Annotated in this window: 52 protein-coding genes and 1 pseudogene; 16 read left to right on the top strand and 37 right to left on the bottom strand. The window is 70.4% G+C overall.

Annotation, left to right across the window (positions count from 1 at the left end; translation table 11 throughout):
* Window positions 1-122 precede the first annotated feature (122 nt).
* Window positions 123-692, top strand: a complete 570-nt coding sequence (locus OHB01_RS26540; RefSeq protein ID WP_168065925.1) for an Lrp/AsnC family transcriptional regulator — start codon at window positions 123-125, stop codon at window positions 690-692.
* Window positions 693-795: 103 nt separating this feature from the next.
* On the opposite strand, the gene OHB01_RS26535 is transcribed toward OHB01_RS26540, so the two are convergent.
* Genes OHB01_RS26535 through OHB01_RS26495 form a run of 9 tightly spaced genes read right to left on the bottom strand, consistent with a single transcriptional unit; the run spans window position 796 to window position 10,462 of the window.
* On the bottom strand, window positions 796-1,989 hold the full coding sequence (locus OHB01_RS26535; protein WP_205830220.1) for a CaiB/BaiF CoA transferase family protein: 1,194 nt from the start codon (window positions 1,987-1,989) through the stop codon (window positions 796-798).
* Entirely contained in the window at window positions 1,989-3,245 is a 1,257-nt protein-coding gene (locus OHB01_RS26530; RefSeq protein WP_142621449.1) for a methylaspartate ammonia-lyase, read from the bottom strand. Before OHB01_RS26530 ends, OHB01_RS26535 begins: the two co-directional genes overlap by 1 nt.
* Window positions 3,242-4,066, bottom strand: a complete 825-nt coding sequence (locus OHB01_RS26525; protein WP_142621451.1) for a M55 family metallopeptidase — start codon at window positions 4,064-4,066, stop codon at window positions 3,242-3,244. The genes OHB01_RS26530 and OHB01_RS26525 overlap by 4 nt, the downstream gene beginning before the upstream one ends.
* Window positions 4,063-5,013 (bottom strand): N(4)-(beta-N-acetylglucosaminyl)-L-asparaginase, encoded by a 951-nt coding sequence (locus OHB01_RS26520; protein WP_142621453.1) that lies wholly within the window; start codon window positions 5,011-5,013, stop codon window positions 4,063-4,065. The genes OHB01_RS26525 and OHB01_RS26520 overlap by 4 nt, the downstream gene beginning before the upstream one ends.
* Complete coding sequence (locus OHB01_RS26515) at window positions 5,010-6,047, bottom strand: oligopeptide/dipeptide ABC transporter ATP-binding protein (protein ID WP_328854109.1); 1,038 nt, start codon at window positions 6,045-6,047, stop codon at window positions 5,010-5,012. Before OHB01_RS26515 ends, OHB01_RS26520 begins: the two co-directional genes overlap by 4 nt.
* Window positions 6,044-7,060, bottom strand: a complete 1,017-nt coding sequence (locus OHB01_RS26510; protein ID WP_168065927.1) for an ABC transporter ATP-binding protein — start codon at window positions 7,058-7,060, stop codon at window positions 6,044-6,046. Before OHB01_RS26510 ends, OHB01_RS26515 begins: the two co-directional genes overlap by 4 nt.
* A complete protein-coding gene (locus tag OHB01_RS26505) occupies window positions 7,057-7,920 on the bottom strand; it encodes an ABC transporter permease (RefSeq protein ID WP_142621456.1) in 864 nt (287 codons plus the stop codon). Before OHB01_RS26505 ends, OHB01_RS26510 begins: the two co-directional genes overlap by 4 nt.
* Entirely contained in the window at window positions 7,917-8,858 is a 942-nt protein-coding gene (locus tag OHB01_RS26500) for an ABC transporter permease (RefSeq protein ID WP_142621458.1), read from the bottom strand. Before OHB01_RS26500 ends, OHB01_RS26505 begins: the two co-directional genes overlap by 4 nt.
* Before the next feature lie 41 nt (window positions 8,859-8,899).
* Window positions 8,900-10,462: an ABC transporter substrate-binding protein gene (locus OHB01_RS26495; protein ID WP_328854108.1), complete on the bottom strand. Its 1,563-nt coding sequence runs from the start codon at window positions 10,460-10,462 to the stop codon at window positions 8,900-8,902.
* 367 nt (window positions 10,463-10,829) lie between these two features.
* Between OHB01_RS26495 and OHB01_RS26490 the strand changes: the two genes are divergently transcribed.
* The 6 genes from OHB01_RS26490 (at window position 10,830) to OHB01_RS26465 (ending at window position 19,713) form a co-directional block, all read left to right on the top strand.
* Window positions 10,830-12,974, top strand: a complete 2,145-nt coding sequence (locus OHB01_RS26490) for an amidase family protein (RefSeq protein WP_328854107.1) — start codon at window positions 10,830-10,832, stop codon at window positions 12,972-12,974.
* A 27-nt stretch (window positions 12,975-13,001) separates the two neighbouring features.
* A complete protein-coding gene (locus OHB01_RS26485) occupies window positions 13,002-14,072 on the top strand; it encodes a zinc-binding dehydrogenase (RefSeq protein WP_205830221.1) in 1,071 nt (356 codons plus the stop codon).
* A 189-nt stretch (window positions 14,073-14,261) separates the two neighbouring features.
* Complete coding sequence (locus tag OHB01_RS26480; protein ID WP_142647707.1) at window positions 14,262-15,176, top strand: copper resistance CopC family protein; 915 nt, start codon at window positions 14,262-14,264, stop codon at window positions 15,174-15,176.
* 31 nt (window positions 15,177-15,207) lie between these two features.
* Window positions 15,208-15,681 (top strand): hypothetical protein, encoded by a 474-nt coding sequence (locus tag OHB01_RS26475; protein ID WP_142647709.1) that lies wholly within the window; start codon window positions 15,208-15,210, stop codon window positions 15,679-15,681.
* Window positions 15,682-15,690: 9 nt separating this feature from the next.
* Window positions 15,691-17,007: a hypothetical protein gene (locus OHB01_RS26470; protein WP_328854106.1), complete on the top strand. Its 1,317-nt coding sequence runs from the start codon at window positions 15,691-15,693 to the stop codon at window positions 17,005-17,007.
* Window positions 17,008-17,493: 486 nt separating this feature from the next.
* A complete protein-coding gene (locus tag OHB01_RS26465) occupies window positions 17,494-19,713 on the top strand; it encodes a CBM35 domain-containing protein (RefSeq protein ID WP_205830222.1) in 2,220 nt (739 codons plus the stop codon).
* Window positions 19,714-19,866: 153 nt separating this feature from the next.
* On the opposite strand, the gene OHB01_RS26460 is transcribed toward OHB01_RS26465, so the two are convergent.
* The 7 genes from OHB01_RS26460 to OHB01_RS26430 all read right to left on the bottom strand — a co-directional run bounded on the left by OHB01_RS26460 (window position 19,867) and on the right by OHB01_RS26430 (window position 28,112).
* The gene (locus OHB01_RS26460) at window positions 19,867-21,105 is read right to left on the bottom strand and encodes an iron-containing alcohol dehydrogenase (protein WP_142647714.1); all 1,239 of its coding nucleotides are present in this window, start codon (window positions 21,103-21,105) and stop codon (window positions 19,867-19,869) included.
* A 117-nt stretch (window positions 21,106-21,222) separates the two neighbouring features.
* Window positions 21,223-22,704 carry an NAD-dependent succinate-semialdehyde dehydrogenase gene (locus OHB01_RS26455; RefSeq protein ID WP_142647716.1) on the bottom strand — a complete coding sequence of 494 codons (1,482 nt, stop codon included), beginning with the start codon at window positions 22,702-22,704 and terminating at the stop codon, window positions 21,223-21,225.
* A gap of 60 nt (window positions 22,705-22,764) precedes the next feature.
* Complete coding sequence (locus OHB01_RS26450; RefSeq protein WP_147944644.1) at window positions 22,765-23,838, bottom strand: ABC transporter ATP-binding protein; 1,074 nt, start codon at window positions 23,836-23,838, stop codon at window positions 22,765-22,767.
* A complete protein-coding gene (locus OHB01_RS26445) occupies window positions 23,838-24,905 on the bottom strand; it encodes an ABC transporter ATP-binding protein (RefSeq protein WP_142647720.1) in 1,068 nt (355 codons plus the stop codon). Before OHB01_RS26445 ends, OHB01_RS26450 begins: the two co-directional genes overlap by 1 nt.
* Complete coding sequence (locus OHB01_RS26440; protein ID WP_147944645.1) at window positions 24,905-25,816, bottom strand: carbohydrate ABC transporter permease; 912 nt, start codon at window positions 25,814-25,816, stop codon at window positions 24,905-24,907. Before OHB01_RS26440 ends, OHB01_RS26445 begins: the two co-directional genes overlap by 1 nt.
* A complete protein-coding gene (locus OHB01_RS26435; protein ID WP_142647724.1) occupies window positions 25,816-26,766 on the bottom strand; it encodes a carbohydrate ABC transporter permease in 951 nt (316 codons plus the stop codon). The genes OHB01_RS26440 and OHB01_RS26435 overlap by 1 nt, the downstream gene beginning before the upstream one ends.
* Entirely contained in the window at window positions 26,763-28,112 is a 1,350-nt protein-coding gene (locus OHB01_RS26430; protein WP_205830223.1) for an extracellular solute-binding protein, read from the bottom strand. The genes OHB01_RS26435 and OHB01_RS26430 overlap by 4 nt, the downstream gene beginning before the upstream one ends.
* Window positions 28,113-28,573: 461 nt before the next feature.
* Between OHB01_RS26430 and OHB01_RS26425 the strand changes: the two genes are divergently transcribed.
* From OHB01_RS26425 to OHB01_RS26415, 3 genes are all read left to right on the top strand, one after another.
* A complete protein-coding gene (locus OHB01_RS26425) occupies window positions 28,574-29,308 on the top strand; it encodes a GntR family transcriptional regulator (RefSeq protein WP_142647728.1) in 735 nt (244 codons plus the stop codon).
* Between the two features lie 96 nt (window positions 29,309-29,404).
* Window positions 29,405-29,974, top strand: coding sequence for a DJ-1/PfpI family protein (locus OHB01_RS26420; protein WP_142647730.1), 570 nt, complete (start codon window positions 29,405-29,407; stop codon window positions 29,972-29,974).
* A 20-nt stretch (window positions 29,975-29,994) separates the two neighbouring features.
* A complete protein-coding gene (locus OHB01_RS26415) occupies window positions 29,995-30,816 on the top strand; it encodes an alpha/beta fold hydrolase (protein ID WP_147944646.1) in 822 nt (273 codons plus the stop codon).
* A gap of 334 nt (window positions 30,817-31,150) precedes the next feature.
* Here the strand turns inward: OHB01_RS26415 and OHB01_RS26410 are convergent, their stop codons facing one another.
* Together OHB01_RS26410 and OHB01_RS26405 are read right to left on the bottom strand one after the other, a co-directional pair.
* Complete coding sequence (locus OHB01_RS26410) at window positions 31,151-31,297, bottom strand: hypothetical protein (protein WP_240971394.1); 147 nt, start codon at window positions 31,295-31,297, stop codon at window positions 31,151-31,153.
* A 102-nt stretch (window positions 31,298-31,399) separates the two neighbouring features.
* Entirely contained in the window at window positions 31,400-31,963 is a 564-nt protein-coding gene (locus OHB01_RS26405; RefSeq protein ID WP_328854105.1) for a helix-turn-helix domain-containing protein, read from the bottom strand.
* Window positions 31,964-32,089: 126 nt separating this feature from the next.
* Between OHB01_RS26405 and OHB01_RS26400 the strand changes: the two genes are divergently transcribed.
* Together OHB01_RS26400 and OHB01_RS26395 are read left to right on the top strand one after the other, a co-directional pair.
* Window positions 32,090-33,013: an NmrA/HSCARG family protein gene (locus OHB01_RS26400; RefSeq protein ID WP_328854104.1), complete on the top strand. Its 924-nt coding sequence runs from the start codon at window positions 32,090-32,092 to the stop codon at window positions 33,011-33,013.
* A 205-nt stretch (window positions 33,014-33,218) separates the two neighbouring features.
* Complete coding sequence (locus OHB01_RS26395; protein ID WP_142647738.1) at window positions 33,219-33,755, top strand: DUF4396 domain-containing protein; 537 nt, start codon at window positions 33,219-33,221, stop codon at window positions 33,753-33,755.
* Between the two features lie 54 nt (window positions 33,756-33,809).
* On the opposite strand, the gene OHB01_RS26390 is transcribed toward OHB01_RS26395, so the two are convergent.
* From OHB01_RS26390 to OHB01_RS26320, 15 genes are all read right to left on the bottom strand, one after another.
* On the bottom strand, window positions 33,810-34,328 hold the full coding sequence (locus tag OHB01_RS26390; RefSeq protein WP_142647740.1) for a phosphate-starvation-inducible PsiE family protein: 519 nt from the start codon (window positions 34,326-34,328) through the stop codon (window positions 33,810-33,812).
* Entirely contained in the window at window positions 34,325-36,493 is a 2,169-nt protein-coding gene (locus tag OHB01_RS26385; protein WP_328854103.1) for a glycogen debranching N-terminal domain-containing protein, read from the bottom strand. The genes OHB01_RS26390 and OHB01_RS26385 overlap by 4 nt, the downstream gene beginning before the upstream one ends.
* Before the next feature lie 242 nt (window positions 36,494-36,735).
* Window positions 36,736-38,646 (bottom strand): amino acid transporter, encoded by a 1,911-nt coding sequence (locus tag OHB01_RS26380; protein WP_142647743.1) that lies wholly within the window; start codon window positions 38,644-38,646, stop codon window positions 36,736-36,738.
* A gap of 27 nt (window positions 38,647-38,673) precedes the next feature.
* On the bottom strand, window positions 38,674-38,871 hold the full coding sequence (locus tag OHB01_RS26375; RefSeq protein ID WP_142621515.1) for a DUF7167 family protein: 198 nt from the start codon (window positions 38,869-38,871) through the stop codon (window positions 38,674-38,676).
* Between the two features lie 3 nt (window positions 38,872-38,874).
* Window positions 38,875-39,342 carry an ester cyclase gene (locus OHB01_RS26370; protein WP_205830224.1) on the bottom strand — a complete coding sequence of 156 codons (468 nt, stop codon included), beginning with the start codon at window positions 39,340-39,342 and terminating at the stop codon, window positions 38,875-38,877.
* A gap of 58 nt (window positions 39,343-39,400) precedes the next feature.
* On the bottom strand, window positions 39,401-40,552 hold the full coding sequence (locus tag OHB01_RS26365) for a glutathione-independent formaldehyde dehydrogenase (RefSeq protein ID WP_142647745.1): 1,152 nt from the start codon (window positions 40,550-40,552) through the stop codon (window positions 39,401-39,403).
* Window positions 40,553-40,565: 13 nt separating this feature from the next.
* Window positions 40,566-41,018, bottom strand: a complete 453-nt coding sequence (locus OHB01_RS26360) for a DUF1931 family protein (RefSeq protein WP_142647747.1) — start codon at window positions 41,016-41,018, stop codon at window positions 40,566-40,568.
* 29 nt (window positions 41,019-41,047) lie between these two features.
* Window positions 41,048-42,718, bottom strand: a complete 1,671-nt coding sequence (locus OHB01_RS26355) for an FAD-dependent oxidoreductase (RefSeq protein WP_328854102.1) — start codon at window positions 42,716-42,718, stop codon at window positions 41,048-41,050.
* On the bottom strand, window positions 42,702-43,145 hold the full coding sequence (trxA, locus tag OHB01_RS26350; protein WP_142647750.1) for a thioredoxin: 444 nt from the start codon (window positions 43,143-43,145) through the stop codon (window positions 42,702-42,704). Before trxA ends, OHB01_RS26355 begins: the two co-directional genes overlap by 17 nt.
* A gap of 3 nt (window positions 43,146-43,148) precedes the next feature.
* Entirely contained in the window at window positions 43,149-45,767 is a 2,619-nt protein-coding gene (gene clpB / locus OHB01_RS26345; RefSeq protein ID WP_419197595.1) for an ATP-dependent chaperone ClpB, read from the bottom strand.
* Window positions 45,758-46,084, bottom strand: coding sequence for a chaperone modulator CbpM (locus tag OHB01_RS26340; protein WP_142647752.1), 327 nt, complete (start codon window positions 46,082-46,084; stop codon window positions 45,758-45,760). The genes clpB and OHB01_RS26340 overlap by 10 nt, the downstream gene beginning before the upstream one ends.
* Window positions 46,081-47,046: a DnaJ C-terminal domain-containing protein gene (locus OHB01_RS26335; RefSeq protein WP_205830226.1), complete on the bottom strand. Its 966-nt coding sequence runs from the start codon at window positions 47,044-47,046 to the stop codon at window positions 46,081-46,083. Before OHB01_RS26335 ends, OHB01_RS26340 begins: the two co-directional genes overlap by 4 nt.
* The gene (locus OHB01_RS26330; RefSeq protein ID WP_142647754.1) at window positions 47,043-47,561 is read right to left on the bottom strand and encodes a nucleotide exchange factor GrpE; all 519 of its coding nucleotides are present in this window, start codon (window positions 47,559-47,561) and stop codon (window positions 47,043-47,045) included. Before OHB01_RS26330 ends, OHB01_RS26335 begins: the two co-directional genes overlap by 4 nt.
* A 6-nt stretch (window positions 47,562-47,567) precedes the next feature.
* Complete coding sequence (gene dnaK / locus OHB01_RS26325) at window positions 47,568-49,481, bottom strand: molecular chaperone DnaK (RefSeq protein ID WP_142647755.1); 1,914 nt, start codon at window positions 49,479-49,481, stop codon at window positions 47,568-47,570.
* Between the two features lie 554 nt (window positions 49,482-50,035).
* Window positions 50,036-50,812 (bottom strand): DUF2267 domain-containing protein, encoded by a 777-nt coding sequence (locus OHB01_RS26320; RefSeq protein ID WP_168065929.1) that lies wholly within the window; start codon window positions 50,810-50,812, stop codon window positions 50,036-50,038.
* 315 nt (window positions 50,813-51,127) lie between these two features.
* Here OHB01_RS26320 and OHB01_RS26315 point away from each other — a divergent pair, with 315 nt between their 5' ends.
* Window positions 51,128-51,961, top strand: coding sequence for an aldo/keto reductase (locus tag OHB01_RS26315; protein WP_147944650.1), 834 nt, complete (start codon window positions 51,128-51,130; stop codon window positions 51,959-51,961).
* 262 nt (window positions 51,962-52,223) lie between these two features.
* Here the strand turns inward: OHB01_RS26315 and OHB01_RS26310 are convergent, their stop codons facing one another.
* From OHB01_RS26310 to OHB01_RS26300, 3 genes are read right to left on the bottom strand one after another with little or no spacing between them, the layout of a single operon-like run.
* On the bottom strand, window positions 52,224-52,517 hold the full coding sequence (locus OHB01_RS26310) for a DUF1330 domain-containing protein (protein ID WP_142647761.1): 294 nt from the start codon (window positions 52,515-52,517) through the stop codon (window positions 52,224-52,226).
* A 33-nt stretch (window positions 52,518-52,550) separates the two neighbouring features.
* Complete coding sequence (locus OHB01_RS26305) at window positions 52,551-53,252, bottom strand: MFS transporter (protein ID WP_328854100.1); 702 nt, start codon at window positions 53,250-53,252, stop codon at window positions 52,551-52,553.
* Complete coding sequence (locus OHB01_RS26300) at window positions 53,249-53,632, bottom strand: MarR family winged helix-turn-helix transcriptional regulator (RefSeq protein WP_328854099.1); 384 nt, start codon at window positions 53,630-53,632, stop codon at window positions 53,249-53,251. Before OHB01_RS26300 ends, OHB01_RS26305 begins: the two co-directional genes overlap by 4 nt.
* Before the next feature lie 162 nt (window positions 53,633-53,794).
* On the opposite strand from OHB01_RS26300, the pseudogene OHB01_RS26295 reads away from it, so the two are divergent.
* A pseudogene (locus OHB01_RS26295) lies at window positions 53,795-53,902 on the top strand (transposase); the annotation flags it as partial.
* A gap of 212 nt (window positions 53,903-54,114) precedes the next feature.
* Here OHB01_RS26295 and OHB01_RS26290 read toward each other — a convergent pair.
* Window positions 54,115-54,555 (bottom strand): hypothetical protein, encoded by a 441-nt coding sequence (locus OHB01_RS26290; RefSeq protein WP_328709773.1) that lies wholly within the window; start codon window positions 54,553-54,555, stop codon window positions 54,115-54,117.
* 235 nt (window positions 54,556-54,790) lie between these two features.
* On the opposite strand from OHB01_RS26290, the gene OHB01_RS26285 reads away from it, so the two are divergent.
* Both OHB01_RS26285 and OHB01_RS26280 read left to right on the top strand, forming a co-directional pair.
* The gene (locus OHB01_RS26285; protein ID WP_187280775.1) at window positions 54,791-54,961 is read left to right on the top strand and encodes a hypothetical protein; all 171 of its coding nucleotides are present in this window, start codon (window positions 54,791-54,793) and stop codon (window positions 54,959-54,961) included.
* Between the two features lie 841 nt (window positions 54,962-55,802).
* Window positions 55,803-56,933: an FAD-dependent monooxygenase gene (locus OHB01_RS26280; protein ID WP_328854097.1), complete on the top strand. Its 1,131-nt coding sequence runs from the start codon at window positions 55,803-55,805 to the stop codon at window positions 56,931-56,933.
* Window positions 56,934-57,185 lie beyond the last annotated feature (252 nt).

The following is a 57,185-nucleotide window of genomic DNA, read 5'->3' as shown; positions in this document are numbered from 1 at the left end:
TTCGGTTCGCCTGTCCGCGGCGTCCGTCCCGCAGCGCTATGTGGCAACCGTCATACGGTGACTTCGGCGGCGGTGCGCTTTCCGTGCTCCATCCGTGTCCCCGGCCGGGTAGCCTTCCCGCCATGCCCCCTCGCCGTCGTTCCCCTGCTTCGCATTCCTCGGCCGCTCCCCTGCGTGCCGTCGCCGACGTGTCCGTCCCGGCGCCTCCGGTCCCGCTCGACGATGTAGACCGGCAGATACTCGTGCTGCTCAGCCAGGACTCCAGGCGCTCGCAGCGGGCGCTCGCCCGTGAGCTCGGCATGTCCGCCCCCGCGGTCGGAGAGCGCATCGCACGGCTGGAGCGTCTCGGGGTGATCCAGGGGTACGGCGTGCGCGTGAACTGGAGCGCCGCGGGCTATCCGATGACCGTGTACCTGATCATCACGGCGGTCCAGGGCTACCAGCAGCAGGACCTCGTCCAGCAGCTCTCCGTGATCCCCGAGCTGGAAGCGCTCGACATCGTCACCGGCGCCATGGACATGCTCGCCCGGCTCCGCGTGCGTGACCACCTGCATCTGCGGCAGCTGCTCATGGACTGCATCTGGCAGATCGAGGGCGTGCAGCGCACCGAGACCGCGCTGAGCCTGGTGGAGATAGAGCCGAAGAACCTGGTGGCCGACCTGCTGTCGGCCCCGCCCGGCGAGCCGGCCTGAGCGGCCCGGCCGGCTCACCGGGATCGTGTGGAGGTCCGTGTGCCCGAAGGCGTTCCGGGGGCGGGTCACGGACCTCGCGGCGGCGTGGCCATCCTGGGCGGTCCTAGCCCCTGCTGCCGGCGGCGGCGCGCAGCCGCTCGATGCGTTCCGCGTCGTATCCGAGCACCTCGCCCAGGACGTACGCGGCGTCCTCGTCGCGCCGGGGAGCGCGCATGTGGGTGCGTTTCCCCGCACCCACCCGCAGCGGGCTCGCGACCTGCCGCACGGTGCCGAAATAGGGGTGCTCGGTCTCGACGACCATGCCCCTGGCGACGGTGTGCGGATCCTTCAGGGCCTGCGCCACGGTGTTCACCGGCCCGCACGGCACCCCGGCCGCCCGCAGCAGGCCCAGCCAGTGCTCGCTCGTGCCGGTGGCGAACACCGCCTCCAGCTCGGCGACCAGCGCCTCGGCGTTCTCCCGCCGGGCGGCGAAGTCCCGATATCGGGGGTCGTCCGGCCACTCCGGGTGCCCGAGGGCCTCGGCGAGCCGGCGGAAGAACTTCTCCTTCGGGCAGGCGACCACCAGCCAGCCGTCTCCCGTCGGGAAGGCCTGGAAGGGCACGAGCGACGGGTGGGCGGAGTGGTGGGTGCGCCGGGGCTCGAAGTCGCCGTTGAGCCGCCAGGCGGCCGGATAGGTCAGCATCGAGATCGCCGTGTCGAACAGGCTGACGTCGCAGTCGGCGCCGACGCCGTCGCGCCGCGCGGCGTGCAGCGCGGCCAGGATGGACGCCGCCGCGACCAGCCCGCCCGAGTAGTCCACGAGCGACAGCCCCGACTTGGTGGGCGGTCCGTCGGGCTCGCCGGTGAGGTCCATCCAGCCGGCCATGCCCTGCAGCACGTAGTCGTACCCGGGCTCGGTGCTGCGCGGCCCGGTCATGCCGAACCCGCTGAGCGAGCTGCACACGATCGCCGGGTTGAGATGCTTGAGGTCGTCGTAGCGGATCCGCAGCTTGGCCGGGACGTCCCCCCGCAGGTTCGAGTGCACCACGTCGCTGACCCTGACCAGGTCCTCGAACACGGCGCGGCCCTCCGGCGTGGAGATGTCGAGGCTGAGGCTGCGCTTGTTGCGGTTGAACGTCTCGAAGAACAGGCTGTCCTCGCCGTGCTGCTCGGGAACGACGTATCTCCCGATGTCACCGCCGGTCGACGGGTCCTCGATCTTGATGACCTCGGCTCCCAGGTCCGCCAGGTGCACGCTGCCGAACGGTCCCGCGCCGTACTGCTCGATGGCGATGATCCTGACGTCCTCCAGCGGCATCACGGCAGGACCGGCTTTCCGCGTGCCGCGGCGATCGCCGCCACCCGTGCCATCTCGTTTCCCACGATCATCAGTCCCTCGTCCACTCCCATGCCGGGCTTGGCCAGCACCTGTCCCGCGCCGCAGGCCATGGCGACGTTGGCGCTGACCTGCGCCGAGCGGTCCGTCTCGTTGCACGTGCCGCCGCAGTACGCGACGAGCCCGCGGTCGCGCACCAGCAGCAGCGCCTCGATCGTGTTGCCGATGCCGCCGAGGTCCGGTGTCTTGACGTGGATCACGTCGGCCGCGCCCCGGCCGACGAACATCTCGATGTCCTCCAGGGTGTTGCACCACTCGTCCACGGAGATCTTCACCCGTGCGTCCATCCGCCGCAGGGCGGACCGCAGCCGGACGTACGTCTCGATCTGCGCCTCCCGGTTCCCGGCGTCGATGGGGTGCTCGACCACCAGCTCGTACGGGACCGCGATCTCCCCGAGACGGGCGAGATAGGCGGCGACCGCGTCGACGTCGCCGTCGAAGGCGAGGCCCACGGTGCCGTAGGTGTCGATGTGCAGCCTGGGCGTGTACGCGCTGTCCGGGCGCAGCTCCCCGATCCTCTTCACCAGCCACCGCAGGTAGTCCTCGAGGATCTCGCCGCCCCGGCCCAGCTTGGTGTCGACGTTGTTGATCAGGCCGTGCGGAAGGACGTCCACCCGTTTGAGGATCATCTTCTCCGCGTTGGCGTACCGGTCGTCGCCGGTCTGCGCGAACATCGGCACCGGTCGCAGATCGACGCCGGTGGCGTACTCGTCCCGGACGACCTCGGCCATGGTGAGCCGCCGGCTCTGCGCGACGGCGTCGAGCACCGCCTGCGTCACGCCGTAGCGGATGGCCGTGTGCAGCGGGCCTGAGGCCGTACGGCACGCGTCCACCCGCCCGGCCAGCTCGCGGAACGAGCCGAGCTCCGCGCCGGTCAGCATCGGGACGAGGTGCTCCTCGACGTCCCGGCGGGCCGCCTCGGCGCTGAACAGCGGGTCGCGGCCACCGGCGCCGCTGTACTGCACCGCCGCGCAGTCGCCGTAGGCGACCGAGCCGTCTTCGAGGAACAGCATCACCGACAGCGCCTCACCCGCCTGCCGTACGGCGGAGAACCCGGGCGTGACCGGGTCGCCCGCGTAGGTGAAGCCGTCGTGCTCCGCACCTGCCCTGATCGCCGCCTGGTCGTCGGCGAAGAAGCCGGCCCGCACCGGCTGCGCGAGCACCTTGACGATCTTCATTCGACCAGCCCCCGGCACAGCAGCACGACGGTGATGAACGTCTGGTAGATCCACAGCGGGTCGTCTCCGACGATGACCGCCGACAGGTCCCCGGTCCGCTCGACTCCGGCGATCCTGGCGGCCAGCTCGCAGTAGTCGCTGCTGCGGAAGGAGATGCCGAGCGTGACCGGCAGCTCGAAGGACGGCGGCGCCGCGCCCGCCAGGTGCTCGACGGCCTCGTGCGCCCGCTCGCGGATCAGGTCCCGCGCGGCCTCCGGGTGCAACGCCTCGGCGGAGAAGCGGGACACCGACCGCTTGACGACCGCGGCCTTGATCCCCGGGCAGAACCGCTCGGTCTCCTCGGCGGTCGTCGCGTCACCGGTGACCAGCACGATCGGCACCTGGTGCGCGGCCGCCACGAGCGCGTTGATGCCCGCCTCACCGGCGACGACGCCGTTGATCTTCACCTCGGCGAACGCCGACGGGAAGTAGGTGTGCGACAGGACCGAGCCCCTGCTGCCCATCGATCCGTGATAGGAGACCAGGAAGATCGCGTCGAAGGTGGAGTCGAGCCCCTGCATCATGTACATCGGCTTGTAGCGGCCGGACAGATAGCCGGCGCGTCCGGCGAGCGCGTCCGGTTTCAGGTTCGCCATCTTCGAGTGCGCGTCGTTCACCAGGAACTCCGTGGCGCCCGCCCGCATCGCGCCCTCGATGGCGGCGTTGATCTCCCCCGTCAGCAGCTCGGTGTAGTACGGATACTGCGAACCGCCGATGACGCACTGGTCCCAGTCGACCACGCCGGCGGTCCCCTCCATGTCGGAGGAGATGAAGATTTTCACGACAGCACGCTCCTCGGGCGGGACTCCGGACCGGTCGAGCTCTCGGTCATCACCACGTAGTACGAGCCGGCCTGTCCCGCCGCCGCACCGTGCCGGCCGTCCGGCGTGAGGGCGAGACAGCGCAGCTCGGCACGGAACTCGTCGGGCAGGGTGGCCGCGTCGGCGAGCATCGCCAGGCACGCCTCCGAGGGGTCGAGCCCGCGCGCGAGGTCCGCGACGATGCCCCGGGCGCCGAGGACCCGCATGCTCAGCTCTCCCCGGCCGGTGCAGGCGGCCCCTCCGTACCGCGCGTCGGCGTAGTTTCCCGCGCCGGGAACGGCGGAGTCCCCGATACGCCCCGGGTATTTCCAGGGGTAGCCGCTGGTGGACACGCCCACGACGAGCTCGCCCGAGGCGTCGAGGGCGATGATGTTGATGGTCCCCCAGGGCCCGTCGTGCGGGGCGAAGCGGTTGACGAGTTCGAGCGCGGTCCGGCGGTACAGCTCGTCACCGGCCTGCGCCGCGGTCCGCTCGCCTTCGACGGACTCGTCCGAGGGCTGGAGCGCCGACACGAACAGCTTCTTGGACTCCTCGGTCAGCAGCTCCGCGCGGGCGAATCCGTTCTCCTCGGCGAACAGCTCGGCGCCCTCGCCGACGAGGAGGCTGTGCTGCGGCAGCCGCTCCAGGACGGCCCGGGCGATGGAGACGGGGTTGGGAAACCCCTTCACCGCGCCGACGGCGCCGAAGGCCCTGGTCGAGCCGACCATCACCGACGCGTCGAGCTCCACCACGCCCCGGGCGTTCGGCAGCCCGCCGGTCCCGACGTAGTGGTCGTCCAGGTTGTCCTCGCACCTGCGCAGACCGGCCTCGACCGCGTCCAGCGCCGAGCCGCCGCGGGCGAGTATCTCCATGGCGGCGGGCAGACCTGCCTCGCTCCGCTCGCTGCCGATGACGATCGGACCGCTCACGCGATCACTCCTTCGGGGTGGTGGGACAGGTGCACGCAGGCGGCGTGCCTGGCCGGGTCACGGGGATCGGCGAGCAGCGGCGGCTCGTCGGCGCACGCGGCGACGACGGACGGGCACCGGTCCGCGAAGCGGCAGGGGCGGGTGCCGTCGCGCTCGGCCGACCGCGCGACCTCCTCCCGCATGGGACCGAGGTCGCCGGTCTTGTCCTCCTCCGCCTCCACCGGGCCGTGCGCGCCGACCAGGCGGGGCACCGAGCCGATGAGCAGCCGGGTGTACGGATGCGCCGGGTCGTCGAACAGGGTGTCGGTGACCCCGGTTTCGACGATGCGGCCCCGGTACATCACGGCGGTGCGTTCGCAGATCTGCCGTACGACAGCCATGTTGTGCGAGACGAAGATGACCGACAGGTGGAGCGTCTCCTTGAGGTCGGCCAGCAAATTGATGATGGTGGCCTGGACCGACACGTCGAGGGCGGAGACCGGTTCGTCCGCCACCAGCACGGACGGCTCCAGCGCCAGCGCCCGCGCGATGCCGACGCGCTGCCGCTGCCCGCCCGAGAACTGACGCGGGCGCTGGCCCAGAGCGCTTTCCGGCAGGCCGACCAGGTGCATCAGCTCGCGGTTGCGCTCGTCCACCTTGTTGCGCGGGACCAGCTTGTGATACCTGAGCAGCTCCGAGAGCATCTGCCCGACCGTCATCCGCGGGTTCAGCGAGCTGTAGGGGTCCTGGAAGACCATCTGGATCGCGCGCTGCTGCGCCCGGGTGCGTCTCTCCGGAAGGACCTCGCCCTGGTAGCTGATCGTGCCCGCCGTGGGGCGGTAGAGGCCGACGATGGTGCGCGCGAGGGTCGACTTGCCGCAGCCCGACTCGCCGACGAGGCCCAGCGTCTCCCCCTTGCGCAGCACCAGGTCCACGCCGTCGGCGGCGCGGTTCACCACCGGCTTCTTCCGGAAGAGCCGGTCGGTCACCGACACGGGAGGAGTGAAGTGCCGGGCCAGGCCCTCGATCGAGAGAATCTCGTCAGCCTCCGTCACCGCGTGCTCCCCGCTTCCTGCTCGGCCATCGCATTCCACCGCTCCGCCGTGTCCACGCGCCGGCAGGCGCTCGTTCTCCCCGGTCCGGCGGGCACCGGCTCCGGCTCGCCCTCCCGGCAGGCGTCCTCGGCGAACGGGCATCGGGGGGCGAAGGAGCAGCCGGTCAGAGGCTGAGTAAGGTCCGGCGGCCGGCCGTGGATGGTCAGCAGCCGGGCCACCCGCCGGTCCGGGTCGGGCACCGACCGCAGCAGGGAGAAGGTGTACGGATGCCGGGGCTCGGTCACCAGGTCGACCAGGTCGCCCGACTCGACCACCTTGCCCGCGTACATGACGTACAGCCGCGAGCAGGTCTGGCTGACCACGGCCAGGTCGTGGCTGACCAGCAGCAGGCTGACGTTCTCCTCCTGCTTGAGCTGCCGCAGGACGCCGAGCACCTGGGCCTGGATCGTCACGTCCAGGGCCGTGGTCGGCTCGTCGGCGAGGATGAGCCGGGGCTTGGTCGACAGCGCGATCGCGATGCAGACACGCTGGCGCATCCCGCCGGACAGCTGGTGCGGATACAGCTCGTAGCGACGCTCGGGATCGGCTATCCCGACCTCTCTCATGAGGTCGACGGCGATCGCCCTGGCCTCGCCGCGCGACTTGCCGAGCCTGCGCAGGGGCGCCTCGGCGATCTGGTCGCCCACGCGCATGACCGGGTTCAGCGCCGTCAGCGAGTCCTGGAAGATCATGCTCATCGTGTCGGACAGCCGGCTCCGCAGTTGCTTGGCAGGCAGCCCGGTGACGTCCTCGCCGTCGATGAGGATGGTTCCCGAGACGATCCGCGCCGGGCGGGGCAGCAGCCCGAGCAGCGCGCGCAGGGTGAGGCTCTTGCCCGAGCCCGACTCGCCGACCAGCCCCACCGACTCGGCCGCGCCCACCGTGAGGGACACGCCGCGGACCGCGTGCAGCCGCGCGTGCGGCATGGGGATGTCGACGTGCAGGTCGTGCACTTCGAGCAGCGGAGGGGTCATTGGTTCGCCTTCTCCACGATGCCGTCCGCGATCAGCGCAAGTGCGAGTCCCGTGACGACGACGGCCAGGCCCGGGATCGTGGACATGTACCACTTGGTCAAGAGGAACTGCTGACCTTCCTGGATCATGGTTCCCCAGTCGGGGGTCGGCGGCGGCACGCCGAGGCCGAGGAAGCCGAGGGTCACGATCGCCAGCAGGGTGAGCACGATGTCGCTCATCGAGAAGATGATCGCCTGCAGGACGACGTTCGGCAGCAGGTGCCGGAGCAGGATCCGCCATGTCGGCAGGCCGCTGGCCCGCGCCGCCATGGCGTACTCCTGCTCCTTGGCGACGAGGACCTGACCGCGGACGATGCGGCAGTACGCCACCCATCCGACCAGGGTCACCGCGACGTAGATGCTGGTCGTCCCCGGCCCCATCGCGAACACCAGCGCGATGACCAGGACCAGGAACGGGAACGCGATCACCATGTCCACGATCCGGCCGATGACGGCGTCCACCCATCCGCCGAACCATCCCGCGATCAGCCCGATCAGGCTGCCGATGATCAGCGGCGAGATGACCGCCACCACGCCGACCCGCAGGTCGACCCGGGCTCCGTAGAGCAGCCGGGCCAGCACGTCGCGCCCGAGCGCGTCGGTGCCGAGCAGGTGGCCCGGCGCGCCGGGGTCGAGGAATGCGGCCTGGAGGTTCTGCTTGATCGGGTCCTGGCTCGTCAGCAGGGGCGCGCAGAGCGCGAGGGCGACGATCAGGCCGAACAGGATCAGCCCGGCGACGAGCGGCGCGTTCCACCGCCCACGCCGCCGGCGGCGGCCGGAACCCGCCGGCGCGGCGGGGGCCGCGGAAGTGATCGCGCTCATGCGAGCTGAACCCGGGGATCGAGGGCGGAGTGGGCCACGTCGGTCAACAGGTTCACGACCACGACCATGATCGCGAAGACCAGAGTGATTCCCTGCACGGTGGGGAAGTCCCTTCCGAAGATGGAATTGATCATCTGCTGCCCGATGCCGGGGAGCGAGAAGACCCGTTCGACCACCAGCGTCGATCCCGTGAGATAGGCGATGTTGACGCCCAGGACGGTGACGGACGAGACGGCGGCGTTGCGCAGGGCGTGTCCGAGCACCACCCTCGCGGTGCTGATCCCCTTGCTGTGCGCCGTCACGATGTAGTCGCTGCTCAGCACCTCGATCATGCTGGCGCGCAGGCTGCGGATCACGATCGGCGCGAGCGTCAGGGCGACCGTGATGCCGGGCAGCACGATGCCGCGCACGTGTTCGGCCAGGCTCTGGCCGTATCCCCCGACCGGGAACCAGCCCAGCTTCAGCCCGAAGACCACGATGAGCGCGATGCCCAGCAGGAACGCCGGCAGCCCCAGGCCCACGACCGGCACCGCCCGGATGATGTTGTCGGCGATCCCGTTGCGCCGCGCCGCGGCCAGGACGGCCAGCGGCACGGCGATCAGCAGCGTGAAGAAGGTGCCCGAGACCAGCAGCCAGATCGTCACCGGCAGGCTGGTCGCGATCAGCCCCAGGACCGAGCTGTTGTACACGTAGGAGAATCCGAGGTTGCCCTGCAGCAGGTGGCCCAGGAACGTCAGATACTGGCTCAGCAGTGGCTTCTCGAGCCCCATCTGGTCGCGCAGTTCCTTGACCGCCTGCGGCGTGGCGTGCACCCCGAGCAGGGTCGCCGCCGGGTCTCCCGGGATCAGCCGGATCAGGAAGAAGACGATGAACGAGATCCCGAGCAGCACCGGGATCAGCGACACCACCCGTTTCAGGATGTAGACGACATATCTCATCGTTGCTCTCGCTCCAGGTTCTCAGTCCGCATCGGCCCGGCTCAGAGCGAGACGTCTTCCATGTGGTACGACCCGGTCGGCAGCACCTTGAAGCCCTGCACGCTGCTCGCCGTCGCGTACGGGAAGGGCGTGTAGAACAGGAACGCGAGGAACGCGGATTCGGCGGCCTTCTGCTGGAGCTCGCTGTACAGGGCCTGGCGCTTGGTCTTGTCGAACTCCTTCTGCGCCTTGTGGACCAGATCGATGAGCTCCGGGTCGTCGAAGCCGGTGTCGAAGGAGTGCCCGCCGGACGTGGGATCGAGTGCGAACTGCGCCAGCTCGTCGGGGTCGGCCAGGTCCATCGTCCAGTAGGAGTGCGCGATCTCGTAGTCCAGCTTGCCGGTCATGTCGTGCTGCGCGCTCGGGTCCACGTTCTGGATGTTCATCGTGATGCCCAGCTCCTTCAGCGACTCCTGCAGGACCTGCGCGATCGCCGCGTCCACCGCGTCGCCCGACATGGCGAGCCACGTCGTGGTGAAGCCGTTCGGCACGCTCGACTGGGCCATCTCCTCCTTGGCCTTGTTCATGTCGTACTGGATGCCGGGGCAGTTCTTGTCGTAGAACGGCGTGGACGGCATCAGGAACGAGTTCGCCGGGGTGCCGTTGCCGAACAGGATGGTCTTGATCAGCGCCTCCCGGTCGATGGCATACGAGATGGCGCGGCGCACATGAACGTCGTCGTACGGCTTCTTGTGCTGGTTCATCATGATGTAGTCCGTCCGGGTGGACGGGAACAGGTCGACCTTCACGTTGGGCGTGTTCTTGAGCTGGTCGAGGCTGGAGAACGGCGGGCTCTCGTTGATGTGCGCCTGCCCGCCCTGCAGCTGGATCGCGCGGGCGTTGCTGTCCGCGACCACCTTCCAGGTGACCGAGTCGAGGTACGGCTTGCCCGCCTGCCAGTAGGAGGGGTTCTTCTTCAGCGTGAGGGCACTGCCCTTCTGCCAGGTGCCCCACACGAACGGGCCGGTCCCGATCGGGCTGGCGTAGAACTCGTCCTTGCTCTTGCCCGCGTAGTCCTTGGGGATGATCCCGTTGTTCGGGCAGCTCAGGTCGGCGAGCAGCGGCGCCCACGGATACTTGGTGGTCACCACGACGGTGTAGTCGTCCGGCGTGGTCACCTCCTTGATCGCGGAGTTGATGAACTCCCAGCCGCCCTTGGTCTTGCTCGACTCGTCGATGGAGAACTTCACGTCCGCCGAGGTCATCGGCTGGCCGTTGTGGAACTTGACGTCCTTCCTGAGCTTCAGGGTGCACGACTTGTTGTCGGGCGACATCTCGTAGCTCTCCGCGAGCCAGGGCCTCACCCCCTGGCCGTCGTCCGTCATGGCCACCAGCGGCTCGTAGATCTGCGCGTAGGTCCAGATCGAGGCGTTGCTGAACACCATCGTCTTGTCCATGTTGACCGCGTCGTGGTCGCGGACGATGACCAGGTCGCCGCCCTTCTTGGCCGCGCCGGACGCGGCGCCGGACGAGGCGCCGGCGGAGGTGTCCGACGACGATCCGCAGGCTGCCAGCAACGGCGCGGACGCGAACGCCCCGAGGCCGAGCGCGCCGAGGTAGAGCATCCGGCGCCGGCTGATATCAGGTCCCCTGAGGCCGGCGAATATCTGCGAGGCCGATGGGATCGATGCGTCAGTGCTGTGGTCAGACATGCCTATCCTTCACGAGATGTCGCGGCGCTGCGCGGGGGTCGCTGTCGACCGAGAAGAGGCCTCAGCAACGGCCTTGGAGGATCCGATGGAGGATCAGATCGGTCTGCGACGAAGTATTGGAGCATGACGACGTTTCGTAAAGGTTACGGCGTCGATCAACTGTCATACGTAAGGTCGCCGTCCCGACTTCACCAGCAGATGAAGACTAGAGCATTCAAATCGGTTCAGGTAGTGTCCAACGGCAAAGCCCCCCAATCACTCCCAAACCAGGCGGCTTCTCATGCAACTGACGATCATCGGCGCGGGCGCGATCGGCGGCACGATCGGTGCGCACATGGTCCGCGCCGGCCACGACGTGCTCCTGTGCGACGCCGATCCCGCGCACGTCGAGGCGATCAATCGCGACGGCCTGACCATCGAGGGGCCCGTCGAGAACTTCACGGTGAAGGCGCGGGCGGTCACCCCCGATGGCCTGCCGGAACGCCTGCACCACGTCGCGATCGCGGTCAAAAGCCATCACACCGACCAGGCCGCGCAGCTCGTGCGCGATCGGCTCGATCCCGGCGGATGGCTGGTCAGCTTCCAGAACGGCCTGACCGCCGACCGGCTCTCCGCCGTCGTCGGCGCCCACCGGCTCATCGTGAGCTTCGTGAACTTCGGCGCGGACGTCCTCGGCCCGGGCCGGATCATGCAGGGCAACATCGGCACCTTCCGGGTCGGCGAGCCGGCCGGCGGCGAGATCACCCCGCGGGTCCGCGAGCTCGTCGAGGCCCTGCCGTACGCCGAGGCCACCGGCAACATCATGGGCTTCCTCTGGGGCAAGGAGGCCTACGGCGCGATGCTCTACGCGGGCGCCGTCTCCGACCTGTCCATCGCCGACTCCCTGGAGGCGCCCGAGTGGCGGCCCCTCATGCTCGGCATCGCCAGGGAGGTGCTCGCGCAGGCGCCGGTGAAGCCCGAGGGATTCGACGGCTTCGACCCCGACGACCTCGAAGGCTCGCTCGACCGGCTCGTCACGTTCAACCGCAACAGCGCGAAATCCCACAGCGGCATCTACCGCGACCTGATGGTCCGCAAGCGCAAGACCGAGGTCGACGACCTGCTGCACGACCTCTCCGGGCCGCTGACGACCTTCACCGGCGAGCTGATCAAGGCGATCGAGCGGGGCGAGCGCACCTGCGAGGTCGCGAACCTCCGCCTGCTCGCGGCGTACGAACGGGCCGAACGGCTCGGCCGGCCGCTCGACGCCGTGGTCACCCTGTTCCCCGCGCCTTCGCGCGCGCCCGAGGGGCCCCTGCACGGCGTGCCCGTCGCCGTCAAGGACATGATCGACATCGCCGGGCACCCGCGCGGCAACGGCAATCCCCACTCGATGCGCGCCGAGCCCGCCGCCGCCGACGCCCCCGTCGTCCAGGCGCTGCGCGCCGCAGGCGCGGACGTCTTCGCGGCGACCTCGCTGCTGGAGTACGCGGCCGGCGCGGTCCACCCGGAGGTGCCGGAGGCCATGAACCCCTACAACCCTGGGCGTACGGCAGGCGGGTCCAGCGGAGGATCGGCCGCCCTCGCCGGCGCCGGCGTGTGCCCGGTGGCGCTGGGCACCGACACGGGCGGCTCCATCCGGATCCCGGCCCACTACTGCGCCGCAGTCGGATTCAAGCCCAGCTACGGCGCGCTGCCGGTCGACGGCGTCGAGCCGCTCGCCCCCACGCTCGACCACGTGGGGCTGCTCGCCGGCGACGTCGCGACCACGACCACGGTCTTCTCGGCTCTCACCGGCGACCGCCCCCTGACCCGGCCCGGTGCCGGCATCCGGGTCGGCGTGCTCCCCGGCCTGCTGGAGCGCGCCGAGGTCGAGCCCGACGTGGCCGCCGCGGTCGGGGCGGCGCTCGGCACCCTCCGCGACGCCGGCTACTCCGTCGTCGAGGTGGACGGCTCGGTCTTCGAGGAGCTCGACGCGACGTTCGCGCACATCCTGCTGTACGAGGCGTGGCAGGTGCACGGGGCGCGGGCGAGCGCGGATCCCGGCCACTACGGGCCGGAGACCCTGCGGCTGCTGCGCGCCGGCTCCGAGGTGAGCCAGGCCGACTACCGCAAGGACCTCGCCGTACGGGAGCGGCTGCTGCCCGCCGCGACCGAGGTCTACGCGGCCGCCGACGTCCTGCTGACGCCCGCCGCGCCCTTCGTCGCGCCCGTCACGACACCTCCCGTGGACACGCCGGAAGGCGCCGCGGAGGGTCTGTTCACCGGCATCCACAACCTCACCGGAGCCCCGGCGCTGGTGCTGCCCTGCGGCTGGAGCGCCGACGGCCTCCCGATCGGGCTCCAGCTGTCGTCCGCGCCGGGCACCGACATGGAACTGCTGGCCGTGGCCGCCCACGTCGAGTCGACGCTCGCCGTGGACGTCCGCAGGCCCGCCTTCAACTGATCGAACGACACCACGAAGGAAATCCCCTTGCGCGCCGCCCTCTACATGTCCGCCGGCCACGTCGTCGTCGAGGACGTGCCCGACCCCGCGTTGTCCGAGCCGACCGATGCCGTCGTGCGTGTCCTGCGCGCCGCCGTCTGCGGCTCCGACCTGTGGTCCTACCGGGGCGTCATCACCCGTGCCGAGCGGTCCCGGCTGGGCCACGAGTTCATCGGCGTCGTGGAGGAGGTCGGCGGCGAGGTCCGCACCGTCCGCCCCGGCGACCTGGTCGTCGCGCCCTTCACCTGGTCCGACAACACCTGCCCCACCTGCCTGGACGGGATCCAGTCCTCGTGCGAGAGGGGCGGCACCTTCGCCTCGGCGGGCGCCGACGGCGGCCAGGGCCAGGCGGTGCGGGTGCCGTGGGCCGACGGAACGCTGGTGAAGGTGCCCGGCGGCCTGGCCGGTGTGGACGAGTCCGTGTATCCCGCGCTGCTGGCCGCCTCCGACGTGATGGCCACCGGCCTGCACGGAGCCGTCATGGCGGGTGTCACCGAAGGGTCCACGGTGGCCGTCATCGGCGACGGAGCCGTCGGGCTGTGCGCGGTGCTGGGGGCGAAGGCCGTCCTCGGAGCCGAGCGGATCATCCTGATGAGCCGCCACCCGGACCGCGCGGCCGTCGGCAAGGCCTTCGGAGCGACCGACGTCATCGCCGAGCGGGGTGATGAAGGCATCGCGGCCGTACGCGAGCGGACCGGCGGCCTCGGAGTGCGGCACGTGGTCGAGGCCGTCGGCACGCCGGAGTCATGGGCCATGGCGGTCGGCATGGCCCGGGACGGCGGTGCCATCGGCGCGGTGGGCGTGCCGCACACCACGCCGGCGCTGCCGCTGTTCCAGCCGCTCGTCCACAATCTGAGCCTGAACCTCGGGATCGCCCCCGTGCGCCACTACCTGCCCGACCTGGTCTCACGCATCACGGCCGGGACCCTCGACCCCGGCCCGGTGTTCGACACCGTCCTGTCTTTGGAGAACGTGGCGCGGGGCTACGCCGCGATGGCCGCCCGGGAGGCGATCAAGATCATGCTCATCCCGGGCGACCCCGCGCCGGCGCTCTCATAACCGGCCTCCCGGCCGTAGCCGGCCGAGCGTGCGGCACGCGGCGGCCCACCCTCTCGACTTCTGCTTGCAGCCGCATCAAGTTCTGTTCATTCCTGGCGAAAGTCGTTAATCTCATGGCCATCGGTCCTACGGGTCCGAGCCGGATCTTCCCCGCCCAGGGGCCACACCTCGTGGAGAGCAGAAGTGACGATGGCGCGCTGGTTGGGCCGGTTGCTTCTGCTGATCGTCGCGGGCGTGCTGACGATGACCGCCCTGGCGGCGCCCGCTTCTGCCCACGGCCAGCTCGCGATGTCGACACCGGCCAAGGACGGCACGGTGCGCGAGCCGCTGGAGTCGCTCTCCCTCTACTTCACCGAGGCGCCCGCCCCGAACGCGTATTTCGCGGTCACCTCTCCCAGCGGCGCCCGGGTCGACCGGCCCTGGACGCACGGCCGGCCCAAACGCCTCGACAAGCCGGTCCAGGAGTACAACCTCGTCGACGGGTTCTGGGAACCGACCGTGTACAACACCGGATTCCCGGCCGAGGTCCCCGTCGCCTACTGGCCGGAGCGGGGCGAGTACGTCGTCCGGTATCTGTCGATCGCCTCCGACGGAGAGCCGGTGCGGGGTGAGCTGCGGTTCACCTACAAGGGCAAGACCTCGCAGCCGCCCAAGGGCTGGCAGGCCCCCGACAACGAGCCCGACCCCAGCCTGCTCGACTCGGACGGGCACGGGAGCGGCACCCAGGCCCCGGCGCCGTCGACAAACGGCAGCCCGGCGGCGTCCCAGACCGGCGGCAGCCCGGCGGCGATGGGCCCGGCGGCACCCCAGGCCGGCGGCAGCCCGGCCGCCGTTTCCGGAACCGGCGGCAGCCCGGCCGCGGTGCCCGCGACGGGCAGCGCTGCCGCGCGGGTGGCGCAGCCGGCCGACTCCGTGTTGTCGGTATGGCTGGTGCCCGCGGTCCTCGTCGCCGGAGCGGGCGCCCTGGTGGTGCAGGCGGCGCGGAGGCCCGCGCTCGCCACCCCGGCGCCAGGGCGGCCTTCCGGCCGCCCGCAGGCCAGGAAACCCGCACGCGCCCCGGCGTCACGTACTCCACAGCGCTCCAAGTCCACCAAGCGACGCTGACTCGTCCCACCCCCCTCAGGAGAAACCCCCCATGACGATCGCCCCTGCGCGCCTGCGCCCGCTGCTCGCCGTGCTCCCGCTCGGCGTGGCCCTGCTGATGGCCACCTCGGCCTGTGCCGGGTCGGATGCCGCCGCCCCCGCCCAGTCGGCCGCTTCGGTATCCGCCGAGTCCGCTGCCGCGGCTGCCGAGTCGGCTCCCGCCGCCCCCAGCGAGCCGGCCGCGGCCGCCCCCGCCGACCCGGCCGTGAAGGAGATCACCGTCACCATCGCCGGTCGGAAGGTCACCCCGCCGCCGGGCCGCATCGAGGTGGCCGAGGGCCAGACGGTGCGGATCACCGTCACCGGCGACGCCGCCGACGAGGCGCACCTGCACGGGTACGACAAGGAGGCCGAGCTGAAGCCCGGCGTTCCCGCGAGCATCGAGTTCGTCGCCGACCAGACCGGCCTGTTCGAGATGGAAACCCACGAGTCGGGGCTGCAGCTGTTCCAGCTCGTCGTGCGTTAGGCCGCCGGGATGCTGCTGGCTCACGGCGTCGGCGGCCGACAGGACCTGCCGATCCCGTTCTCGGCCGTGCTGACCGGTGCGGCCCTCGCGTTGCTCGTGTCGTTCGTGGCACTCGGCGCGCTGTGGAAACAACCGCGCCTGGACGCCGCCCTCACCGCCGCCCGCTCGGTGCCCGCCGCCCTGCAGACGGTCGTGACCGCGCCGGCCTGGCGGTGGATCTGGCGGGTCGCCGGGCTCGTCGCCGCGGCGTACTTCTGCATCGGGCTGGTCTTCGGTCCCGATCGGGCCGACAATCCCACGGCCGGGGCGTTCTACGTCCTGTTCTGGGTCGGCCTGGTGCCGCTGTCGCTGCTGTTCGGCCCGGTGTGGCGCGGCCTGAACCCGCTGCGGACGCTGCATCTGCTGGCCTGCAAGGGGCTCGGACGCGACCCCGAGCTCGGCCTGCGGCCGCTGCCGGCGGGCGTCGGATACTGGCCCGCCTGCGCCGGGCTGTTCGCCTTCGTCTGGCTCGAACTGGTCGCCCCCGAGCGGGCCACCCTGCCGGTCATCGGCGCCTGGCTCACGGCCTACGCCGTGCTCATGCTCGCCGGGGCGGTGGTCTTCGGCTCCCGGTGGTTCGGCCACGCCGATCCGTTCGAGGTCTACAGCGACCTCGTGGGCAGGCTCGCCCCGGCGGCCAGACGCGGCGACGGCGTCGTGGTCTGGCGCAACTCCCTCGACGGCATGGCCGGGCTGCGACCGGCACCGGGACTGACGACGCTGGTGGTCGTGCTCCTGGGCTCCACCATGTACGACAGCCTGTCCAACGCCCCGGTGTGGGTGCGCTTCATGCAGGAGAGCGCGGTGCCCGCCCCGGTCACGGGCACCGCGGGCCTGCTCGCCGTCATCGCTGTGGTGCTCGCGGCGTACCGTGCCGCGACCGCGCTCGCCGGCCGATGGGGCGCGGCCCGGCCCGGCACGACGGCGGGACAGATCGCCCACTCGATCGTGCCGATCGCCGTCGGATACGTGGTGGCCCACTACTACACCTTGTTTCTCCTGGAAGGGCAGCGGACCATCGCCCTGCTGTCCGACCCGCTGGACACCGGCGCGAACTGGCTCGGCACCGCCGGGTGGACCATCCAGGCGCTCGGCACCACCCCGGCCGGAGTCGCCACCCTCCAGGTGACGGTCATCGTCATCGGCCACGTGCTGGGCACCGTCCTGGCTCATGACCGCGCACTGGCCCTGTTCCCCCGCCGGACCGCCGTGCTCGGGCAGATTCCCCTGCTCGTGCTGATGGTCGTCTACACCGTCGTGGGGCTGCTTCTCCTGTTCGCCGCCTGAGGCGCGAGGGGGGAAGCCCGTAACGAGCCGCGAGCCGGAGATTCCTCATGTCCGGCTCCGGCCGCGCCATCTCTGGCAGGGCCGGCAGCGCAGCACGCCGGAGCGGCCATGGCTCTGACGTCGAAACGATTCGACACGTGTCGAAGCCAACGTCGGTTCGCACGCGTCAACGAGAAGGGACTCCGGGACCTGCGTGCCGCGGGGTCGCATGACGGCCGAATGGCGCGGGCGTGTCACGGACGTTTCCGGCTCTTGACCCTCTCGTCACACGCGCTTATGGTCTTGTCGAATCGATTCGGCGAATCGATTCGACCCGGCCGTATCCCGACGGGAAAGGCGCATGGTCACACCCTTGTCTCGGCGGGCACGCAGGATCGTGCCGCACGCCGTTCTCGCCTCCACACTCGCGCCGACCACGATCCCGTGGCCGCGATGCGGGTCGGCCCGTCCGCGAAAGAAGGAAGAATGTCAGCTCATCCGAAACGCTTGGTCGCACTCAGACATCCCGGCGGCACGGCGGCGGCGCCCGGCCAGGGCCGCGGCCTGAAGGGCAGAAAGGGACTCTCGGTCCTCGGGACACTGGCCGCCACCGCCGCCCTCCTGGTCAGCGTCCAGCAGCCCGCCGCGGCGGACCCGAACGCCGGCTCCGCCGGCGTGAAACAGCTGAGCGTCGACCTGTCCGCGAAGACGAAGCCGTCCACAGGGGTGGGTCTCGGCATTCTCTACGGCATCACGCAGGACGGGTTACAACCGGCCGACGAATACCTCGAACCGCTGACACTCAATGCCTTCCGCAGCGGCGGCTGGTACGCGGGCGGCTGGATCAAGGACAAGTACACCTTCGGACCGGGCACCCAGGCCAACATCGACGCGGTCATCGCCGAGGCGAAGCGTTTGCAGCGCCCGCCCCGGCACAAGTTCGAATACCAGGTCCTGCTCAGTGACGTGTTCGGTTCGACCGGCGGAGCTCCGGCGAACACGCTGTGGCCGTGCACCGACGGCGACTGCGGCAACTGGATCGAGTTCATCGACGCGACCGTGACCAGGCTCCAGGCTTCCGGCCAGAAGTTCACCTACGAGATCTGGAACGAGCCCGACCTCAGCATCTTCTGGAGGCCGGGCGTCAACACGGAGCAGTACTTCCAGATGTGGGACAGCGCCTACCGCGAGATCCGGCGCATCGCCCCGGCCGCGACGATCGCCGGCCCGTCCTTCGCCTACACCCCTGAGCGACGCCCCGACGAATGGCAGGCCTTCCTGGCCCACGCAAAGGCCGCCAACACCGTCCCGGACGAGATCACCAACCACGACGAGGGGACCGTCGACGACCCGGTCACCGTCGGCAGGTCCCTGTCGGACGCGCTCGACGCCAACGGGATCGCCCAACGACCCCTGTCGGCCAACGAGTACCAGCCCGCGGACCGGCAGACCGCCGGAGACACCGCCTGGTACAACGCCCGGCTGGCGCAGTCGAACTACGCCAACGCCATGCGCGGAAACTGGAGCTGCTGCGTCATTCCGAACCTGACCGGGCTGCTCACCAAGCTCCCGAGCGGATGGGCGCCCAACGGTAACTGGTGGGTGATGCGCACGTACGCCGACATGACGGGAACACTGGTCTCCACCTCCGAACAGGTCGGATCGACCGCGATCTCCGCGTCGGCGGACCCGGCGAAGAAGCGCGCGGTGGCGCTGCTCGGTGACATCCAGGGCGCATACACCGGGCCGATGGCCGTGACGTTCACGGGGCTGTCCTCGACGCCGTGGCTGGTCCACGGCGGTCTCGCGCACGCCACCGTCTACAGGATCCCGGACCAGGCCCCCCTGTACACGCGCCAGGTCGTCTTCAGCCAGGACGTCAAGGTCGAGAACGGCGCCATCACGGTGCCGTTCGACTTCGCGTCGCAGCACGACGCCTACGCCGTCTATCTGTCCTGGACCGAACCGCAGGAGATCTCTCTCGGCGCCCCGGCCGCCGTACGGCCCGGGAGCACCTACACGGTCCCGGTGACGTTCACCAACGGCGGCGGGCAGATGGATCGCGACGTCCGGACGAGTCTCGCCGCCTACACCCCGGACGGCAAGCCGGCCCCGGGGATCACCATCACCTGCGCCGACGGTCCCGCGCCGGCGTGCCCGGGCGTGCCCAAGCTGGACGCCGGTCAGAGCACCGTCGTGCGGTACACGATGAGAACCTCTGCCGATCTCCCCAAGGACAACTACCGGTTCACGGCGGTCGCCACGGCGAAGTCCGAAGGGCAGGACATCTCCGTGAAGAACTCGGCCGACGCGTTGTTGCAATGTGAGGTGGGGGACGTCTGCGAGGCCGAGGACGGAACTCTGGCCGGCGGAGCATGCCTGGCCACGGACCATCCCGGGTACACGGGATCGGGCTTCGTCGCGTGCTTCACCTCACGGGGGCCGAGCGTGACCCAGCGGATCGTCGCCCCTGACGCGGGCACATACTCGCTGGACCTCCGCTATGCGGCCGGCCCCGACGGTCCGGCCGGCACCCGGAGCGCATCGGTGTCGGTCAACGGCGGAGCTCCCCGGCAAATCCTGCTTCCGCTCACCGGGAGCTGGAACACCTGGGCCGACGCGACCATTCCGGTGCAGCTCGCGGCGGGCGTGAACACGATCAGCGTCAGCTACGGTTCCGGTGACGCCGGGTGGTTCAACCTCGACCACCTGGTAGCCGGCAAGTAGCACATCGCATACTCGGGCGGCCCCATCCCGCAACCGGCTACGCCGGTGGCGGATGGGGCCGCTGCCTGCCGCGCCGGAACGGACGGCCCCGTCAAGGCGTGGCCGGCGATTCCGATACCCACGGTGGTGCGGGGAGCTCGCCTGAAAGGCTCGTCACTGTCTTCCCTCCGGAGTCAGCACCTGCCGGGTCCGCTCCCCGCTCCAGGCCGCTTCGAGGATCGCGGTCAGGCTGGCGGTGTCGGCCGGGCCCGGATGGTTCTGGATCAGGCGGGTGACGCCGCCGGCCATCTCGGCGAAGCGCGGGAGGTCGGCGCGTGCCACGCCGATGTCCGCCAAGGTGGGAGGGATGCCGATGTCGGCGAGGAGCCCGTCGAGCCAGGTGAGGAACATGTCCGCGGCCTCGGCGTCCGAGGCGCCGGTCACGTCGAGCCCGCACACTCCGGCGAGGACGGCCAGCCGGTCGGCGATGGCGTCCTTGGCCGCGTCCAGCGCGTACGGCAGCAGCAGCCCGACGCCCAGGCCGTGCGGCGTGTGGGTGGCCGCGCCTATGGGGTACTGGAGTGCGTGCGGAGCCGCGGTGCCCGCGTGGGCGAACGCGAGCCCCGCCAGCATGGACCCATAGGACATGTCCGCGCGGGCGTCCTTGTCGCCTCCGTCCTTGACGACGCGCGGCAGGCTGCGGGCGATCCGCTTCGCGGCCAGAAGCGCGTAGTGATCGGTGACCGCGTTGCGGCCGAGGAAGACCTGCTCCACCGGGTCGCGCGGCCCGTGGGGCCGGGGTCGCGCGGTGTAGCTCTCCACCGCGTGACAGAACGCGTCGATGCCGGAGTGGGCGCTGACGGTCGCGGGGCAACTGTAGGTGAGCTCGGGGTCGACGATGGCGAAGTCGGGCACGATGTGGACGCTGGAGACCCCCACCTTCAGCTCGCGGTCCGGGTCGGTCAGCACCGAGACGGGGGTGAGCTCGGAGCCGGTGCCGGACGTCGTCGGCACCGCGACGAGAGGGATCGTCGGACCCGGCACCTTCGACTCGCCGTAGTAGTCGCGCGGCGACCCGCCGTGACGCCGGATGACGCCGACGATCTTGGCGAGGTCGATCACCGTGCCACCCCCGATGGCGAGGATCACGTCGGCGTCCACCTCCGCGGCGGCCGAGACGGCCAGGGCGACGTCGGAGAGCGGCACGTCCGGAGTCGCGTCGGCGAACACCCCGGTGACCGCTGCCTTCTCCCGCACGGCGGCCACGATCCCGGCCACACCCGGCTGCTCCAGCAGAACCCGGTCGGTCACGATGAGGACGCGCGAGCCGCACTCGGCCACCACCCGTGGGATGTTCTCCGCGACCCCTTCGCCCACGATCAGCTGGCGTGGTCCGCGGACGGTCTCAAGCATGTAAAGGCCTCTCTGGAACGTCGGCGGTGATGTGCTGGGCGGACGTCCGGGTCTCCTGCGAGACCGGGACGGCGTCGCCGAGGGCGGTGGGAGTCAAGGTCGCGACCAGCGCCTCGGTCATGAGCCCGAGGGCGTGGCGTTCGGCAGGTCGATCGCCGCGTAGGTGACGTCGAGGTACTCGAGGATGCCCTCGTGCGACCCCTCCTTGCCGATCCCGGACTGCTTCACGCCGCCGAACGGAGCCGACGGGTCCGAGATCAGGCCGCGGTTGATGCCGATCATCCCCGTCTCCAGCCCCTCGGCGAACCTGAGCGCCCGCTGGAGGTCGCGGGTGAAGACGTATCCGACGAGGCCGTGCTCGGTGTCGTTGGCCTTCGCCATCACCTCGTCGTCGGACGTGAACGAGATGATCGGCGCCACCGGGCCGAAGATCTCCTCCCCCAGCATCCGCGCGTCCTCGGGCACGTCGGCGAGGACGGTCGGCGGGTAGAAGTGGCCAGGCCCGTCCGGACGCTCGCCGCCCACCAGGACACGGGCGCCGCGCTCGACCGCGTCGGCGACGAGCTCGTCGATCTTGGCGACCGAGGCCTCGTCGATCAGCGGCCCGACGTCCACGCCGTCGTCGAGACCATGGCCCACCGAGAGCGCGCCCATCCGCTTGGCGAAGCGCGCGGTGAACTCCTCGCGCACCGGCTCCTCGACATAGATGCGGTTGGCCGCGATGCAGGACTCCCCGATGTTGCGCATCTTGGCCACCATGGCGCCGTCGACCGCGACGTCCAGGTCGGCGTCGGCGCACACGATCAGGGCCGCGTTGCCGCCCAATTCCATGGAGGTGCGCAGCACGTTGTCCGCCGCCTGCCGCAGCAGCACGCGCCCGACCTCGGTCGATCCGGTGAACGAGAGCTTGCGGGTGCGGCGGTCGGCCAGCAGCGCCGAGACCACCGTGCCGGCACGCTTGGTCGTCACGACGTTGACGACGCCCGGGGGAACGCCGACCTCCTCCATGATGCGGGCCAGCAGCAGCATGGTGAGAGGCGTCTGGGCGGCCGGCTTGGTGATCGTCGTGCAGCCCGCCGCGAGCGCAGGAGCGATCTTGCGGGCGCCCATGGCCAGCGGGAAGTTCCAGGGCGTCACGAAGACGCACGGCCCGACCGGCTTCGGCACGGTGAGGATGCGATATCCACCACCGGGGGCGGTGTTGTAGCGCCCCTCGATGCGCACCGCCTCCTCCGCGAACCAGCGGAAGAACTCGGCGCCGTAGGCCACCTCCGCCCGGGCCTCGGCGAGCGGCTTGCCCATCTCGAGGGTGATCAGGCGGGCGACCTCCTCGGACCGCTCGGTCAGCGCCCGGTATGTCGCGGTCAGCAGCTCCGACCGTTTCCGCGGCGGGGTCGCCGCCCACTCCGCCAGCGCCTTGGTCGCCGCGTCAAGCGCAGCGAGCCCGTCGTCGACGCCGGCGTCCGCCACCTCGGCGATGGTCGTGCCGGTGGCCGGGTCCTCGACGGCGAAGGTGGCTCCGCCGGCGGCGTCGCGCCAGGCGTCGCCGATCCGGAGCCGCCGGTGCTCGGGGGCCAGGACGTTGATGGGGTCACTCACTGCGTACGCCTCCTGTGATGTTCTTGGTGATGTCCGGCGTGACCTCGCCGCCCTGTGTGTTCATCTCCCGGCATCGGACAGCGACAGCCCGGTGTCCGCGTCGAACAGGTGCGCCCGGTCCAGGTCGACCGTGACCTGCAGCCGCTCGCCCGGCACACCCGTGACTGTCGGTCGTGCCTTGACCTTGAGGATCTCCGTCCCCACGCGGACGTCGACCACCGTCCGGTCGCCGAGCGGCTCAAGCCCGTAGAGCTCCCCCGGCAGCGACGCGTCCCCGCGCTGCTCGATGGACACGTTCTCCGCGCGCAGGCCCAGCAGCAGCGGACGGCCGTCCTCGGCCATGGCCCAGCGAGGCCGCGGCAGCGTCCAGCTCTCACCGACCAGGCGGTCTCCCTCGGCGCGGCAGGCGAGCAGGCTGATATGCGGGCTCCCGACGAATCCCGCGACCCACTGGTTGGCCGGACGCTCGTACACCTCGGCCGGCGTTCCGACCTGTTGCACCTTCCCCTCTTTGAGGACCGCGACCTGGTCGGCCATCGACAGGGCCTCGACCTGGTCGTTGGTCACGTAGATGAAGGTCGCTCCAAGGCTCCGGTGGATGCGGGTGAGCTCGGTGCGCATCTCGACGCGGAGCTTGAGGTCGAGGTTCGTCAGCGGCTCGTCCATGAGGAACGCGCGCGGGCTGCGGACCAGCGCCCGCGCCAGGGCGACACGCTGCATCTCACCGCCCGACATCTGCGCGGGACGACGCTGCAGCAGCCGTTCGATGTGCAGCAGGCTCGACATCCGCTCGACGGCGGCCGCGATCTCGCTCGAAGAACAGCGGCGTGCCCGCAGCGGCGAGGCGATGTTCTCGTACGCCGTGAGTTTCGGGTAGAGGGCGTAGCTCTGGAACACCATGGCCAGGTCGCGGTCGGCCGGGGCGTCGCCGGTCGCGTCCCTCCCGTCCAGGTGCACCGAGCCGGCATCGAGCTTCTCGAGGCCGGCGATCGCCCGCAGGGTCGTCGTCTTGCCCGCCCCGGAGGGGCCGAGCACGACGAAGAACGAGCCGTCCGGCACGTCCAGCGTCACCCCGTCCAGTGCCTGGACCTTGCCGAAGGACTTGCGCAGCCCGTGCGCTGCCACGGTTCCCATCAGGCCACCAGCTCTTCCGTGCTCACGTCGTAGACCGGCGGGGGCCCGCCGGTGTGCCGCAGACCGACCGGTGCGTCGGCGGCGAAACGGACAGTCGGCGGCATCCGGACCCGCACCTCGTGCTCACCGCCGTGGTCGACCACGTAGATGATCTCGTCGCCCAGCCACTCGGCCGAGATCACGCGGGCCGGGGCCGAACCCTCCGCCCCCGGTTCCGTGACTTCCAGCGCCTCCGGCCGTACGCCTGCGACCAGGCGGCGGTCGCGCGGCAGGCCCGGCGGCGGCGTGAGGACCAGCCCGCCCTTACTGCGCAGCTTCCCGTCGGCGATCTCCACCTCGATCAGGTTCATCGGCGGTGAGCCGATGAACGCGGCGCAGAACAGGCTCGCCGGGCGGTCGTAGACCTCCAGCGGTGTGCCGATCTGCTCGACGCGGCCCTTGTTGAGGATGGCGATCCTGTGGCCGAGCGACATCGCCTCGACCTGGTCGTGGGTGACGTAGACCATCGTCGTCCCCAGCTCCCCCTGGAGGTGCTTGATCTCCGTGCGCATGTCCGCCCTCAGCTCCGCGTCCAGGTTGGTGAGGGGTTCGTCCATGAGGAACGCGCGCGGTCGCCGCACCAGGGCGCGAGCGAGCGCGACGCGCTGCTGCTCACCGCCGGACAGCCGGTGCGGTCGCCGGTCCAGGAGCGGGCCGAGCCGCATCAGCCGGGCGGCCTCGTCGACCCGCTCGCGCACCTCCGCCTTGGGCAGTCCCTCGGCCCGCAGCGGGAACGCCAGGTTGTCGCGGGTCCTCAGGTGCGGATAGAGAGCGTAGAACTGGAACACCATGGCGATGTCGCGCTCGGCGGGCGGCAGGTCGTTGACCAGCGTGTCGCCGATGCGGATGTCGCCCGTCGTCTGCCTCTCCAGGCCGGCGATGGCCCGCAGCGTCGTCGTCTTGCCGCACCCCGAAGGGCCGAGCATCACGAACAGCTCGCCGTCGCCGATGGACAGGTCCACGTGCTCGACCGCGACGGTCCCGTCCGGATACCGCTTGTGCAGGGCGGTCACCTCGATGCCCGCCATCAGCGTCGCACCGCCCCGAGCGTCACACCGGCGACGAGGTGCTTGCGCACCAGGTAGGCGAAGATGAGCACCGGCAGGGCGAACACCACGGAGGAGGCGGCCACGAGACCCCAGTCCACGGTGGTCCCGCCGATGAGGCCGGCGATGGCGGGCGGGGCCGTACGCACACTGTCGCTGGAGGTGAGGAAGATGGCGAACACGAACTCGTTCCACGAGAAGATGAGTGCGAACACCGCCGTCGCGGCGATGCCGGGCAGCAGCAGCGGAAGGGTGAACCGCCGGAACGCCTGCAGGCGGGTGTAGCCGTCGAGCATGGCGGCGTCCTCGTACTCCGCGGGCACCTCGTCGACGAACCCCTTCATCATCCAGATCGTGAACGGGACGTTGAACGCGGCGTAGATGAGGATCAGGCCCAGTTTGGAGTCGATGAGCCCGACCTGGCGGTACATGAGGAAGATCGGGATCACGACCACCACGGGCGGCATGAAGCGGGTGGACAGGATGAAGAACAGCTGGTCCTTCTTGGCCTTCACGGCGAAGCGCGAGTAGGCCCAGGCCGCCGGGACCCCCAGCACGGTGGCCAGCGCCGTGGAGACCCCGGCGACCACGACGGAGTTGAGGAACGCGACGGACAAGGTCGAACGGCCGCCGCCGGAGGCGACGAACACGTCCTTGAAATGGTCGAGGGTGACCGTGAAACCGAAGAACTTCGCCGGGATGGCGTAGACGTCCCGGTTCTCCTTGATGGACGTCTCGACCATCCACAGCACCGGAAAGAGCATCACGACGGCCAGCACGGCCAGCAGCGCGACCTCCAGCACCGAGCGGCCGCGAAGGCCGAAGCGGCGCGCGGGGGGCGTCTCATCCCGGACAGGACTCGTGGACACGGCCTCGTCGACGGACACGGCCATCAGTCCTCCTTGAGCTTGTTCAAGTAGCGCAGATAGAGCTGCGTAAGGACGATGACGACGAGGACCATGAGGATCCCGTACGCCGATGCGGTTCCGGTGTTGAAGCCCAGGAACGCGACCTTGTAGACGTGGAACGACAACGTCTCGGTGGAGACCCCCGGCCCTCCGCTGGTGAGGATGTAGACGAGGTCGAACAGCCGGAACGCCTCGATGGCCCTGAACAGCACGGCGATGAGGAGCAGCGGCCACACCAGCGGAAGAGTGATGGTGCGGAACCGGAACCACTCGGACGCCCGGTCGATCGAGGCGGCCTCGTACAGGTACTTCGGGACCGCGGTGAGGCCCGCGAGCGCGATGAGCATGATGAACGGCGTCCACTGCCAGGTGTCGACCACGATCAGCGAGAACAACGCCGTCTGCTGCCGGGTGAGCCACTCCACCTGCCCCAGGCCGAGCGAGCCGAGCATGCTGTTGATCACGCCGAACTGCGCGTCGAGCATGAACCGCCAGAACAGCCCGACCACGACCGGCGACAGCATCATCGGAACCAGGAACAGCGTGGTCAGCAGCCCTCGCCCGTGCGTACGCCGCGAGATCAGATAGGCGATGGTGAAGCCCAGCACGGTCTGCAGGGCGACGGCGCCGATCACGTAGATCAGCGTCGTCAGGGCCCTCAGGTGGACCTGCGCCGAAGCCAGGATGGCGGTGTAGTTCTCGAGCCCGACGAAATTGGCCGGCCCCCCGCGGGTGGCCGAGTAGTCGGTGAACGACAGGTACAACGCCCACAGCAACGGAAACACCGACATCGCGAGCAACAGCAGCAGCGCCGGGGAGATGAAGACCACGGCGAGCCATCGGTCGCTCAGGCGGCGGGACCGGCCCCGGGCCGGCGGCGTCGCGGACGCCGCCTGCCCGGGGTGGTCGGTCGTCAGGGAGGCGGAGTCACTCACAGCCCGCCGCCGCCCTTACGGTTGCTGGAGTCGAGCACGCTCTGCTGCTGCTTCGCGATGTCGTCGAGCGCCTCCTTCGGGCTCTTCGCGCCGTTGAGAGCCGCGTTCACGTTGGTGTTCTCGATGTCGACGAGACGCGCGTACTCGGGCACGTTCCACATGTCCCGCATCCGCGGAACCGAGTCGGCGTACACCTTGTTGAACGGCCCGGCGTTGAGGAACTCGGGCGACTCGAGGGCGTCCGTACGCGCGGGCACGCCACCGGCGGCGGCCCACTTCTTCTGGATGTCGGCCTGCTCGAACCACTTCATGAAGTTCAGCGCCTCCGCCTGCTTCTCTTCCGAGGAGTAGGCCGACACGTGCATCCCCATGCCGCCGAGAGGCACCAGGTTCGTCTTCTGGGTCGGCAGGGTGGCGAAGCCCAGCTTCTCGAGGATCTCCTCCCGCGTGCTGCCGAGCGTCGACTCCTTCGGGTCGAGCAGGGCGCCGCTCGCGGCGATCCAGTTGAACGCAATGCACGCCTTGCCCTGGGCGACCGCCGCGTTCACCTCGTCGATGAACCAGTTGCCGGAGCCCTTGGCGGTCAGCGGCTTCATCTTGTTGACCAGGACGTCCATCGCCTCCTGGCCCGCGGCGTCGTTGAGGACGCCGTCGATCTTGCGCGTCTTGGCGTCCCAGAGGTTGCCGCCGTAGACGCCGTTGACCGTGTTGTAGGTGACGGCCGCGGCGTCGGAGCCGTTGGCCTGGTGGAAGGCCAGGCCGCTGACGCCGGGGTTGTCCGCCTGGCACTTCTCGGCGACAGAGATCATCTCGTCCCAGGTCTGCGGCGGTTTGTCGCCGATCAGGTCCTTGCGATAGATCATCGTCCAGGTGTCGCCGAGCAGCGGCAGTCCGTACAGGCTGGCGTTCTCGTCGCGCTTGCCGGTCTCCGCCTGGGGGAACTGGCCGTAGGCCGCCAGGAGATACGGGTTGTAGGCGTTGACGTCGATGTTCTTCTTGACGAAGTCGGTGATGTCGAGGATGTTGCCGTTCGTCACGGCCTCGCCGATGTGCTGCGAGTCCAGGATCGGGATATCGAAGTCGGTCTTGTGCGCCGCGAACTGGGTGAACATGGCGTCGTGCCAGTTCGCGTTCGGCACGGTGTTGACCTTGATGGTCACGTTCGGCCGCACCTTGGTGTACTCCGCGTTCGCGAAGTCCTCCAGCGCGTGAGCGGGGGGCCAGTCGAACCAGATGAAGCTGAGGGTCAGCGGGTCCTTGGTGAGCTCGGGGATGGTCGCCGGCGCCTTGGGGGCGCTGCTATCCGTGCCGCCGCCGCAGGCCACCGCGGTCGTGACCATCAACATGGCCGCCGCTGCCAGCCGTGCCCTTCGACCGGGAACCGACAGTCGTCCTATTCGATGTGGATACCGCATCCTTGCCTGCTTTCTGGGTGGGGGGCTTTGGAGCCTTGCTGCGTGCTTCGCCGAGCAGTTGGGGGGTGTTGAGGCGTGTTACCGGCTGTCGCAGGGGCTGACCCGCAGACAGGGGCGTCACGAGTACGCCACGACGCAGTGGAGCTCCAGGCAGGCGCGAAGTCCTTCGGGCCGTGCGGGGCCCGGCGGCGAATCGAATAGGACGTCGAACATGCTCATGAGGAGCTCCAACTGGTCGAAGCGGAGCGATGGCGGACGATTCCGCGATTTGTGGGGGATGGCCAGCATCCGCCCCCTTTCCTATACGATCCGATTGGGGGCGTCAACATCCCGCAGCGTTGCGACCGATGTCAACAGGTTCCCGAAGAGATAAGAAAGGACCTCGTGTCACGATGGACGACGAAGCGATGATCGCGCGGCGCGGTGGGACCCTGACGGCCGGAACGCCGCCGAGAAGATCCCGCGGCCGGCTCGCCGACGAGGTGTACGACACGCTGCTCGGACAGCTGATGTCACTACGGATCGAGCCCGGTTCCCGCGTCACCATCGATGCCCTGGCACGAGAGCTGGGCGTCTCGCAGACGCCGATCCGAGACGCTCTCAACCGCATGGAGTCCGAGGGCCTGGTCGTGCGCGTTCCCCATGCCGGCTATCGCATTCCCCCCCAGATCACCCGTCACCGATTCGAGGAGATGCTCGAGCTCCGCCTGCTTCTCGAACCGGCGGCGGCGCGCAGATCCGCGGAACGGGCGTCGTTGGAGCAGGTGGACGGCCTGCGGCGGATGCTTGAGGAGATGGCGGAGCTGGAGGGGGGCAGCGGGCGCATGGCGTACGGCGCCTTCGGGCTGCGCGACGCCGCCTTCCACGATCTCGTCGCCCTGAGCGGGGAGAACCAGGCCATCCGCGAAGCGCTCGCCCGCCTGCACACCCACGTGCACCTGTTCCGGCTTCTCCACGACACCCAGGTCACCCACCTGGCCATGGCCGAGCACGAGGAGGTCGTGGCCGCGATCGCCGCGCGCGACCCCGACGCCGCCGCCTACGCGATGCGCCGGCACATCCTGCGGTCGGGCGAGCGATTCCGGCGATTGTTCGATGAGGTCAAGGACGCGGACGAATCGCGGTAAAGGCTTGACGGGCGGGCCAGGCCGAGGAATGCTGGCGAAATCGGATCGGATCGGATTGGATCCGTCTCCCCCCGCCCCAGTTTCGAGGAGAAGCAGGTGCCCAGAGCGCTGCTCCTAGCCGGCGATGCCGCCGAGGAGCTCGACACCATGTATCCCTACTACCGCGTACAGGAGGGCGGCTGGGACGTCGACGTCTCGTCACGGACGAAGCGTGACATCCAGCTGGTCATCCACGAGTTCGACCCGAACTCCGACGCCTACGTGGAGAAGAACGGCCGGAAGCTGCCGGTCGACGTGACCTGGGCCGAGGTCGACGTCGAGCGCTATGACGCCCTCATCATCCCCGGAGGACGCGCCCCCGAGTGGATCCGGGTCGACCCCGACGTCAGGCGCATCACCGAGCACTTCTTCGCACGCAACCTCCCCATCGCGCTGGTGTGCCACGGCGCGCAGGTGCCGGCCGTGTACGGGCTGCTGAAGGGCCGGAAGACGGCGTGCTTCCCACCCATCACCGGTGACATGGAGAACGCCGGCGCGACGGTCATCGACGCTCCGGACGTCGTCGACGGCAACCTCGTCTCCTGCCGCGGCTGGCCCGACATGCCGCAGTTCGGCAAGGTGATGATGGAGGTCTTCTCGAAGTCCATCGACTCCGCGTCGGCATGAGCACACGTGAGGTGCCGACTGTGACGGAACTTCGGACCGTCACAGTCGGCGGCTCCCCCGTCCACGTCATGGACACCGGCACCGGTCCCGCGGTGCTGATGCTGCACGGCTCCGGACCCGGCACGACCGGATCCGGGGCCTGGGCGGCGACGGCACAGGCGCTGGGCGCGTCCTGGCGCCTCGTGGCCCCCGACCAGGCGGGGTTCGGCCGCACACCGATGCCGCCGGGCTCCCGGGGCGGGCTCCGGCTGTGGACGGAGCAGGCCGCGGGCCTGATGGACGCTCTCGGTGTCGAGCACTACGCCGTGGTGGGCCACTCCATGGGCGGTGCCGTGGCGCTGGCGTTGGCGGCCGCGCGTCCCCGGCAGGTCACCCATGTCGTGGCGGTCTCGACGATGGGCGCCCCCGGGGCGCCGCTGTCCCCCGACCTCGACGCGCTCTGGGCCGCCCCCGCCGGCCCTGCCGGGGCGCGAGACATGCTGAGCCGTCTCTTCTTCGACCAGGCGCTCGTGACCGAGTCGGCCGTCGCCGCCCGTGCGGAAGCGATGCTGGAGGGCGCGGCCGCGTACGCGTCGCTGTTCCCTCCACCCAGGGCACGCTGGGCCGACGACCTCACCCTCTCGGCGCCAACGCTTGCAGGGATCCGCGCGCCCGTGCTGCTCGTCCACGGCGCCGAGGACCGGGTCACCCCGCTCGGAACGGCGGCCCTGCCCCTGCTCGAACACCTGGCCGACGTCCGTCTGCACGTGTTCGGCCGATGCGGGCACGTGCCCGCGATCGAGCACCCGCACGAGTTCAGGCGGCTCCTGTCGTGCTTCCTCGGCCGGGAACGAGTGCACTGATCGCTGCGCCGGGCCCGCAGCCCGTGCTCAAGCGGACCGGCATGCAGCAGGCGTGTTCCGCGCGGAAGCGATGCCCTCCCCCAGGCCCGAGCCATGACGAGGCAGTGGCCGACGTCATCGGCCGACATGGTCCTATCGGCATCCGCGTGAACCACGCCGGGCGCAGTCACGCCGGTGCCGCGGAGGAAACCGGCGGCGCCGGCACCCCGCTCGGCCGCGTCGGCACCGCCGAGGAGGCCGCGCCGCCGCGGCGCTGTTCTGCATGGCCGACAACTACGTCACCGGCCAGATCATCACCGTCGACGGCGGCGAGAGCCTGGTCTGAGCCCGCCCGTCAGTGCAGCGTGGGGCGGTAGACGAGCTCCTGGATGCGGCCGTCGAGCGTCCGGCTCTCCAGCAGCTCCAGAGCGAAGTCCGCCGCGCCCGCGAAGACCGGGGCCTCTCCGTACGCCCCGTGATCATCAGCATGCGGGTCACCCACGCGTCGTGCACGTCGGCGTCCTCGCCGGCCTCGGCCAGGATCCGTACGAACTCGCGGAACGTCCCGAGCGCCGGCGCCGCTCCGGATGTCAGTTCCGCGATGTCAGCGCTGCGGGCTCAGGCCTGCCACGGCCAGCGTGAACAGGCGCTCGGCCGCCGCCCTGGGATCGGGGTGGTGCTCGGTGGCCAGCGCGATGCCGACCACCAGCGTGACCAGGTCGGCGACGGTGACCTCGCCGGACACCGCTCCGTCTCGGACCGCCCGGCGCAGCAGCGGCTCGCCTGCCTCCTCCATGCGGGCCGAGCAGGCGTTCTGGTGCGCCGCCTCGGCCTCGGCGTCGTAGGTGAGGACGTCGGCGAGCCCGCGGACGCTCACGCAGTAGGCCAGCAGGTCGCCCAGCCACTCCAGCAGGGCGGCGCGGCCGTCGTCCGTGCCGGCCAGCTCGCCGGCGCGCTCGCACAGGGCGTCGACGCGCTGGTGGGAGACCGCCTCCAGCAGGGCGCGGCGGGTCGGGAAGTGGCGGCGCACGGTGGCCGAGCCGACCCCGGCGACGCGGGCGATCTGCTCCAGCGAGGCGTTCGCGCCATGGGCGGCGACCTCCTGCTCGGCCACGGCGAGGATGCGCGCGTAGTTGCGCCGGGCGTCCGCGCGCTGGCGCTCGGGCATGGCGTCATCACCCCATCGATAAGTGGCGGACCCCGCCGCTTCGGCTTGCTAAACGGCGGGGGCCGCCATATCGTACCGCGAAGATAAGCGGCGGACCCCGCCGTTTTCGTTCGGCAGAGGAGAGTCATGCCCACATCCACCGCACCCGTCCTGGTCACCGGCGTCACCGGCAGGCAGGGCGGCGCCACCGCCCGCGCCCTGCTCGCCGCCGGGGTCCCCGTCCGCGCCCTCGTCCGCAACCCTGACTCCGAACCCGCCAGAGCCATCCAGGCGGCCGGCGCCGAACTGGTCACCGGCGACCTGCTCGACCGCGGCTCCCTGGACCGCGCCGCCGAGGGCGCCCGCGCCGTCTTCTCCGTGCAGATGGCGCCCTTCACCGGGACCGGCTTCGACTTCGACGCCGAGGTGAGAATGGGCGTCAACCTCATCGAGGCCGCCAGGGCGGCCGGCGTCCCGCAGTTCGTGCACACCTCGGTCAGCGGCGCGGGCCGGCAGGAGGAGATCCCCGGCTGGAACGAAGGTCGCTGGAGCGCCCTGGAGCCTCCGCTCACCGCCAAGACCGCCATCCAGGACCGGCTCCGCACAGCCGGCTTCCCCCGCTGGACGCTGCTCAAGCCGTCCTTCTTCATGATCAACTTCCTGCCGTCCATGCGCTTTCTGTTCCCGCGCGGCATCGAGGGCGGCCTGGCCAGCCTGATCAAGCCGGACACCCGCGTCCCGCTCATCGACACCGAGGACGTCGGCGTCGCGGCCGCGGCCGCCATCACCGACCCCGACCGCTTCCACGAGGTCGAGCTGGAGCTGGCCGGCGACTTCCTGTCCATGAAGGAGATCGCCGCAGTCCTGTCGCGCGCGCTGGGCGTCCCGCTGGAGGCGCCCGACATGACGCTCGAGCAGGCCAAGGCCGCAGGGATGCCGGACATGGGGATCGCACACGCGTACATGAACGTCCGGCCCCAGCCCGCCCGGCCGGAATTCGCCCGCGATCTGGGCCTTCCCGTGACGAGCTTCCAGGAGTGGGCCGAACGCAACCTCAGCCCCACCGCCTGAACACAACCTCAGCCCCACCGCCCGGCACACCACGGCGCCGCGGCGTTCGCAACCGTTCTCATGGTCGCGCATGCCGGTTTCGTCGAAGGCGGCCGGGCCCGCTTCGGCGGACATCGCCCGCTCGGCACCGCACTCGCGAGATACCCCTAGGGGGTATTAGTTTCGGACGAGCAAACGAGGTCCACCTACATGTGTCGGAGCCGTCATGAGCGAGCACCACCACCACAACCAGATGGAGCATGAGCACGGGGAGCACCCGCCGACCATGGACCATGCGGCCCGTTCACATCACGGCGCCGGAACGAAGGCATCCTGGCGGACGGCCGCGTCCGCGACGCTGCACTGCCTGACCGGGTGCGCCATCGGCGAAGTGCTCGGCTTGGTGATTTCCACCGCGCTCGGCCGGACCACCGGCCCGTCCGTCGCCGTGGCCGTCGTGCTCGCCTTCTTCTTCGGCTATCTGCTGACCCTGCTGCCCCTCCGTAAGGCCGGAGTGGGCTGGGGCAGCGCGATCAAGCTGGCGCTGGCGGCCGATACCGTCTCCATCATCGTCATGGAGATCGTGGACAACGGCGTCATGATCGCCATCCCGGGCGCCATGGCCGCCACTTTGACGTCCGCGCTGTTCTGGGGCAGCCTGGCGCTCTCCCTGCTCGTCGCCTTCCTGGTCACCACGCCGATCAACAAGTGGATAATCGGCAGGGGCAAGGGACACGCCGTCGTCCACGCCTACCATCACTGAGCCGCGGCCAGCAGATCCTCTCGGCAAGCCGGCCGCTCGGCGACCGGGCGCGGGTCAGGGCCGCCGCTGGATTCTCGACTGTGACCACCGCGCCAGTGCCAGTGCGGCGGTGAGCAGGAAGGCCACCCCCGCGTAGACCGCCATCTCGGTGAACTGCTCCCGGCTCTCGGCCGCCGTCATCGACACGGTGAGCCGCACGACCACCGACATGATGTGCCGTACGACGGCGATGATGCCGACGATGATGAACGGCTCGAGCCGCAGCCGGCCGCCCTCCAGGTGGGTCAGGACGGTGGCGAAGATCTCCAGGACGATGAGCACGAGGAGGAGATCCTCGATGACGACGACGACCTTCTCCGTCCACCTCTCGCCGCCGCTCACCACCATGACGAACAACATGATCACTATGCCGCCCGCGATCGCCAGCAACGCCGCCGACACCACATAGAGGATCACGCGTTCGGCCGCGGCCAGCGCCTTCAGCAGCCGCACGTCCAGCTTCGTGCGCGCACCCCGGATGACCAGGGGGTGGTCCCCGTACCGCTGGTCCCGCGCGGGCGAGCCGTCGTTCACGGCTCGCCCGTGAACCGGTCGTGGTGGTCGGCGAGCGTGCCGTCCGATGGGCGGGGCTCGCAGCGCACCTCGATCTCGGGGGGCAGTCCGCTCACCTTGGTCTCGCCACTGCTCCACACCACGAGGTTGACCCGTCCACCGGCGAGCGGAAGCCCGGTGATCCTCAGCTCGCCGAACTTCTCCGGCAGCACCGGGGCCACCCACAGCCGGCCGTGCGGGATCCAGGGGTCGAAGCGCAGCAGCGCGCGCATGATCTGGACGGGGCTCGCCGCCGCCCACGCCTGGGGGGAGCACGACGTGGGATAGGGCACCGGGACGGGGAACTCCTTCCTGCCGAACCCGCAGAAGAGCTCGGGGAGCCGCCCGCCGAACGCCTCCGCAGCGTCCAGCAGGCCCATGGCCACCCGCTGCGCCTCGGCGACGAACCCGTAACGCATCAGGCCCGACACGATCAGGGCGTTGTCGTGCGGCCACACCGATCCGTTGTGGTAGCTCATCGGGTTGTAGGCGCCCATCGACGACGCGAGCGTGCGGACGCCGAACCCGGTGAACATCTCCTCCGACAGCAGGTGCCAGGCGACGTACTCCGCCTTGTCCTCGTCCACGATGCCGGTCCACAGGCAGTGGCCCATGTTGGAGGCCACGCTGTCGATGGGCCTGCCCTCGCGGTCCAGCCCGATCGCGTAACAGCCCCGCTCGGGAAGCCAGAAGAGCTCGTTGAACATACGGCGGAGGGAGGACGCCTTGTCGAGGTAGCGGCGCTCGGTCTCGTGGTCGCCCGCCTCGTGCGCGAAGTGGCTGCGCGTGACGTAGGCGGCGTAGGCGTAGCCCTGTGCCTCCGCCAGGGCGATGGGCGCGCGGGCCAGGGTGCCGTCGGCGAAGTTCACCCCGTCGAAGGAGTCCTTCCAGCCCTGGTTGACCAGGCCCTTGTCGGTCTTGCGGCGATACCAGAGCAACCCCTCGATCGGGCCCGCGCGCTCGCCGTACTCCTCGATCCACGACAGCGCCGCGTCGGCGTGCGGCACGAGCTCCTCGACGGCCTCGCGATGGATGCCCCAGCGGTGCAGCTCGCCGAGGAGCACGACGTACAGCGGGGTGGCGTCGACCGAGCCGTAGTAGCAGGCGGCGCCGTGGGGGGAGACGCCCTGCCGCGCGCCGAACCGCAGCTCGTGCGGGATCTTCCCGGGCTCCTCCTCCGACAGCGGATCGATCTTCGTGCCCTGGAGCCGGGCCAGGCGGCGCAGCGTGCCGAGCGCCGGCGACTGGTCGAGCGGCAGCGCCATCCACGAGGTCAGCAGCGAGTCGCGGCCGAACAGCGTCATGAACCACGGCGCGCCGGCGGCTATCGTGGGCGGCTCGTCCGGGGACCCGGGCTCGTACAGCCGCAGCGACCCCAGGTCCTCCTTCGACCGCCGGAGCGTCATGGCCAGCACCGGATGGTCGGTGACCACGCACGGGCCGTGCCGCTGCCAGGCCGCCAGGCGCACGGCGGGCCTGGCGTGCTCGACGGGGTGACGCGTGGAGAACCACGCCTGCGACTCCTCGCCGTCGATGATCGGATTCACCTGGAGGGACGCCCTCCACTCCCCCCGGGCCGGTACGGCCACGCGGAAGCCGAGCAGCCCGGGAACGGCCAGCGCGTCGGCGGCCCTGATCACGGCGCCGCGTGCGCGGCTCGGCGAGTAGACCCGCAGGCTCGCCCCCTCGGGCACCAGCTCGACGTCGGGGACGTGCCGAACCCGGTTGATCTTCACCTCGAACAGGTCGGCGACGTCGGAGCCGATGTGGACGTTCACCACGCAGCCGGCCGGCTCGTCGGAGAGGTTGCGCAGCAGCAGGTCCTCCCGCAGGCCGCCCCCGACGTACCGGTCCCGCACCACCATCAGGGTGCTCTCCGCACGCCCCGGCCTCGGCTGCGTCCGGCCGAGGAACGTGGCGTGGTACGGCGCGCCCGCCAGCACCTGGAGCGGCTCGATCGGCGCGTCGTCCACCCGCAGCTCCCACCGGGACAGCAGCCGGGTGTCGGCGTGGTAGACGCCCTGCGGCCCGCCGGGCCGGATGTCGCCGTTCCAGGAGGAGACGCAGAACGAGCTCCCCTCGACAAGCGTCACGGTGCCGGCGCCCAGGGCGGCCGGCTGACCCTCGAACGTCCATGCGTCCGCCATACGATCCCTCCCCCGAACGGCGAACCTGCTGGAACCCTGCCGTCCCGGTCTCGGACCGCCACCGGGCAGGTCTCCCGGACCTCGGCGGGCGGGTGGCTCCGGCCCTCCCGCCTCGCCGGCTCGCGGGACTCGTGCTCGGCGACCTGCCGGATGGGTGCCGGGCCGGAGACAGAGCCCGCGGACGACGACATCGGGCAGCCGATACCCCCGTCCGAGTGGCGCAAACGCGCAGGCCAGTCGGCCTACCCGACGTGCACCCGGGGACGGCGTTCGGGATCGGGCTCGGCCTCCCGCAGGATCTCGCGGGTCATCGCCGGGACGTCGCCCACACCGAACACCAGATAACGGAGCATCGCGGCGACGGGGTTCTCCTCGGACCAGTGGAAGTAGATGTGCGGCAGCTTGAGGAAGCGGTTCCGGATGTAGAGCAGCAGGGCGGCCAGCGCGTTCGGGATCGAGGAGCTCTCCAGCCGGAGGATCCGGTGCCCGTGCCGCTCCTCGCCCCGGACGCTCAGCTCGGTCAGGAACTCCGACGCGTCCGGGACGGCGGCCTCCACGAACAGCACCGGCGTGGCCGGATCCAGCCGGTGGTTGCGCCACTGCTCGCGCAGCTTCTCCTCGTACTCCGCCCGGTCCCGCCGCTGCGGCTCGTTGGCGACCAGGTAGACCTCGTTGCCGGGCACCTCCCGGAGGAACCGCTCCGCCAGGGGGTCGAGGACCACGCGGGTGACCCGCAGCTCGGTGGACCGGGTCGCCCGGGAGATCAGCGAGGTGACCACGATGGCCGCGATGAAGAACGACGCGATCTTCACACCGTCCGGCCGCTCGATCACGTTCGCCACCAGCGTGTAGATCAGGACGAGGGTGATGGCCGCGTACGCCGCCGCCGCGCGCCTGCGGCGCCGGTGGGCCGAGACCGTGACCGCGACGGCCGCCGAGAGGATCAGCACGAGGACTCCGGTGGCGTACGCCCCGCCCTGCGCCGTCACGCTCGCCTGGAAGATCACGGTGATGGCGAACGCGACCGCCGTGAAGACCAGGACGAGCGGCCGGACCGCCCGCGTCCAGTCCGGGGCCATGCCATACCGGGGAAGGTAGCGGGGAACGAGGTTGAGCAGGCCCGCCATCGCGGAGGCGCCGGCGAACCACAGGATCGCGATCGTGCTCACGTCGTACAGCGTGCCGAACCCGTTCCCGAGGTAGGCGTGAGCCAGGTACGCCAGGGCCCGGCCGTCGGCCCTGCCGCCCTCCCGGAACTCCCGCGACGGGATCAGCACGCTCGTGACGAAGCTGCTGGCGATCAGGAAGACGCTCATGACCAGGGCCACCGTCGTCAGCAGCCTCTTGGCTCCCCTGATCCGTCCCGGCAGATCCCCCTTGATCAGCGGCATGACGGCCACCCCGGTCTCGAACCCGGACAGGCCGAGGGCGAGCTTGGGCATGACGAGCAGGGACAGCAGCACCATCGACGCCGGCCCGCCGTGCGAGGACAGCAGAGCCTGCTTCCAGCCGGCGAACAGGACGGGCCGGTCGGCGAGATGGAGCACGGCTGCCGTCACCACCACGACGTTGAGCGACAGGTAGACGCCCACGAGGACGACGGCGAGGCCGATCGCCTCGCTGAAGCCCATCAGGAACACGCCGCCGAGCAGCGCCAGCAGGCCGAGCGTCACGGCCATCTGGTGCCCTTGGAGGGCACGCGGCACGAAGGGGTTCTCCAGGATGTGCGCTGCCGCGTCGGCCGCCGACAGCGTCATCGTGATCACGAAATCGGTGGCCGCGAACCCGAGCAGCACCAGGACGAACAGCTTGCCCCACCACCTCGGAGCGAGCCGTTCGAGCATGGCGACCGAGCCCTGGCCGTACGGGCTCTCCACCGCCACCCGCCGGTAGACCGGCAGCGCGCCGAACAGCGTCAGCGCGACGAGGAACAACGTCGCGACGGGCGACAGCAGGCCCACCGCCAGCGCGGCGATCCCCGGCTGGTAGCCGAGGGTGGAGAAGTAGTCGAGACCGGTGAGGCACATGACCCGCCACCAGGCATGCCGCCTGTGCGGCGCCTCCATCACGTGGGGCCCGGCGGGCATCACGTCCTCGTGCTGAAGCCCCTCCAGGAGCCAGGAACGGACCCTGTCCCTGGTCCTGGTCGCCATGCCGCCCACGCTCGCCCTACCCCACTCCTAGATCTCCCTCCAACCGGCGCTGGAGTTCGCGCACACGAGCGCGTCGACGCGGTCGGCCAGGTACGCGTCGCGCTGGCCCGCGCTCATCTTGTCCCAGTCGGCCCGTGGAACCCGGATCTCCTCGCTGACGACGTCGTGCCTGCACTGGAAGAACAGCTCGACCGTCACCGTGTCGCCCATGTCGTCTGCCGGCATCGCTCACCCCTCCGCCCACCGCTCACGCGACGGCGGCCGCTCGTCGAAGACGAGGCGCCCGCCGAGCTGGCTGTAAAGCTCCAGCTGGTCGAAGTAGATGCGGTGACTGATGATCCTGTCGTTGCCCACCGAACAGGTGCTGGTGCCCCGGATGGCGACATGGCGGCCGGTTCGTTCCAGCACCTGGCCCCCGGGCAGCAGGAAGGGCCCGGCGTGGGTGCCGGTGAGCAGCCATTCGGTCACCGCCGGATCGGCGCACAGGACGGTGTGCCAGACCGTAATGCGCATGTCGGGGAAGCCCCTGAACAGATCTTCGTAGTAAGAGGCGATCTGCTCGTGTCCCTCCGCGACGCCCGCCGGGGTCACCAGGACCGCGTCCCGACTGTGACACTGGATCACCTCGTCCAGATCGTGCCTGTTGAAGGCGTCGTGCAGCCTTTGCTTGAGCCAGCGGGCGTCCGGCATGCGCATGGCGCGTCCCCCCTCACCTCCATGGCGGACCGCGAGGCCCGCGGCCGCGACGGGAGGGTCAGCCGATGCCGGCGGGATGCAGGACGACCTTGGTCCAGCCGGGATCCCTCCGGTCGAAGTGCTCGTAGCCGCCGGGCGCGTCGTCCAGATTCAGCTCGTGTGAGACGACCCACGACGGCCGGGCCTTCCCCTGGTGGATGAGGGTGCAGAGCTGCCGGTTGTAGTTCTTGACGTTGCACTGACCGTTGCCCATGGTCTGGCCCTTGAACCAGAACATCCCGTAGTCGAAGGCGATCTCGCCCTGCTTGTAGAGGTCGTCGGGGCTGCCGGGATCCGTGGGGATGTACACGCCCACGACCCCGATCGTCCCGGCGAACCTCACCGACTTGACGAGGTTGTTCAGCGTCATGTTGGGATGCTCGTGCCCCTGGGGGTCGTGCGCCTGGTAGCCCACGCACTCGCAGCCCCGGTCGGCGCCCCTGTCGTGCGTGAGCTCCATGACCTGGTCGACCGGCGATGCCTTGGAGTCGTCGATCGGGATCGCCCCGATCTCCTCGGCCTTGGCCAGCCGGTCCGGGTGGCGGTCCACGACCATCACCATGCCCGCGCTCTTGAACATCGCGGAGTAGGCGGCCATCAGGCCGACCGGCCCCGACCCGTAGATCACGACCGAGTCGCCGGCCTGCACACAGGCGAGCTGGGTCGCGTGCCAGCCGGTGGGCCAGATATCGGCCAGCATGACGTAGTCGGTCTGCCTCTCCCGCGCGTCGTCCGGCAGGACAAGGCAGTTGAAGTCGCCGAACGGCACGCGCAGCAGCTCGGCCTGGCCGCCGTTGTACGGGCCCATGTCCGCGAAGCCGTAAGCGGCCCCGTCAACCCCCGGCTCCGGGTTGGTGGTGAGGCAGAAGGCGGTCAGGCCGCTCTCGCAGTTGGCGCAGAAGCCGCACGCGACGTTGAACGGCACGCAGACCATGTCGCCGACGCGGACGCGTACCACTCCCGGCCCCACCTCGACCACCTCGCCGAGGTTCTCGTGGCCGAGGACACGGCCCGGCTCCAGGTCGGTCCGGCCTTCGTACATGTGCAGGTCCGACCCGCAGATGTTGCTCGTGGTGACGCGGACCAGAACATCGGTGGGCATCTCTATCCGCGCGTCCGGCACGTTCTTGACACCGACCTGCCGGGGTCCTTCGTATACGACTGCCTTCATGATGTCCTCGCTTCTAGAGAAGCAGCTCGAAAACGCGGATCACGCGTTCCCACTGCTCGGTCCTCGGATTCTTCAGGCCGGGATCGAGGATGGTGAACGTGCGCGCCAGCGCCAGCGACAGCCCGCCGGCGATCTCGGGCAGCCTTTTCGTCACCTCCTCGCCGATGGACAGGTCGAGCGGGGGCAACGCCGCGAGCTGCTCCAGGATCGGTTTCAGCTCGATGTCCTCGTCGAGGTCGCGGAACCGGTGGATGCTCTCCTGGAGGCCCTTGGTGATGGGCAGGTCCCAGGTCTCGATGATGTCCCGGACGTTCGCCTTCGCGTGGGCCTCGCCGATCACCAGCAGGTCGTACAGCTTCTGGTTCACGAAGTCGCTGTAGCGCCGGAGATCCTCCTTGTCGACGTCGAGGCCCGCCGCCTTCCTGAAGAACCGCTCGAACCTCGGCACCGCCATCACTTCTGCCATCGCCAGTCCCCTTCCTCCCCGCGTGGGCCTCAGCCCCTCAGCTGAAGGTGTTCGTGCACGAGGCGCACGGCCATCGCGCCCTCGCCGACGGCCGACGCGACCCGTTTGATCGACCCGTTCCGCACGTCGCCGGCCGCGAACACACCCGCTCTGCTGGTCTCCAGCGGGAACGGCCGGCCGGCGGAGTCGGGTACGCCCTTCCTGCCGGAGCGAGCGGCGTCCAGCCCGGTCAGGATGTATCCCCGGGAGTCGAGCGCGACCTCGTCGGCCAGCCACCGGCTGTACGGCTCCGCACCGATGAAGACGAACATCGCGCGGGCCTCGAGGGTGAACCGCTCCCCGGTCACGTTGTCCTCGGCGACGACCGCCTCGAGCGTCTGCTCCCCGACCAGCCGCCGGACCTGGGTGTTCAGCATCACCTGAATGCCGGGGTGTTGTTCGATCTCGACCGCCAGATAGCGGGACATGTTCCTGGTCAGCGCGTCGTCGCGTACGAGCAGGCGGACGGAGGCGACGTGCTGGGCGAGGAACAGTGCCGCCTGGCCGGCCGAGTTGCCCCCGCCCACGACGACGACCGGGTCCCGGCTGCACATCTGTGCCTCGAACGCGGTGGCCGCGTAGTAGACGCTGGTCGCCTCGAACCTCTCCAGGTCGGGCACGTCGAGTTTCCGGTACCGGACGCCCGTCGCTATGAGCAGCGCCCGCGTCTGGATCACCGCCCCTTCCTTCACGGTGACCACGTGATGGCCTTCCTGCTCTTGGAGCGTGCACGCCTCGGCCGGAATGGAGAACTGCGCGCCGAACTTGCGGGCCTGGATCTCCGCCCGCTCGGCCAGCTCGCCGCCGGAGAGCCCGGCGGGGAAGCCGAGGTAGTTCTCGATCCGCGACGAGGTGCCCGCCTGACCGCCCGTCGCCACGCTGTCGAGGACGATCGTCGTGAGGCCCTCCGAGGCGCCGCACACCGCCGCGGCCAGCCCCGCCGGACCGGCTCCGACGACGAGCAGGTCCCAGCCGCTCTCCCGCGGCGCGGGCGCCGGCAGGCCGATCAACTTGGCCAGCTCCGCGTTCGTCGGATTGCGCAGCACCTTCTCACCGCGCCAGATCACGAACGGGGTCTCCTGCGGAGTGAGACCCATCCGCTGCAGGAGGCTCTCGACGTCGGTGTCCTCTTCCAGGTCGATCCACCGGTGCGGCAGCCGGTTGCGGGCCGCGAACTCACGCAGCCGCCGGCAGTCCGGCGAGTAGCGGGAGCCGATGATGCGGAAGCCGGCCCCGAGCCCGATGAGCATCGAGCGGCGAATCAGGTAGGCGCGCAGGACGAGATCGCCCAGCGTCTCGTCCTCGGTGACCAACCGGCGGAGCTCCTCGGCGGGCACGGCGAGCGCCTCACCGTCCTCCGCCACCACGGCCGTGATGAAGCCGGCCTGGCCGGTGAGCACGTTGAGATCGCCCAGGAACCGGCCGGCCCCGTGGATGCCGATCACCTGATCGTCGAATCCGTATCCCTTGACCTCCGCGACCTTGCCTGCCAGGACGACCAAGAAGGCGACGCACGGGTCGCCCTCCGCGAACAGAACGTCCTCCCGGCGGGCCGACCGCCGCTCGCCGCAGGCGGACAGCGCCTGGATCTGCGCCTCGCTCAGCCGAGGGTAGGCCCCCTGCAGGTCGGGGGTCTCGACCAGCTCATCCGGCCAGCGCATCGCCGACCCACTCCCGCAACACGGGTGCCGGCGCCGCCCCGGCCCGCCGGGCCACGACCTTCCCCTGCTTCATCACAACGAGCGTCGGGACGGCCTGCACGCCGAAGCGCCGCGAGGTTTCCGGTGCCTCGTCGATGTTCACCTTCACCAGCTTGATCCGCCCGGCCAGCTCGGTGGCGACCTGGTGGAGCGCCGGGCTCACCATGCGGCATGGTCCGCACCAGGACGCCCAGAAGTCGACGACGACCGGAATCGGCGCCGCCTCGGCGACCTCGGCGAAGTCCTCGTCCCCCGCGTCAACCACCCAGGGCAGCGATTCGCGGCACTCGCCGCAGCGCGGGACTCCGGCACCCGCCCGCGGCACGCGGTTGTTGCGGCCGCAGTGCGGGCACCGGACGACGCTCGATTCCGCGACCTTCGGCGGCATCGGTCAGCCCTCCGGGTTCTCGTAGGTGACGACGAGCTCGCCACCGGACATGGCCACCCGGATGGTCGCGCCGTCCCTGACGTCGCCGGCGACCAGCGCCCGCGCGACCCGGGTTTCCACCTCACGGGCGATGAAGCGGCGCAGCGGACGGGCTCCGTAGACGGGGTCGAACCCGCGCTCGGCGATGTGGCGGACCGCCTCCGGGCTGATCTCGAGCGTCATCCTGCGCTCGGCGAGCCGCGCCCTGATGTCGTTGAACATCAGCGTGACGATCTGCTCGATCTCGGCCTCGGTGAGCGGCTTGAACAGCACGATGTCGTCGATGCGGTTGAGGAACTCGGGACGGAAGCGGGCACGCAGCTCCGCCATGACCATCTCGCGCACCTCCGGGTCGATCTCGCCCGACGGCGCCGCCTTCTCACTGAGGTAGTGCGAGCCGATGTTCGACGTCATGATGATCACGGTGTTGCGGAAGTCGACCGTACGCCCCTGGGCATCGGTGAGCCGCCCGTCGTCCAGCACCTGCAGCAGGGTGTTGAACACGTCCGTGTGCGCCTTCTCGATCTCGTCGAAGAGCACCACGGAATAGGGCTTGCGCCGCACGGCCTCGGTGAGCTGGCCGCCCTCCTCGTAGCCGACGTACCCGGGCGGGGCGCCGACGAGGCGGCTGACGGTGTGCCGCTCCTGGTATTCGCTCATGTCGACGCGGACCATGTTCTCCTCGGTGTCGAACAACGCCTCGGCCAGCGTCTTGGCCAGCTCCGTCTTGCCGACTCCGGTCGGCCCGAGGAAGATGAACGACCCGATCGGGCGGCGGGGGTCCTTGATCCCCGAGCGCGCCCTGATGATGGCGTCGGCGACCGCCCGCACGGCCTCGTCCTGGCCGATCACCCGCTCGTGGAGGATCTCGTCGAGCCGCAGCAGCTTCTCCCGCTCGCTCTCCTGCAGGCGGCTGATCGGGATGCCGGTCCATCGCGACACGATGCCGGCGATCTCCTCCTCGGTCACCACCTCGCGCAGCAGCCGGTGCCCGCCCTGCTTGCTCTCCAGCTGTTCCTCCGCGGCATGCAGCCTGCGCTCCAGTTCGGGGAGCCTGCCGTGCCGCAGCTCCGCCGCGCGGTTCAGGTCGTACATGCGCTCGGCCTGCTCGGCCTCCCGCCGTACGCTCTCGATCTCCTCGCGCAGCTGCTGCACCTTGCGCAGGGCGTGCCGCTCGGCCTCCCACTGGGCCCGCATGGCGTCGGCCTCCGCCCGCAGGTCGGCCAGCTCCTTGCGCAGCGTCTCCAGGCGCTCCCGGCTCGCCGGGTCGTCCTCCTTGGCGAGCGCCGCCTCCTCGATCTCCAGCCGCGTCACCCGGCGGGTCAGCTCGTCCAGCTCGGCGGGCATCGAGTCGATCTCCGTACGGAGCATGGCGCACGCCTCGTCGACCAGGTCGATCGCCTTGTCGGGGAGGAAGCGGTCGGAGATGTAGCGATGGCTCAGCACGACCGCGGCGACGATCGCGCCGTCCTGGATCTTCACGCCGTGGAAGACCTCGAGCCGCTCGCGCAGCCCGCGCAGGATGGAGATGGAGTCCTCGACCGACGGCTCGTCGACGAAGACCGGCTGGAAGCGGCGCTCCAGCGCCGCGTCCTTCTCGATGTGCTTGCGATACTCCCCCACGGTCGTCGCGCCGATCATGTGCAGCTCACCGCGGGCCAGCATCGGTTTCAGCATGTTGCCGGCGTCCATCGCCCCCTCGGCGGCGCCCGCGCCGACCACCGTGTGCACCTCGTCGACGAACAGCAGGATGCGCCCCTCGGACGCCTTCACCTCCGTGAGCACGGCCTTCAGGCGCTCCTCGAACTCGCCGCGGTATTTCGCCCCGGCGACCAGCGCGCCCATGTCCAGGCTGAAGATCGTCTTGTCCTTCAGGCCCTCCGGCACGTCGCCGCGTGCGATGCGCTGCGCGAGGCCCTCCACGATCGCCGTCTTGCCCACGCCCGGGTCGCCGATCAGGACCGGGTTGTTCTTGCTCTTGCGGGACAGGATCTGGACGACCCGGCGGATCTCGCCGTCCCGCCCGATGACCGGGTCGAGCTTGTCCGCCCGCGCCTCCGCCACCAGGTCGCGCCCGTACTTCTCCAGCGCCTCGTACGCGACCTCCGGGTTGGCGGAGGTCACCCGCTGGTTCCCGCGCACCTGCGTCAGCACCTGCAGGAAGCGCTCGCGGGTGAGCCCGTGTCCCTTGAGCAGGAGGCCGGCCGCACTGTCGACGCCCTCGTCCAGCAGCGCCAGCAGCAGGTGCTCGACCGACACGTACTCGTCCTTCAGCCGGCCGGCCTCCCGCTCGGCGGCGTCGAGCAGCCGCGACACCCGCTGGGTGACGTAGACCTGGCCGGGAGCGGCGCCGGGGCCGGTGACGCGGGGCCGCCGCTCCAGTTCGTGCTCCAGTTCGAGCAGGAGCTTGTCCGGGTCGGCGCCGGCGGCGGACAGCAGGCGCGGGACGAGCCCGTCGGGCTGCCGGATCAGCGCCAGCAGCAGGTGCTCCCCGTCGACCTCGGTGTGTCCGAAGCGGATCGCCGCGGTCTGGGCGTCGTGCAGTGCCTCCTGCGACTTCTGCGTCAGGCGGTTCAGGTCCACGATCTGTCTCCGGTCCATCTCGTACGGGTACGCAGAGCCGCCTCCAGCTCCGCGATTCGGTCCAGAAGGTCGGTCACGAGGCCGAGGGAGGCGTAGTTGACGGCGAGTCCGGCGCGCAGGCGCTGAAGGCGCCCGGCCGCGGCGACCTGGGCGGGCGGGAAGCACAGGCCGCCCGGCAGGCCGGGGCAGGTGTCGATCAGCCCGAGCGCCACCAGGCGGCGCACCAGTTCCGGGTGCAGTCCCGTGGCCCGGGAGAACGACTCCAGGTCCAGGTGACCGACGTGGACCCGGGCGAGCCGGACGAGCGGATAGGTCATGACCGGCTCCTCGGGTTGAACGTCGAGACCCTGGCCAGCTGCTCGTACAGGCGGCGCTCCTCGTCGCTGAGCTTGGGCGGCACCATGATCCGGGCCTCGGCCAGCAGGTCTCCGGGCCGGCCCCGCGGGTTCGGCATGCCCTGCCCGCGCAGCCGCAGGCGGCGCCCGGACGAGGTGCCCGGCGGCACCTTGACCTTCGCCTCCCCACCCGGCGTGTCCACCGCGACGGTCGCCCCCAGCGCGGCCTCCGACGGCGTCAGCGGCAGGCGGACATGGATGTCGCGCCCCTCCACGCGGTAGCGCGGGTGGTCGGCGATCCGCGCGATCAGGTAGAGGTCGCCGGCCTTGGCGCCGCCGCTGCCCGCGCCGCCCTGGCCCGCGAGCCGGATCCGCTGGCCGTCGGTCACCCCGGGCGGGATGTCCACCTGGAGGGTCCGCCCGCCGCCCGGGCCGGGGATCGTGATGGTCCGCCGGCCGCCGCGGTAGGCCTCCTCGACCGTGAGCGGCAGCTCGGCCTCCTGGTCGGCGCCGGGCACCGGGCCCCAGCCGCGGCCGGTCGCGCCACGCCTGCGCCCGCCGAAGACGCCGCCGAACAGGTCGTCGAGGTCGATGCCCTCGAAGCCCTCGCCGACGGTGAAGTGGATCTCCTCCCCGCCTGGTCCGCGCGCCCAGCCCGGTCTCGCGCCGGCTCCCGCCCGGGCACGGGCGTACGCCGCAGGGTCCACGTCCTCGGGCACCCGGCGGAAGTCCGGCCCGAACGCGTCGTATCGCCGCCGCGTCTCGGGGTCCGACAGCACCGCGTACGCCTCCGAGATCTCCTTGAAGCGCTCCTCGGCGTCGGGAGACTTGTTGACGTCGGGATGGTAGGTGCGGGCCAGCTTCCGGTAGGCGCGCTGGATCTCGTCCTGGCTCGCCGTTCTCGGCACGCCCAGGATCTCGTAGAAGTCGCGCTCCGCCATCATTCGCCGGCTTTCGTGGAGACGACGACGGCGGCCGGGCGCAGTTGCAGCTCGCCCTCGCCGTAGCCGGGCCGTACGACCTCGACCACGGTGCCGGGGTCGGCGTCCGGGACGGCGACGGTGCCGACCGCCTCGTGCCTGGCGGGGTCGAACCGCGCGCCCACGTCGTCCCTGCGCGGGAAGCCGAGGCGCGCGAGCACGCCGACCGCCTGGTCGCGGACGGCCCGGACCCCCTCGATCACCGCGCCGGCGTCGGCACCCGCGTGCTTGAGCGCGAGTTCGAGGTTGTCGACCACGGGCAGCCACTCCGCCGCCACGCGCATGCGCTCGTCGATCCGCTGCCGCTCCATGTCGCGTGCGACCCGCTTGCGGAGGTTGTCGAGCTCGGCGACGGCGCGCAGCCACCGGTCCTCCAGCTCGGCGAGCTGCTCCGCGACGGGCTCCTCGATGGGCTCCTCGACGGGTTCCTCGACGGCCTGCCGGGGCTCCGGAGGTGCTTTCTCGTTCCGCTCGGTCATGTCGGATCACGGGCTGTTGGGGCTGGTGAACTCGGCGTCGATGACGTCCTCGTCCGACCCGCCCGAGGCGGACTGCGCCTGTCCCTGCGCCTGGCCCTGGGGCTGTCCCTGGGTCTGGCCGGAGGCGGCGGACGCCGTCATACCGAGGCCGTGGTAAACCTGCTGCAGCTCCGCTGTCAGGCTCCGCAGCCGGTCTATGGGCGCCTCCTCCTTGATCGCCTGACGTGCGTCCATGATCAGCTGCTCGGCCCGCGCCTTCTCGTGCACCTGGACGGCGTCGCCCAGCTCCGACAGCCGGCGCTCGACCTGGTAGGCGGCGGAGTCCAGCTCGTTGCGGGCGTCGATCGCGGCACGAAGCTGCGCGTCCTCGGTGCGGTGCCGCTCCGCCTCGGCGATCATCCGGTCGATCTCGCTCTTGTCCAGGTTGGAGCTCTCGCTGATCGTGATGCGCTGCTCGGCGCCGGTGTCCTTGTCCTTGGCGGAGACGTTCAATATGCCGTTGGCGTCGATGTCGAAGGTGACCTCGATCTGCGGCACCCCGCGCGGGGCGGGCCGGATGTTCTCCAGCCGGAAGCGGCCGAGCACCCGGTTGTCCGCGGCGCGCTCGCGCTCGCCCTGCAGGATGACGATGTCCACGGCCGACTGGTTGTCCTCCGCGGTGCTGAACGTCTCCGTACGGCGGGCCGGGATCGTGGTGTTCCGCTCGATGATCTTCGTCATCACGCCGCCGAGCGTCTCGACGCCGAGCGACAGCGGCGTGACGTCCAGCAGCACGACGTCCTTCAGCTCGCCCTTGATGATGGCCGCCTGGACGGCCGCGCCGACGGCCACGACCTCGTCCGGGTTGACCGTCATGTTCGGGTCCTTGCCCGTCAGCCGCCGCACGAGCTGCTGCACGGCCGGCATGCGGGTGGAGCCGCCGACGAGGATCACCTCGTCGATGTCGTTCGTCGTCAGCTTCGCGTCGGCCATGGCCTGCTCCACCGGGCCCCGGCAGCGTTCGAGCAGGTCGTGCGTGATCTGCTCGAAGGTCGAGCGCATGAGCGTGGTGTTCAGGTGCTTGGGGCCGGTCGCGTCGGCCGTGATGAACGGCAGGCTGACCTGCGTCTGGGTGACCGCCGACAGCTCCACCTTGGCCTTCTCCGCGGCCTCGAACAACCGCTGGAGTGCCTGCGGGTCGCGGCGCAGGTCGATGCCCTGCTCCTTGTGGAACTCGTCGGCCAGGTGATCCACGATGCGCCGGTCGAAGTCGTCGCCGCCCAGGTGGGTGTCGCCCGAGGTGGCGCGGACCTCGATGACGCCCTCGCCGATGTCGAGGATGCTGACGTCGAAGGTGCCCCCGCCCAGGTCGAACACGAGAACGGTCTCGCTGCCCTTCTTGTCCAGGCCGTACGCCAGGGCCGCCGCGGTCGGCTCGTTGATGATGCGCAGGACCTCCAGGCCGGCGATCTTGCCGGCGTCCTTGGTGGCCTGCCGCTGCGCGTCGTTGAAGTACGCCGGCACCGTGATGACGGCCTCGGTGACCTTCTCCCCCAGGAACTTCCCGGCGTCCGAGGCCAGTTTGCGCAGCACGAAGGCGGAGATCTCCTCCGGCGCGTACGGCTTGTCGCGCACCTTGAACCGCACGGCGCCTTCCGGGCCCGGCACGACGTCGAACGAGACCGCCTTGATCTCGCTCTGCACCTCGTCGAACTTGCGCCCGATGAAGCGCTTGGCCGAATAGATCGTGCCTTTCGGGTTGAGGATCGCCTGGCGTCTGGCCATCTGGCCCACCAGCACCTCCCCCTGGTCCGTGAAGGCCACCACCGAGGGAGTCGTACGCGACCCCTCGGCGTTCGGGACGACCGTCGGATGCGTGTCCTCGGTGGTCGCGATGACCGAGTTGGTCGTGCCGAGGTCGATTCCCACCGCCTTGGCCATGTCCTCATCCCCCTCCTCTTGGCGCTCGCCCGAGCGCAGCGGCCTCACGAGCGCCCGTGAGCACTCCCCTGCGCGACGTCGGCGAATTCGATGATCGGAAAGTCGTGGCGGTCCAGGACGCCCTCCGCGTGCCGGGCCGCGTCGCACCCGCTGCAGGTGGCCGGCGCCACCTTGCGGGGCCCTGTTGTTCTCGGGGCGCTCACGGGACCAGTCCCCCGGCTGTTCCAGATCGTGAAGTCAGCTCGCCACGCCGCTGAAACGCATCAGCCCGAGCCGGAAGAACCGGGATCCACACCACCTTCGGACCGGTGGTGTCAGGGCTCTGCCGGCGAGCGTGTCCCCGTCGGCTTGCGGAACACCGCGACGGGATTGTCGTCTCCTCCCGCCTCTCGTTCCCCCGCACCACCCTTCCCGCACCTCATCTGCCTCCGATGAGCCGTGGCAGGCCGCCCAGTGGAACGCCAGAGGAGAAGCAAGCGACCGGGAGGAGGCGCTTCCGGGGACCCGCCAGGGTGCGTGGAACACGTGGAGCGGCGAGCCCGCCCGCCTCCCGCTCACGGATGGGGAATCAGGGCCCAGTACTCGTCCGGCAACTGGACGGTGACGTCGAAGAACTCGTCGACCGTGACGGCCTCGCGCAACGTGGCGAACACCGCGGCGGCATGTTCCCGCGCCTGGTCAAGGGACACGCCCTCTCGCTCGGCCACCCGGCGCAGAAACTCCTCCAGCCCCATCCGCGTGGCCGTGCCGGAGCTGTTGGCGATGCCCCGTCTCAGCGGTGGATGCAGCCGGACCGGCAGCTCGCGGATGAGATCCCTGACCTCGCCCGCGGCGATGCGCTCCGCGAGCGTCTCCAGCACGGCCGCGGTGGCGCGTTCGGCGCCCTCGGCGTCGAGGCCGGTCCGCCTGGCGACCCTGGTGAGGAACTCCGAGGACCGCATGACCTCCACGTGCCTCCGCTGGGCCTCGGCCACCAGGGGATCGAAATCCTCCGGCAGGTCCGCCCCCAGGTCGGCCACCTCCTTGGCGTCCAGGGCACCGCCCAGCGCCCAGAAGACGGCTCGCGCGCGCCGTTCGGCCTCCTCGACGTCCACCTGCTCCCGCTCGGCCACGCGCCGGAGGAACTCGTCGACGTCGAAGGCCTCGGAGCCCTCGTCCGTGTAGACGTACGACTTCAGCTCGGCGGGCAGTTGCCGGAGCAGGTCGCGGCTTTCCCCCTTCGACAGACGCCGCGCGAGCGTCTCAAGCGTCGCCTGTATGGCGCGCTCGGCGGCCTCGGCGTCCAGGCCGGTCTGACGGCTCACGGTTTCGAGGAACTCTTCGTAGTCCACGGCCGCGCTCCTCGCTCGACACAGCATGCATGGGTTTCTCGTGGTCAGCTACCCGCCGGCCACGGGGAGGCTCATCCAGCTCAAAGCGGCGTTTCCGGAAAATGACGCTTCCATGGCCTGGGGTTACCCGGGACGCATCCCCCGCAGTCTCCCGAGCCCGTCCCGGGAAGAGCGCATAACACATGACCATGCGCAGGGCATCGCCGCCACGACACCTCGCGTCGCGTACCGGGAGCCCGGCATCCATGAGGCCCAGGCGCGGTCTCACCTGCGCGGAAGCATAGGCTGATTCGTAGCCGGCTTGGGGAGGCCGCCATGCGTACGACCACATTGCCGTCCGGCGAGCAGGTCGTGGTCCTCGGGCAGGGCACCTGGCACATGGCCGAGAACCCGTCGCGGTGGGACATCGAGATCAAGGCGCTGCGGCTCGGCCTCGAGCTTGGCATGGCCCTGATCGACACCGCCGAGATGTACGCGGACGGCAGGGCGGAACGCCTGGTCGGCGAGGCGATCGCCGGCCATCGCGACGAGGTGTTCCTGGTCGGCAAGGTCCTGCCGCAGAACGCGACCCGCACGGGCACCGTCGCCGCCTGTGAGAGAAGCCTGCGCCGCCTGGGCACCGACCGGCTGGACCTCTACCTGCTCCACTGGCGGGGACAGGTGCCTCTGGAGGAGACGCTCGCCGCCTTCGAGCAGCTTGTGGCCTCGGGGCGCATCAGGTGGTGGGGCGTCAGCAACTTCGACGTCTCCGACATGGAGGATCTCGTCGCGATCACCGGCGGCTCGGCCGTGCAGAGCGACCAGATCCTCTACAACCTCGCCAGACGCGGTCCCGAGTTCGAGCTGATCCCCTGGTGCCACAACCGAGGCATTCCGATCATGGCGTACTCGCCGATAGAACAGGGCCGGTTGCTCGGCCGTCAGGCGCTTCTCGACGTCGCGGTCCGCCATGAGGTGACCACGGCGCAGGTGGCCCTCGCATGGGTGCTCCGGAACGACGGCGTGATCGCCATACCGAAGTCGGGCGTGCCCGCCCACGTGGAGCACAACGCGGCGGCCGCGGCCATCCACCTCACCGACGACGACCTCCTGCTGCTGGACGCGGCGTTCCCGCCGCCGCTCTCACGGCGTCCGCTCGAACGGCTCTGAGCCTCCCGTCGCCGACCGAGCAGAAGCCGGAGATCAGGTCACGGGCGTTCCCGTCAGACGCGAGTCCAGGAGCCTGGTTCCCGGCCTGTCCGATCTGCTGGAGGCGCCGTTCGCGGCGCTTCCTCCGCCCCGGCACTAGAAACAAGGCTGGACAGACCCGCCGATGTCCCGCGAGAGCTACCACGTGAACCGCCTGGAACGGGCGGTCGCGTCGACGTCCATACCGGCCGCCCGCAGTTCCGCCTGCGCGCGTTCATCTCTGTCAGTCGATGCCTTCGACGATCCGGAAGTCGCGCTCGACGCCGTCGGAGAGGGCGGTCAGCGCCTCCTGGTAGGCCGCACTCTCGTACGCCGCGACGGCCTGCTCGAAGCTGTCGAACTCGACCAGGACAGTGCGCTCGGCTAGTCCGGCGTCGTGCGCCACGACCCGGCCGCCACGGACGAGAGTCCGACCGCCCCCGGCCTTGACGGCCGGACCGGCCAGCTTGTTGTAAGCAGCCAGCTTCTCGGGGTCGGAAATGGTGCGGTAGGCGCTGACCCAGTAGCCCTTGGGCATGGAACCTCCAGTGTCGGGATGAGTGCATCGGACTTACGGGTTGGTCTCGGGCGGGCGTCGGCGGGCGAGCGCGAGGCTTGTCAGCGTCGTGATCGCCATGGCGCCGATGCCGGCCGGCGCCGCGGTGGTGTAGGCGCTGTCGTCGGGGAAGAGGTGGCCGGGGCCGGGGCCGGCGGCGTCAGCTTGCCGGCGACGAACCCCAGCACCGAGAACGGGATGAGGACCACCCCGGCGACGAAGGTCGTCAGCCCGAAGCCGTAGCCGGCGCCGTGCGGCGTCCGAGATCAGGGCGATCACGGCCGCGCCGCGCTCCTCGGGGAGGTGGTCCCGGGCCACGCCCGTCATCAGCGCCGTCAGCCCGAGCCCGATGCCCTGGGCCGCCCTGCCGGCCAGCAGCCACGCGAACGGCAGCGGCAGCACGGTGAGCGCGCTGCCGGCGACGACGACCGCCGGCGTGGCGAGGATCGTGGCCCGCCGGTGCGGGCCGGCTCCGAGCCGGCCCAGGACCGGCGTGGCGACGGCGCCGCTGAGCAGCGCGACGGTCAGCGTCCACTGCGCGCTGCCGAGCGAGACGTGGAACAAGGTCGCCACGCTGGTGATGAGCGGCGTCCCGAGGCTGCCGACCGCCGCCACGACCAGAGCGATGAACATCAGGGCGGGGACCAGCAGCCGCGCCTCGGAACGCGCCACCGGGAACGCCGTCGCCTCGGCCCCGCCGACCGGCCGCCCGGTCACTGCTTCGGCCGTTCGCGGTCCCGGCTTTCGAGCTCTGCCAGATGCTGCAGCGCCGGAAGGGCCGCCACCAGCGCCTCGACCTCGTCGCCGGTGAGCTCGCCGATCAGCCGCTCGAACGCGTGGACGCCCTGCTGGCGCCGCGTCCGGACATGGGAGGCGCCGGCCTCGGTCAGGCACACCAGCGTGACCCGCTTGTCGGACGCGTCGCCGCGCCGCTCGACCAGGCCGGACTCCTCCATCACCCGGACCAGGGTGGTCATCGCGGGCTGGGTGACGCCCTCGACCGCGGCCAGGTCGGTGATGCGCCGCGGGCCGGTCCGCTCCAGGGTGGCCAGGGTGGCGGCGGACGTCAGGCTCATGTCCCGCGGCAGGCGTCTCACGGCCCTGATGGCCAGAGCATAGAGGGCTGCCCCGATGGCGGCGGAAGCGCCAGGATCGGGGTCGTGACGACTCACGCTCGAAGCATAACACTTTTATATTCATAGTTTATGTAAGTGCTCCACCGGCGCGGGCGGCCTCGACCGCTGGGAGCCGGTGACGTCGCGGTGCGCTGCCGCATCGACTTCAAGTACGCCCTCGGCCTGGAGCTGGAAGACCCCGGCTTCCACCACAGCGTCCTGTCCGACTTCCGCGACCGGCTCGCGAGGGCGACCGCACCGACCGACCGCTGGGCCTCGCGCTCACCCTGAAACCGGCGGGCCGACTTGCCCCCGGTGACGCGGCGCAGGCGGTCAGCGAGTCCCGGCCGTGCGGCTCGTCCTGATCGGCGCGGTGGGGCTCGACCTCGATGCGGGTGACGGCTTCCTCTTTCGCGCTGCGGATGGTGATGACGTCCTCGCGCCGGGTGCCGGGGGTAAAGGGTTCAGGGGGTGGCCAGCACCGCGTTGGCCCTGGCCAGGACGGTGTTCAGGACGCGGCCTGCGGTGGCCAGGTCCTCGGGCGACAGGTCGCCCCACAGTCGCCGGGTGATCGGATCGATCGCGGCGCGGACCTGCGTCCAACGCTCGCGTCCTTCGTCGGTGACCTGGACGTGGCCTTCGCCGCCGTCGCGCAGGAGCCCTGCGGCGGTCAGTTCGGCGATGCGTTCGGCCACCGACGCCCGGGTGGACTGGGTGGCGCTGCCGACACGGTGGATGAGCTCGGCCCGGGCGACGGTCCCGCCGCTGACCACGGTCAGCGTGAGGGTCACCCACTGGGGTTCGGTGATGCCGGTCCCGGCGAGCTGCCGGTCCAGGATCGCGTTCAGCGCCTTCTCGGTCTGGCCGATGAGCGCGGTGCCGAAGGTCTGGGTTGCGGTCGTCACGATGACCTACCAATCCGTTTCAGTAACTAACGTTTATATCGCTAACGTTTGTGTTGTGAACGAACCTACATCGTTAGTCCGACTAACGCAATAGGGTAGGATCAGCGTCATGAGCAGCGGCGGGCCTGGCGCAGCGCCAGGTGCGAGAGCATCGTGCCTGCGGTCGCGGCCACATCGGACGCGACCGCAGGCGAGAGCCGGACGACCAACTTGCCGGTGACGAGCGGAGAGCGACGTGCCGGTCAGATCGACGGCGACCCTGGCTCCGGCACTGCGCCCGAACTCCTGGCCAAGAGCCGCCACCAGGACCTGGCCGGTCTCGGCCCGCTACGTCCGCCTCGGCGCTGAGACCTCCGCCCGCATCACCGCCGAAGCCGACCCCATCCAGCGGCGCCGCCTCCGCTGACCGCACCACACCATGGCGGCCGACTGCTCATCAGGTCGGCCACACCCGCAGGATCTGCTCGTCATCGGAATCGGGCTCGGCCCGCATTCCGACCGGCCTGCACCTTCCCCAAACTCTCCTTCCAGCGGGCCCGCAATGTCCGCGACGTCGCCCGCTTCACCCTCGACCTGATCGAACGGCAGGCCACGGGGGTCTACAACGTGGCCGCGCCGATCGGCAGGGAGACCGACGGCGGCATGCTCCAAACATGCAAGCAGGCCACCAGTCCGACTGCCGAGCTCGTGTGGATGGAAGAGTCCCGGCTGGCCGAGCGCGGCGTACTGGAGTGGACCGAGATCCCCATCTGGCCGGTACGGCCAAGGCCTCCCGCTCTGCGGTACTCGGGCTGCTGGGTGCCGTGCCGTGTGCCGACTGCCGCCGTTCCAACGCCTCGGGCACGTCGCGATACTCCAGCAGGTGCCGGCCGGCCGGCTCAGCCCCGGCTGCTGGGCGGCCCTGGTGACGCTGCGCTGGTCGAGCAGCGCGTCGAGAGACACCAGCAGGTTGAGGTCCAGGTTCGAGAGCCCCATGACCAACAGCTTGGCCATCGCACTGGTGAGCGACATCACCCATTGCCTCTTCCCTGATGACCATCCCTCCCGCACCATGGTCAACGTCCCCGGCCCGAGAGAGGACCTTCGTGCCCCGCATCCCCGCCACGGCGCCCGTGCACCCTGCGGATCCCGAGGGAGCCATCGCCGCCGCCGCCGAACGGAACTCCAATTGGGGTCGCTGGGGCGTGACCGGCGCCGTGGGCGGACCGGTCAATCCGATCGCAGTCAAGTGATCAAGGAGTCCTGACATGCCCGCCGTGAAGAACGTCCTCATCGTCGGCAGCGGCCTGGCCGGAGCCGGAGCAGCCGTACACCTGGCCTCCGCCGGGGTGGCGGTGGACCTGGTGGAGATCGAGCCGCAGGTCACCGCGCTCGGCTCGGGGATCACCCTGCAGGGCAACGCACTCCGCGAGCTTGACAGGCTGGGCGTCTGGGAACGCGCGAGCGAGCGCGGCTACCCTTTCGACGTCACCGGCATCCGGGCGCCCGACCCGTACGGGACGGTGCTCTTCGAGGTCCCGGATGCCAAGACCGGCGGCCCGGACTATCCCGCCGCGATGGGGATGTCCCGCCCCGAACTGGCCCGCATCCTGCACGACCGCGCCAGGGATGTGGGCGTCAAGATCCGGTACGGGATGACATTCACCGAACTGCGCCAGGACGACCCCGAGGTCGCCGTCACCTTCTCCGACGAGTCCGCCGGGCGGTACGACCTCGTGATCGGTGCGGACGGCATCCGCTCCTCGACCCGCCGTGCGCTGGGCATCGACCTGGAGACCAAGTCGGTCGGCATGGGCATCTGGCGGAGCTTCGGCCCGCGGCCGGCCGGTGTGACACGCACCGACCTCTACTACGGCGGCCCCTCTTATATCGCCGGCTACTGCCCTACGAGTGAGGATTCGCTTTACGCGTACATCGTGGAGGACGCGCAGGACCGCTCCACCCTCACGCCGGAGCAGCAGCTGGCCGTCATGAGGGACCTCTCCCAGGCCTACCACGGACCGTGGGACGAGATCCGGGAGACGCTCACCGATCCCTCCCGGGTCCACTACACGTGGTTCGAGACCCACGTGCTCGCGCCGCCATGGAACCGCGGGCGAGTCGTGCTCATCGGCGACGCCGCGCACACCTGCCCGCCGACCATCGCCCAGGGCGGCGCCCAGGCCCTTGAGGACGCCGCCGTCCTCACGGAGCTCCTGATCACTCATGACGCCGTCGATCAGGATCTCTGGGACGAGTTCCACGCTCGCCGTGTGGGCCGCGCGAAGACCGTCGTCGACGCCTCCAACCAGCTCGCCGCCTGGCAGCTCGCGCGCGAACAGGGCGACATTCCCGGCCTCATGCGAACCATCACGATGCTCGTCAGCCGCCCCGCCTGATCTACCCCTGACCGATCCGTCACCGGAGAAACCGCCCGAACGTCTGATCACCCATCTACGGCACGTCGACCTCGCCGTGCCGACCACGCCAAGCAGCTCGAGTTCTACACTCTGGGGGCTCAAGGCCGAGCACGGCGACACCCGTCTGACCTTCCCGTCCGCCGAGGGGTCGTCCGAGCAGTAGGTCGTCCGGCTGCGCGAGTCGGCCCACAAGCGCATCGACCTCATCGCGTTCGGCGCGGCCAGCCGTGC

This window comes from Microbispora hainanensis (genome assembly GCF_036186745.1).
GTDB lineage: Bacteria > Actinomycetota > Actinomycetes > Streptosporangiales > Streptosporangiaceae > Microbispora.
The sequence above is the reverse complement of the archived record's forward strand: the minus strand, read 5'-3'. Positions and strand labels throughout refer to the sequence as shown.

Coding starts and splice junctions, on each gene's coding strand:
- OHB01_RS26470 (WP_328854106.1), top strand. CDS start 15,691: ATGCTGCTGGCTCACGGCGTCGGCGGCCGACAGGACCTGCCGATCCCG.
- OHB01_RS26450 (WP_147944644.1), bottom strand. CDS start 23,838: ATGGGAACCGTGGCAGCGCACGGGCTGCGCAAGTCCTTCGGCAAGGTC.
- OHB01_RS26535 (WP_205830220.1), bottom strand. CDS start 1,989: ATGCCGCTGGAGGACGTCAGGATCATCGCCATCGAGCAGTACGGCGCG.
- OHB01_RS26370 (WP_205830224.1), bottom strand. CDS start 39,342: ATGCGCATGCCGGACGCCCGCTGGCTCAAGCAAAGGCTGCACGACGCC.
- OHB01_RS26475 (WP_142647709.1), top strand. CDS start 15,208: ATGACGATCGCCCCTGCGCGCCTGCGCCCGCTGCTCGCCGTGCTCCCG.
- OHB01_RS26280 (WP_328854097.1), top strand. CDS start 55,803: ATGCCCGCCGTGAAGAACGTCCTCATCGTCGGCAGCGGCCTGGCCGGA.
- OHB01_RS26500 (WP_142621458.1), bottom strand. CDS start 8,858: ATGAGATATGTCGTCTACATCCTGAAACGGGTGGTGTCGCTGATCCCG.
- OHB01_RS26335 (WP_205830226.1), bottom strand. CDS start 47,046: ATGATGGCGGAGCGCGACTTCTACGAGATCCTGGGCGTGCCGAGAACG.
- OHB01_RS26365 (WP_142647745.1), bottom strand. CDS start 40,552: ATGAAGGCAGTCGTATACGAAGGACCCCGGCAGGTCGGTGTCAAGAAC.
- OHB01_RS26445 (WP_142647720.1), bottom strand. CDS start 24,905: ATGGCGGGCATCGAGGTGACCGCCCTGCACAAGCGGTATCCGGACGGG.
- OHB01_RS26360 (WP_142647747.1), bottom strand. CDS start 41,018: ATGGCAGAAGTGATGGCGGTGCCGAGGTTCGAGCGGTTCTTCAGGAAG.
- trxA (WP_142647750.1), bottom strand. CDS start 43,145: ATGCCGCCGAAGGTCGCGGAATCGAGCGTCGTCCGGTGCCCGCACTGC.
- OHB01_RS26400 (WP_328854104.1), top strand. CDS start 32,090: ATGCCCACATCCACCGCACCCGTCCTGGTCACCGGCGTCACCGGCAGG.
- OHB01_RS26425 (WP_142647728.1), top strand. CDS start 28,574: ATGGACGACGAAGCGATGATCGCGCGGCGCGGTGGGACCCTGACGGCC.
- OHB01_RS26405 (WP_328854105.1), bottom strand. CDS start 31,963: ATGCCCGAGCGCCAGCGCGCGGACGCCCGGCGCAACTACGCGCGCATC.
- OHB01_RS26540 (WP_168065925.1), top strand. CDS start 123: ATGCCCCCTCGCCGTCGTTCCCCTGCTTCGCATTCCTCGGCCGCTCCC.
- dnaK (WP_142647755.1), bottom strand. CDS start 49,481: ATGGCCAAGGCGGTGGGAATCGACCTCGGCACGACCAACTCGGTCATC.
- OHB01_RS26395 (WP_142647738.1), top strand. CDS start 33,219: ATGAGCGAGCACCACCACCACAACCAGATGGAGCATGAGCACGGGGAG.
- OHB01_RS26430 (WP_205830223.1), bottom strand. CDS start 28,112: ATGTTGATGGTCACGACCGCGGTGGCCTGCGGCGGCGGCACGGATAGC.
- OHB01_RS26315 (WP_147944650.1), top strand. CDS start 51,128: ATGCGTACGACCACATTGCCGTCCGGCGAGCAGGTCGTGGTCCTCGGG.
- OHB01_RS26460 (WP_142647714.1), bottom strand. CDS start 21,105: ATGCTTGAGACCGTCCGCGGACCACGCCAGCTGATCGTGGGCGAAGGG.
- OHB01_RS26375 (WP_142621515.1), bottom strand. CDS start 38,871: ATGCCGGCAGACGACATGGGCGACACGGTGACGGTCGAGCTGTTCTTC.
- OHB01_RS26380 (WP_142647743.1), bottom strand. CDS start 38,646: ATGGCGACCAGGACCAGGGACAGGGTCCGTTCCTGGCTCCTGGAGGGG.
- OHB01_RS26440 (WP_147944645.1), bottom strand. CDS start 25,816: ATGGCCGTGTCCGTCGACGAGGCCGTGTCCACGAGTCCTGTCCGGGAT.
- OHB01_RS26340 (WP_142647752.1), bottom strand. CDS start 46,084: ATGACCTATCCGCTCGTCCGGCTCGCCCGGGTCCACGTCGGTCACCTG.
- OHB01_RS26330 (WP_142647754.1), bottom strand. CDS start 47,561: ATGACCGAGCGGAACGAGAAAGCACCTCCGGAGCCCCGGCAGGCCGTC.
- OHB01_RS26310 (WP_142647761.1), bottom strand. CDS start 52,517: ATGCCCAAGGGCTACTGGGTCAGCGCCTACCGCACCATTTCCGACCCC.
- OHB01_RS26495 (WP_328854108.1), bottom strand. CDS start 10,462: ATGCTCTACCTCGGCGCGCTCGGCCTCGGGGCGTTCGCGTCCGCGCCG.
- OHB01_RS26505 (WP_142621456.1), bottom strand. CDS start 7,920: ATGAGCGCGATCACTTCCGCGGCCCCCGCCGCGCCGGCGGGTTCCGGC.
- OHB01_RS26530 (WP_142621449.1), bottom strand. CDS start 3,245: ATGAAGATCGTCAAGGTGCTCGCGCAGCCGGTGCGGGCCGGCTTCTTC.
- OHB01_RS26385 (WP_328854103.1), bottom strand. CDS start 36,493: ATGGCGGACGCATGGACGTTCGAGGGTCAGCCGGCCGCCCTGGGCGCC.
- OHB01_RS26490 (WP_328854107.1), top strand. CDS start 10,830: ATGCAACTGACGATCATCGGCGCGGGCGCGATCGGCGGCACGATCGGT.
- OHB01_RS26510 (WP_168065927.1), bottom strand. CDS start 7,060: ATGACCCCTCCGCTGCTCGAAGTGCACGACCTGCACGTCGACATCCCC.
- OHB01_RS26480 (WP_142647707.1), top strand. CDS start 14,262: ATGGCGCGCTGGTTGGGCCGGTTGCTTCTGCTGATCGTCGCGGGCGTG.
- OHB01_RS26355 (WP_328854102.1), bottom strand. CDS start 42,718: ATGCGCTGGCCGGATGAGCTGGTCGAGACCCCCGACCTGCAGGGGGCC.